The 56,408-nt window shown below is 55.1% G+C and carries 52 protein-coding genes, 2 tRNA genes and 6 pseudogenes; 20 read left to right on the top strand and 40 right to left on the bottom strand.

Translation table 11 applies throughout. The features are described from left to right. Positions 1–60: 60 nt before the first annotated feature. A complete protein-coding gene (locus OMP38_RS26650; RefSeq protein ID WP_277567781.1) occupies positions 61–270 on the bottom strand; it encodes an ATP-binding protein in 210 nt (69 codons plus the stop codon). A gap of 285 nt (positions 271–555) precedes the next feature. On the opposite strand from OMP38_RS26650, the gene OMP38_RS26645 reads away from it, so the two are divergent. The 5 genes from OMP38_RS26645 (at position 556) to OMP38_RS26625 (ending at position 8,308) form a co-directional block, all read left to right on the top strand. After that, positions 556–879, top strand: coding sequence for a hypothetical protein (locus tag OMP38_RS26645; protein WP_277567780.1), 324 nt, complete (start codon positions 556–558; stop codon positions 877–879). A 73-nt stretch (positions 880–952) separates the two neighbouring features. Further along, on the top strand, positions 953–2,092 hold the full coding sequence (locus tag OMP38_RS26640; RefSeq protein WP_277567779.1) for a hypothetical protein: 1,140 nt from the start codon (positions 953–955) through the stop codon (positions 2,090–2,092). A gap of 240 nt (positions 2,093–2,332) precedes the next feature. Continuing rightward, the gene (locus OMP38_RS26635) at positions 2,333–7,339 is read left to right on the top strand and encodes an RHS repeat domain-containing protein (protein WP_277567778.1); all 5,007 of its coding nucleotides are present in this window, start codon (positions 2,333–2,335) and stop codon (positions 7,337–7,339) included. A 143-nt stretch (positions 7,340–7,482) separates the two neighbouring features. Further along, complete coding sequence (locus OMP38_RS26630) at positions 7,483–7,791, top strand: hypothetical protein (protein ID WP_277567777.1); 309 nt, start codon at positions 7,483–7,485, stop codon at positions 7,789–7,791. A gap of 16 nt (positions 7,792–7,807) precedes the next feature. Then, entirely contained in the window at positions 7,808–8,308 is a 501-nt protein-coding gene (locus OMP38_RS26625) for a hypothetical protein (RefSeq protein WP_277567776.1), read from the top strand. A 282-nt stretch (positions 8,309–8,590) separates the two neighbouring features. Here the strand turns inward: OMP38_RS26625 and OMP38_RS26620 are convergent, their stop codons facing one another. After that, entirely contained in the window at positions 8,591–9,310 is a 720-nt protein-coding gene (locus OMP38_RS26620; protein WP_277567775.1) for an IS630 family transposase, read from the bottom strand. 1 nt (position 9,311) lies between these two features. After that, positions 9,312–9,617: a helix-turn-helix domain-containing protein gene (locus OMP38_RS26615; RefSeq protein WP_277567774.1), complete on the bottom strand. Its 306-nt coding sequence runs from the start codon at positions 9,615–9,617 to the stop codon at positions 9,312–9,314. Positions 9,618–9,861: 244 nt separating this feature from the next. Here OMP38_RS26615 and OMP38_RS26610 point away from each other — a divergent pair, with 244 nt between their 5' ends. After that, positions 9,862–10,062: a DUF2750 domain-containing protein gene (locus OMP38_RS26610; RefSeq protein ID WP_277567773.1), complete on the top strand. Its 201-nt coding sequence runs from the start codon at positions 9,862–9,864 to the stop codon at positions 10,060–10,062. Then, the gene (locus tag OMP38_RS26605) at positions 10,037–10,186 is read left to right on the top strand and encodes a DUF2750 domain-containing protein (protein ID WP_420869755.1); all 150 of its coding nucleotides are present in this window, start codon (positions 10,037–10,039) and stop codon (positions 10,184–10,186) included. The genes OMP38_RS26610 and OMP38_RS26605 overlap by 26 nt, the downstream gene beginning before the upstream one ends. 222 nt (positions 10,187–10,408) lie before the next feature. Here OMP38_RS26605 and OMP38_RS26600 read toward each other — a convergent pair whose 3' ends face one another. The 8 genes and pseudogenes from OMP38_RS26600 to OMP38_RS26565 form a co-directional block, all read right to left on the bottom strand. Then, on the bottom strand, positions 10,409–11,764 hold the full coding sequence (locus OMP38_RS26600) for an efflux RND transporter periplasmic adaptor subunit (RefSeq protein WP_277567771.1): 1,356 nt from the start codon (positions 11,762–11,764) through the stop codon (positions 10,409–10,411). Positions 11,765–11,804: 40 nt separating this feature from the next. Then, positions 11,805–12,684: pseudogene (locus tag OMP38_RS26595) on the bottom strand (carbohydrate ABC transporter permease). Positions 12,685–12,711: 27 nt separating this feature from the next. Further along, positions 12,712–13,593 carry a carbohydrate ABC transporter permease gene (locus tag OMP38_RS26590; protein WP_277567770.1) on the bottom strand — a complete coding sequence of 294 codons (882 nt, stop codon included), beginning with the start codon at positions 13,591–13,593 and terminating at the stop codon, positions 12,712–12,714. Further along, the gene (locus OMP38_RS26585) at positions 13,586–13,771 is read right to left on the bottom strand and encodes a hypothetical protein (RefSeq protein ID WP_277567769.1); all 186 of its coding nucleotides are present in this window, start codon (positions 13,769–13,771) and stop codon (positions 13,586–13,588) included. The genes OMP38_RS26590 and OMP38_RS26585 overlap by 8 nt, the downstream gene beginning before the upstream one ends. Continuing rightward, positions 13,764–15,089 (bottom strand): ABC transporter substrate-binding protein, encoded by a 1,326-nt coding sequence (locus OMP38_RS26580; RefSeq protein ID WP_277567768.1) that lies wholly within the window; start codon positions 15,087–15,089, stop codon positions 13,764–13,766. Before OMP38_RS26580 ends, OMP38_RS26585 begins: the two co-directional genes overlap by 8 nt. Before the next feature lie 186 nt (positions 15,090–15,275). Next, the gene (locus OMP38_RS26575) at positions 15,276–16,472 is read right to left on the bottom strand and encodes a WD40 repeat domain-containing protein (RefSeq protein WP_277567767.1); all 1,197 of its coding nucleotides are present in this window, start codon (positions 16,470–16,472) and stop codon (positions 15,276–15,278) included. After that, positions 16,469–17,939, bottom strand: a pseudogene (locus tag OMP38_RS36240) (sensor histidine kinase). Before OMP38_RS36240 ends, OMP38_RS26575 begins: the two are co-directional and overlap by 4 nt. A 3-nt stretch (positions 17,940–17,942) precedes the next feature. Continuing rightward, on the bottom strand, positions 17,943–18,629 hold the full coding sequence (locus OMP38_RS26565) for a response regulator transcription factor (protein WP_277567766.1): 687 nt from the start codon (positions 18,627–18,629) through the stop codon (positions 17,943–17,945). A 185-nt stretch (positions 18,630–18,814) separates the two neighbouring features. Here OMP38_RS26565 and OMP38_RS26560 point away from each other — a divergent pair, with 185 nt between their 5' ends. From OMP38_RS26560 to OMP38_RS26540, 5 genes are all read left to right on the top strand, one after another. Beyond that, the gene (locus tag OMP38_RS26560) at positions 18,815–19,453 is read left to right on the top strand and encodes a TetR/AcrR family transcriptional regulator (RefSeq protein ID WP_277567765.1); all 639 of its coding nucleotides are present in this window, start codon (positions 18,815–18,817) and stop codon (positions 19,451–19,453) included. Further along, positions 19,426–20,067 carry a VC0807 family protein gene (locus tag OMP38_RS26555; RefSeq protein WP_277567764.1) on the top strand — a complete coding sequence of 214 codons (642 nt, stop codon included), beginning with the start codon at positions 19,426–19,428 and terminating at the stop codon, positions 20,065–20,067. Before OMP38_RS26560 ends, OMP38_RS26555 begins: the two co-directional genes overlap by 28 nt. A gap of 197 nt (positions 20,068–20,264) precedes the next feature. After that, a complete protein-coding gene (locus OMP38_RS26550; protein ID WP_277567763.1) occupies positions 20,265–20,918 on the top strand; it encodes a DUF2306 domain-containing protein in 654 nt (217 codons plus the stop codon). Continuing rightward, a complete protein-coding gene (locus OMP38_RS26545) occupies positions 20,915–22,003 on the top strand; it encodes a YhgE/Pip domain-containing protein (RefSeq protein ID WP_277567762.1) in 1,089 nt (362 codons plus the stop codon). The genes OMP38_RS26550 and OMP38_RS26545 overlap by 4 nt, the downstream gene beginning before the upstream one ends. A 372-nt stretch (positions 22,004–22,375) precedes the next feature. Then, positions 22,376–22,798: a hypothetical protein gene (locus tag OMP38_RS26540; protein WP_277567761.1), complete on the top strand. Its 423-nt coding sequence runs from the start codon at positions 22,376–22,378 to the stop codon at positions 22,796–22,798. Positions 22,799–22,825: 27 nt separating this feature from the next. Here the strand turns inward: OMP38_RS26540 and OMP38_RS26535 are convergent, their stop codons facing one another. From OMP38_RS26535 to OMP38_RS26525, 3 genes are all read right to left on the bottom strand, one after another. Further along, positions 22,826–23,203: a hypothetical protein gene (locus tag OMP38_RS26535; RefSeq protein WP_277567760.1), complete on the bottom strand. Its 378-nt coding sequence runs from the start codon at positions 23,201–23,203 to the stop codon at positions 22,826–22,828. A 205-nt stretch (positions 23,204–23,408) separates the two neighbouring features. Beyond that, positions 23,409–23,693 (bottom strand): hypothetical protein, encoded by a 285-nt coding sequence (locus OMP38_RS26530; protein ID WP_277567759.1) that lies wholly within the window; start codon positions 23,691–23,693, stop codon positions 23,409–23,411. A 19-nt stretch (positions 23,694–23,712) separates the two neighbouring features. Beyond that, a complete protein-coding gene (locus tag OMP38_RS26525) occupies positions 23,713–24,993 on the bottom strand; it encodes an ArsB/NhaD family transporter (RefSeq protein WP_277567758.1) in 1,281 nt (426 codons plus the stop codon). Between the two features lie 483 nt (positions 24,994–25,476). On the opposite strand from OMP38_RS26525, the gene OMP38_RS26520 reads away from it, so the two are divergent. After that, a complete protein-coding gene (locus OMP38_RS26520; RefSeq protein WP_277567757.1) occupies positions 25,477–26,010 on the top strand; it encodes a GNAT family N-acetyltransferase in 534 nt (177 codons plus the stop codon). An 11-nt stretch (positions 26,011–26,021) separates the two neighbouring features. Here the strand turns inward: OMP38_RS26520 and OMP38_RS26515 are convergent, their stop codons facing one another. After that, positions 26,022–26,504, bottom strand: a complete 483-nt coding sequence (locus tag OMP38_RS26515; protein ID WP_277567756.1) for a DinB family protein — start codon at positions 26,502–26,504, stop codon at positions 26,022–26,024. An 83-nt stretch (positions 26,505–26,587) separates the two neighbouring features. Between OMP38_RS26515 and OMP38_RS26510 the strand changes: the two genes are divergently transcribed. From OMP38_RS26510 to OMP38_RS26500, 3 genes are all read left to right on the top strand, one after another. Next, a complete protein-coding gene (locus tag OMP38_RS26510; RefSeq protein ID WP_277567755.1) occupies positions 26,588–27,397 on the top strand; it encodes an inositol monophosphatase family protein in 810 nt (269 codons plus the stop codon). A gap of 157 nt (positions 27,398–27,554) precedes the next feature. Then, the gene (locus OMP38_RS26505; RefSeq protein ID WP_277567754.1) at positions 27,555–28,301 is read left to right on the top strand and encodes a cupin domain-containing protein; all 747 of its coding nucleotides are present in this window, start codon (positions 27,555–27,557) and stop codon (positions 28,299–28,301) included. 305 nt (positions 28,302–28,606) lie between these two features. Beyond that, on the top strand, positions 28,607–29,338 hold the full coding sequence (locus OMP38_RS26500) for a L,D-transpeptidase family protein (protein ID WP_277567753.1): 732 nt from the start codon (positions 28,607–28,609) through the stop codon (positions 29,336–29,338). Between the two features lie 34 nt (positions 29,339–29,372). Here OMP38_RS26500 and OMP38_RS26495 read toward each other — a convergent pair whose 3' ends face one another. Genes OMP38_RS26495 through OMP38_RS26485 form a run of 3 tightly spaced genes read right to left on the bottom strand, consistent with a single transcriptional unit; the run spans position 29,373 to position 30,878 of the window. Further along, entirely contained in the window at positions 29,373–29,903 is a 531-nt protein-coding gene (locus tag OMP38_RS26495; RefSeq protein WP_277567752.1) for a DUF5808 domain-containing protein, read from the bottom strand. A 13-nt stretch (positions 29,904–29,916) separates the two neighbouring features. Then, the gene (locus OMP38_RS26490) at positions 29,917–30,483 is read right to left on the bottom strand and encodes a DUF1648 domain-containing protein (RefSeq protein WP_277567751.1); all 567 of its coding nucleotides are present in this window, start codon (positions 30,481–30,483) and stop codon (positions 29,917–29,919) included. Beyond that, a complete protein-coding gene (locus tag OMP38_RS26485; protein WP_277567750.1) occupies positions 30,480–30,878 on the bottom strand; it encodes a GntR family transcriptional regulator in 399 nt (132 codons plus the stop codon). Before OMP38_RS26485 ends, OMP38_RS26490 begins: the two co-directional genes overlap by 4 nt. Before the next feature lie 152 nt (positions 30,879–31,030). Here OMP38_RS26485 and OMP38_RS26480 point away from each other — a divergent pair. Beyond that, positions 31,031–31,107: transfer RNA gene (locus OMP38_RS26480), tRNA-Pro, on the top strand. Here OMP38_RS26480 and OMP38_RS26475 read toward each other — a convergent pair. The 13 genes and pseudogenes from OMP38_RS26475 to OMP38_RS26400 form a co-directional block, all read right to left on the bottom strand. Continuing rightward, the gene (locus tag OMP38_RS26475) at positions 31,086–32,654 is read right to left on the bottom strand and encodes an MFS transporter (protein ID WP_277567749.1); all 1,569 of its coding nucleotides are present in this window, start codon (positions 32,652–32,654) and stop codon (positions 31,086–31,088) included. The two genes, OMP38_RS26480 and OMP38_RS26475, sit on opposite strands and share 22 nt — an antisense overlap. Positions 32,655–32,751: 97 nt before the next feature. Continuing rightward, complete coding sequence (locus OMP38_RS26470) at positions 32,752–33,336, bottom strand: TetR/AcrR family transcriptional regulator (RefSeq protein ID WP_277567748.1); 585 nt, start codon at positions 33,334–33,336, stop codon at positions 32,752–32,754. Between the two features lie 638 nt (positions 33,337–33,974). Next, on the bottom strand, positions 33,975–34,655 hold the full coding sequence (locus tag OMP38_RS26465; protein ID WP_277568381.1) for a GntR family transcriptional regulator: 681 nt from the start codon (positions 34,653–34,655) through the stop codon (positions 33,975–33,977). A 44-nt stretch (positions 34,656–34,699) separates the two neighbouring features. Further along, positions 34,700–35,717 (bottom strand): annotated as a pseudogene (locus OMP38_RS26460) (sugar kinase). Then, positions 35,710–36,468 (bottom strand): 2-dehydro-3-deoxy-phosphogluconate aldolase, encoded by a 759-nt coding sequence (gene dagF, locus OMP38_RS26455; protein WP_277567747.1) that lies wholly within the window; start codon positions 36,466–36,468, stop codon positions 35,710–35,712. Before dagF ends, OMP38_RS26460 begins: the two are co-directional and overlap by 8 nt. Before the next feature lies 1 nt (position 36,469). Further along, positions 36,470–37,573: a DgaE family pyridoxal phosphate-dependent ammonia lyase gene (locus tag OMP38_RS26450; protein ID WP_277567746.1), complete on the bottom strand. Its 1,104-nt coding sequence runs from the start codon at positions 37,571–37,573 to the stop codon at positions 36,470–36,472. Continuing rightward, a complete protein-coding gene (locus OMP38_RS26445) occupies positions 37,539–38,690 on the bottom strand; it encodes an amidohydrolase/deacetylase family metallohydrolase (RefSeq protein ID WP_277567745.1) in 1,152 nt (383 codons plus the stop codon). Before OMP38_RS26445 ends, OMP38_RS26450 begins: the two co-directional genes overlap by 35 nt. Positions 38,691–38,854: 164 nt before the next feature. After that, positions 38,855–40,041: pseudogene (locus OMP38_RS35145) on the bottom strand (MFS transporter). Positions 40,042–41,520: 1,479 nt separating this feature from the next. Next, a pseudogene (locus tag OMP38_RS26420) lies at positions 41,521–42,324 on the bottom strand (YitT family protein); the annotation flags it as partial. A gap of 364 nt (positions 42,325–42,688) precedes the next feature. After that, positions 42,689–42,844, bottom strand: coding sequence for a small acid-soluble spore protein P (locus tag OMP38_RS26415; protein WP_277567741.1), 156 nt, complete (start codon positions 42,842–42,844; stop codon positions 42,689–42,691). A gap of 21 nt (positions 42,845–42,865) precedes the next feature. Next, positions 42,866–43,048 carry a hypothetical protein gene (locus OMP38_RS26410; protein ID WP_277567740.1) on the bottom strand — a complete coding sequence of 61 codons (183 nt, stop codon included), beginning with the start codon at positions 43,046–43,048 and terminating at the stop codon, positions 42,866–42,868. Between the two features lie 11 nt (positions 43,049–43,059). Continuing rightward, on the bottom strand, positions 43,060–43,407 hold the full coding sequence (locus OMP38_RS26405; protein ID WP_277567739.1) for a hypothetical protein: 348 nt from the start codon (positions 43,405–43,407) through the stop codon (positions 43,060–43,062). Between the two features lie 983 nt (positions 43,408–44,390). Beyond that, positions 44,391–45,005 carry a hypothetical protein gene (locus tag OMP38_RS26400; RefSeq protein ID WP_277567738.1) on the bottom strand — a complete coding sequence of 205 codons (615 nt, stop codon included), beginning with the start codon at positions 45,003–45,005 and terminating at the stop codon, positions 44,391–44,393. A gap of 311 nt (positions 45,006–45,316) precedes the next feature. On the opposite strand from OMP38_RS26400, the gene OMP38_RS26395 reads away from it, so the two are divergent. Next, positions 45,317–45,661, top strand: coding sequence for a hypothetical protein (locus tag OMP38_RS26395; RefSeq protein ID WP_277567737.1), 345 nt, complete (start codon positions 45,317–45,319; stop codon positions 45,659–45,661). Positions 45,662–46,349: 688 nt separating this feature from the next. Further along, positions 46,350–46,943, top strand: a complete 594-nt coding sequence (locus tag OMP38_RS26390) for a restriction endonuclease (RefSeq protein WP_277567736.1) — start codon at positions 46,350–46,352, stop codon at positions 46,941–46,943. A 166-nt stretch (positions 46,944–47,109) separates the two neighbouring features. Here the strand turns inward: OMP38_RS26390 and OMP38_RS26385 are convergent, their stop codons facing one another. From OMP38_RS26385 to OMP38_RS26350, 8 genes and pseudogenes are all read right to left on the bottom strand, one after another. Beyond that, positions 47,110–47,736 carry a tyrosine-type recombinase/integrase gene (locus OMP38_RS26385; RefSeq protein WP_277567735.1) on the bottom strand — a complete coding sequence of 209 codons (627 nt, stop codon included), beginning with the start codon at positions 47,734–47,736 and terminating at the stop codon, positions 47,110–47,112. A 143-nt stretch (positions 47,737–47,879) separates the two neighbouring features. After that, positions 47,880–47,968 (bottom strand) — tRNA-Ser (locus tag OMP38_RS26380). Between the two features lie 79 nt (positions 47,969–48,047). Continuing rightward, positions 48,048–49,332 (bottom strand): annotated as a pseudogene (gene serS, locus OMP38_RS26375) (serine--tRNA ligase). 77 nt (positions 49,333–49,409) lie between these two features. Continuing rightward, complete coding sequence (pdxT, locus tag OMP38_RS26370; RefSeq protein ID WP_277567734.1) at positions 49,410–50,003, bottom strand: pyridoxal 5'-phosphate synthase glutaminase subunit PdxT; 594 nt, start codon at positions 50,001–50,003, stop codon at positions 49,410–49,412. A gap of 158 nt (positions 50,004–50,161) precedes the next feature. Next, positions 50,162–51,043, bottom strand: a complete 882-nt coding sequence (gene pdxS / locus OMP38_RS26365; protein WP_217597935.1) for a pyridoxal 5'-phosphate synthase lyase subunit PdxS — start codon at positions 51,041–51,043, stop codon at positions 50,162–50,164. An 87-nt stretch (positions 51,044–51,130) separates the two neighbouring features. Beyond that, complete coding sequence (locus OMP38_RS26360) at positions 51,131–52,474, bottom strand: D-alanyl-D-alanine carboxypeptidase family protein (RefSeq protein WP_420869754.1); 1,344 nt, start codon at positions 52,472–52,474, stop codon at positions 51,131–51,133. A gap of 153 nt (positions 52,475–52,627) precedes the next feature. Next, entirely contained in the window at positions 52,628–54,085 is a 1,458-nt protein-coding gene (guaB, locus tag OMP38_RS26355; RefSeq protein WP_277567732.1) for an IMP dehydrogenase, read from the bottom strand. Between the two features lie 136 nt (positions 54,086–54,221). Then, entirely contained in the window at positions 54,222–54,962 is a 741-nt protein-coding gene (locus tag OMP38_RS26350) for a TetR/AcrR family transcriptional regulator C-terminal domain-containing protein (protein WP_277567731.1), read from the bottom strand. Between the two features lie 212 nt (positions 54,963–55,174). Between OMP38_RS26350 and OMP38_RS26345 the strand changes: the two genes are divergently transcribed. Further along, positions 55,175–55,756: a DUF6022 family protein gene (locus OMP38_RS26345; RefSeq protein WP_338130697.1), complete on the top strand. Its 582-nt coding sequence runs from the start codon at positions 55,175–55,177 to the stop codon at positions 55,754–55,756. A gap of 20 nt (positions 55,757–55,776) precedes the next feature. Here the strand turns inward: OMP38_RS26345 and OMP38_RS26340 are convergent, their stop codons facing one another. Beyond that, positions 55,777–55,998 (bottom strand): hypothetical protein, encoded by a 222-nt coding sequence (locus OMP38_RS26340; RefSeq protein ID WP_277567730.1) that lies wholly within the window; start codon positions 55,996–55,998, stop codon positions 55,777–55,779. Between the last annotated feature and the right edge of the window lie 410 nt (positions 55,999–56,408).

Below are 56,408 nucleotides of genomic sequence, written 5' to 3'. Positions count from 1 at the left end.
ACCGATTAAGTTGGTGACTGCTATTTTTTCTCCTTGATGCGGTAGTTCTCCCCCTTGATTTTAACGGTGCTGGAGTGCTGGAGGAGGTGATCTAGCATAGCTTTCACCAAAGATATCGCCCCAGGCGCCAAACGTCTTCTTCGACGTAAGCTGAATCGAGCCGCGCTCATAGCACTCGGAACCGATCTGGAAGAAGAAGTGGGAAGCGGTCTCGTCCAACGTCCAGTACCCGATCTCATCGATAATAAGCAGTTCGGTCTTGATGAACATTCACCTTGCTCACTAAGTGTTCGATTTGGGTATTTTCGCTTAAATTTCTGTCTCAAGCTATATTAAGATCTTGAATGTAACAAACTTCCTAGGTTAAATGAATTCTCAATCTGATTGAAGAAGATATTGCTAATATTTAACACATCTTTAATATTTAACAAACATACTTTCGATAACATACTCGACGTAGGTTATTTCCCCAAATGCGGGAGAAAGGGGATCAATTAGATAGGTTGGTTCGAAGATAATGACGTGCGAAATTTTCCATTTCTGAGGGGTAAACTGATGACAAAGAAGATGATTAAAACCGGAATGTTATTAATTTTTATTTTTTGTTTGTTGGCATCTTTGGCGGAGGCCAACAACAAGGCGAGTGCGGAAAGTCAGGATACGTTGGAGAACCAACTGGATAGTACACAAGATATTTCCTTAGAAGATGCGCGAAATCAAAAAGAAGCTAGACTTGAAGAACTTAGTCAAGATTTAGCCGCGCTTAGAATTCGTGCATCATTGTTAGCTGATAAAACGACAGCTAAAGACATTGAGAAATTAGAAAACGAATTGAATATCAAAAAAAACGAAAGTCCTCTTACAATCGGTTTCAAGTAGTAAAAATAAACCAAAGGAAAGCGATGGGCAGAGTATCAAAGATGCTGAGAGTACTTTGCTTCGCTTATCAAACTTGGAATATCAATATACAAAGTATATAAATCAATACCAATCCTTGCTACTTATTGCTAAGGCATCATCAATTGATATCAGCAATTACGAGGCTAATACTGAATTAATGGTTTCGAGTAATGATTATGATCAGATACAAATAAACGCACCATTGGATGTGAATGTTCCTTCTAACGGAAAAGTAGTTAAGTTCTGCGCTCCATTAACGGGAACATACAAGATTTCTACTTCTTCTTATGGTGGTTCTTCAAGTTCAGGTATTGTGGACACTGCATTATGGGTCTATCAGGACAGTGAACTGATGTATCAATTAGCATTCAATGATGATAGTGACACATCTAGTCTTTTCTCAAAGATTTCTTTATTTATGGATCGTGGCAGTTGTTATTACATTAAAGTTAGAAGCGCTGGTGACTGGATAGGCCAATCCATCTTTGCTAGGTTAACTGTGGAATTGGAGAATCCAAATGTTATTAAAAACTTATCTGTAAATGGCTCTATTGACGTATCCACTAGTACCGGCGACTATTTTAAATTCACGCCTACAGAAAGCGGATACTACACAGTCTTTACTGGATTTTATGGAAGGGGAACTCAATCAAACGATACGATGCTGTATCTTTATGACAATGCAAACCTTAGCGATAGTAACTTAATTGCCTATAATGACGATGTGGGAACAGGAGATGAACTTCATTCGTTCTCCGCCGTGACCTATCCAATGAGTGCGGGCAAAACCTATTACGTGGTTCTTAAGGGATATGAGTCTTCTGCTGTTTATGCCAGAATAACGCTAATAATGGGCGGAAGGGACTTGTATGAATTCAATAATGATCATAGCACGGCGTATCCAATTGTATTTAATCATATTTACAAGGCGCTTCTTTCGCGTTCTGATTGGGAAGAAACTTATGGAGAATCCGATCATTTTATTATTAATTCTCAATTAGATGGGTATGCGTATTTTTCTTTAAAAATACCGGAGGGGCAGTTGTACAACATAAGAATATATGAGAAGAAGCAGTCTCTAGTTCAACTCATGGATCTGAGCAATAAGTCAAATGTTATAGAAACCTCCTTTAAAACCAAAAAAGGGATATCAGTATCTTGTTTCAATTCAGCAATACAATGCAAATCTTGATCCTAATGCTTTTTATACCTTTCGATTAACTCAGAATCAGAAATATGCTTATACTTATACAACTTTGGGGAGAATCAATACTCAATCCTACGAGCAGGGGCTGTACAAATATACGATTAATTTCAACTTTGATAACAATGGTAATTTAAAAAAGCAAAACCATAACAAAATCAGAAATTTTACGATAACGTTGCCCTGTTTTTAAATTTGTTGATAACGAAGGATTATCGGGAGGAATAAATGTTGTCGAGGAAAAAATTATTTAAACATATAGCATTAGCCCTTAGTATAGTTTTATTACTTCAGAATTTCCAAGTAGGAAAGGCCGAAGGAATAAGTCTGTCACATGAGTCACTATCTGAGAATTCTCTGTTCACACCTGATATGAAAGTATCTTTATCTGAAGATTTTCGGTCAGACTCAATACTTCTAAATCAAGAAAAAGCATGGATTAATCAAGAGCTGGATAGTAGATTATCGCATGGACAGCAGCGAAATGCCGAGACATTGCAAATGGAGCAGGAAATACAGCAGGAACAACCCTCATTGCAGGAATCGGAGCGAGATCGAGATCTTACTGAACGGATTACTCGAATTAAGAACATGGAACTGGAACAAGCCTGGGCCAAACAAAACGAGGAAAGCGCCAATCGCAGTATTGAAACATTAGCGGAAGAATTGAATCTCGAGCCAGCTTTCATTCAAGAACTGCTGGACAGCGGAAAAACATTAGAAGAGATTGAGCGAGAACGGCGTAAGCCAAAGGATAGTCTATTGGATGAAACACTCCCTTTATTCAGTAATAGAGGGTTGTCTGTCCTGGATTCAGTGTACAACGACACATCTGTCAGCAATTCTGTATACGCAGTCTTGGATGAGGCTGCCGAGCAAATGATATCCGATGCACCGGATGTCGATTTAACAGTGGTCAATACGTTTCGCGAACGTGGATTGCCTCCACAGCCGGAAGAACCCAAGCTGGATATGCTTAAGGTCAAGCTGGATGAAGCTCCTTATCGGGTCGAAGTGGATGAGGAAAGTGTGTCTACCGTTAGTGGATCGTTGTCTTTGACAGAAGATGACCTGACTTTGCCAGGACGAGGCGGTCAAGGGTTCACACTTACAAGATCTTATGACTCCGGTTCTTCTCAGTTGTTCGACATGGATGTCGATGCAAATAGCGTTGACTATTACGATTATTATGCCGTCATTAATTATGATGCTCCTGTGTATGAGACCAGATATACAATAACGTACAACACTCATGTTCTAGTCAATAAGTATAAATGCAACACTGGCGAATTTGTGACAACGACAGAAGATTACTATTCGCCAGTTACACCAATAACTGAGATGTACACCACAAGCGCGGTGAGAGATTATTACTTCAACACGCTCTCTGTCAATTCTCAATCAGCGCCTTCTAGCTGCTCCCAAGGATTTTATTACATATATAAATACTTCTTTAGCGGTACTACAGGCACCGCAACTGTGAATGTAGGTACTGAATCATATAGCGATTATATGGGTCCTTATGTGAGTATGTCACAGGCGCAGAGTGTTGCCGCGAGTTACAGTGCCGGGCAATCTTATAGCGGTGGAACCGTTACAGGCACAGGAATTGACAGTGACTATGTGGGTTCATCGACTTGGTATATGAATGCGTTAAAAGAAGCGGATACAGACAAGCGTTTCCCGATCGGCAAGGGTTGGACTTGGGATATTCCATATCTGACCTTTGAGGGCGGCACGTATCTCCACATGGCAGGTGGAGGTACCTATAAGGTGGAAAACGGGCTCCTGAAAGGATACCCATGGAAGGATTTAACCTTGGCTGTTAATACCAGCGTTACCGTAAACGGTGTGGCCTCCGCTCAGGAATTGATCTCGATTACAGGTGATAAAACCTATTTTAGTGCCGATGGCCGGGTTATTCAGATGAGCGATGCCTACGGCAACAACACACAATTCATGTATTCAAACATTAGCCCGTATGGAACCGTACTTACTAAAATTTCGGATGCCATCGGTAACAGTATAAACATTGCTTATACCACCTCTCAGGTGACTTTGACGATGGGAGACCGGGTAGTCACATACAATAAAACGATCGATCATGGCAAAGAATTGCTTACTCAAGTCGTTGACCAGATGAATCGTACGACAACCTATAGTTATGACGTTAAATCTGCTTTTTTCAGTCTGCTCGATACTAACCCTGTAACCGATAATCCATACGCCCTTTTAAGATTTGTAACACATCCGACCGGAGCCCAAACTGAGTATATTTATGATGCAACACCAATTACCAGATATACGGGGCCAAACTCTGCAAATCAAGTGTTCCGCGTAAAGGAACGCAAAGATTACGTTGATCCCCCTGCCGCAACCAACGTTGCTGTCTTTATTTATCCGAGTGATATGGGAAGCTCCTACAATCAGGATATAAACTTTTCCACCAAGATTATAAGAGGATCGCTGGAGTCCATTTATACGTATAAGAAGGACTACATCGATGATCAGACCTCTCCGATGATTTACAACACCAAACTGCAAGAATCTGATCTAGTTACTAATCGAATCACGGATAACACCTATGACGAAGTTCGTAAAATTCCGAATCCCATTAGTGTAACTACTTATTATACTAATGGCGCTAGTGAATCATCGCGTATTACGAATTCAACGACGTACGATGATTACGGAAATGTCACTTCTTCCACGGATGCTATGGGTCAAGTGACCACCTACACCTATGATCCGACGACCCATCTGCGGAATGCGGAGAAATGGCCCGTTAAAGGAACGTCGTTCCTTTATGTGTCACTGGTGCGGAATTCGCAGGGAGATGTGACTGATTATCAGTTGAAAAGCAGCGATACAGCCACCGATTATCTGAGCCGAACTTCCTATACTTATGACGCATTCGGCAATGTCACATCTACAATTGATTATGATAACGCTAGACAAGCATTAACCACATTCGAGTATGATCCTACATTCGGTTCGGCGTTTTTAACAAAGCAGACGCTTTATTACAAGGATGTCTACAATACTGCCAAAATCTCCAGTTCAACGGCAACTTATAACAAGCTGACGGGGAACATGACTTCCTTCACTGATGGCGGGGGCAGTAAAACATCCTATGAGCATGACAAGTTGGACCGAATTACTCGCATTGTTAACCCGGACTTTACGACATTTGAGGTTGCTTATAACGACACACTGAACCAAATAACCACCACAAATGAGACTGGGATTCAGACTCGTACAACTTGGGATAAGATCGGCCGGAAAGTAGAATTGGCAGTCAAGGAATCAGGTGTCTTCAAAGCCAAGACTCGAACAGGCTACGATGGAGTTAGTCGTGTCGAATGGGAGGATGATCCTTTAGGGAATAAAGTAGCGTATGCTTATGACGGCTTCGGCAGGATTAAGAAAACGACCAACCCTGACAATAGCTTTAGTTCTGTTGTATATAATGATTTACTAAGCACGGTAACTGACATCGACGAGGAAAACAACCAGGTCGAACGGACGTACGATAAGCTGGGACGAGTGACGCTGGAGAAGGAAGGTAAAAATGGCGTACTTACGCTTAAGCAGGCGAGTGAATACGACCATTCAGGCAATGTCATAAGCACCCAAGACGCATTAGGCAATACAACACAGTTTACGTATGATTTACTGGGACAATTAAGAACGGTGACAACGCCGAATACCGAAGTGTTCACCTATGGTTACGACAAACTAGGCAATCTTACTTCCATACAGTATCCAGGCAATCAGCAAATTCTGAAGATTTATGACGAGACCGGAAGATTGCTAAAAGAAATCGATGAGAGTGGTTTATCAAAAACCATGGTTTATGATCTCGCGGGTAATCTCATCGAAATGACAGACCGAAAAGGCCAGAAGTTCACTTACTCCTATGACAACCGAAACCGATTGCTTCAACGCAGTGGACCGACTTCCTCGGTATCATATACCTACGAGGCGGATGGAAAACGAAAGTCTATGACAGACGCCACCGGAACAACTGGTTACCTGTATGATTCGAATTCGGGTCTGCTCATCAAAAAAACTTTTCCGGATGGAAAAACGCTGACATCGGAATACGATTTAAAGGGCAACCGCACAAAGATCACGGATCTTTATAACCGAGCAACCGTTTACGTCTACGACAAAGTGAATCGGTTGGAGAGTGTAACCAGCAACGGCAGTCAGGTTGCATCGTATACGTATTTGAAGAATGACCGAATTCAAACCGTCAACTACGGGAATGGCATGATCTCGAATTACGGTTACAACGGCTTTGACATGACGAGTTTGAAGCAAAACCAAGCCAGCGGCATGGAAGTAAATAATTATTCATACATTTACGACGATGCTGGCAATTTAAAAACTCGCACTCAGAACGGCATCGCAAATGAATACACCTATGACAAACTCGGCCGGGTGCTGACCAACAGCGAGTTTCAAGAAACCTATACCTACGACCCGCGTGGCAACCGAAGTAGTTTGACCACTTCGGCAGCACCTAATTTTACGGAAGCGATTTATGAATATGATGAATGGAATCGTCTCAAGAAAGCAACTGTAGCTGGGACGGACGCGGTAACCTACAAGTACAACGGGGACGACCAACTTTACGAGCGCACCGAAAACGGTGTAACTACGCGTTATTACTGGGATGAAGATCAAATTGCAGCTGAAGGAACAGTGAGTGGAACAACAGTCACGCCCAAAGCCTCGTATATTTATGGCAATAGCCTTTTGGCTCGAGTCGATGGAGGAGCAACCGCCTCCCGCTCGTATTACTTGCTTAACGGCCACCAGGATGTCGTAGAAATTCGTGACGCGGCAGGAGAAGTAAAAAATAAATACACCTATGATATTTGGGGACGTCCGCTGACCGTAGAAAAGGAGGAAATCAGCAACCCGTTCCGTTATTCATCCGAGTACTACGACAATACCACTGGCCTGTACAGCATGGGACAGCGGTGGTATGATCCGGGTACAGGGCGGTTCCTACAGGAGGATACGTTTGAAGGTGAACTAAAGAATCCCCTGAGTTTGAACCTGTATACGTATGCGCATAACGATCCAAACAGTTTTAGTGATCCGAGCGGTAATTTTGCATTCCTGATTCCAGTTGTAATGTACGTGGCTAAAGTGGCAATTAAGACAGCCGTAGATACCGGAGTGGATTACGCATCAGCAAAGGCAAGCGGTAAAAAAGTTTAATCTGACCAAGTCCGTTACGACGAATTTAGTCAGCAACGCAGTGCCGGGCCTGGGCGAAGCAAAGTCAATAAGTAAGCTGATTAAAGGTGGCAAAGCTGTTATTACCGCCAAGAAGGCGGCTAAGGGAACGGCCAAAGTAATTAATGGTAATAGTAAGGCGAGTAAAAAAGGTTCAGCATGGATATGAAATATCAGAAAAATCGACTGGCGATGTCGTTAAAACTGGTATTAGTGGTCAAAAGCTTAATAAAAATGGTACTTCCCCAAGAGCCAACAGCCAAGTGAACAGATGGAATAAAAAAGATGGTAAAGACAAATATGAAGCAAAAGTTGTTAAACCTAATATCCCAAATAGACAAAAGGCCCTTACATGGGAAAGTCAAAATGCTCAGAGGCTATGGGATAAAGGTAATTCAATGAGTAAACATCAAAGACCACGGCCGTGGGAATGATTGGGAGAGGTTAACATTGTACTTAAAAGAGTTCGACTTAGATTTACCATATATGGAAAATGATAAAAAAATTAGGATGATAATGAACGAGGAAAAATGTCAATACAATGAAGCTACTAAATTAGATTACGAGATGAATTGGAAAGAGATAAGACGCCAGTTTAGATTGGAAACTCGCTGTATTACGGCTATGTATGAACGCTTGTTTAGTAAGATTAAGATAAAAGGTTGTTGGAAAATCCTTGTTGAATGTGTCGAAGACATTACTGATGAAAGGGTGCGTCAATATTCAGGTGTATGTTCAGTACAAGTGAAGTTTAACTTTAATGATTTTTCAAATAATAGCGAAGTTGGGAAGAAAGAAACTACACTTAACCTACTTATGGAAGGGATAGAGAAAATTTCCCAAGAAAATAATTGGGAAATGCAGAAGTTTAGAGAGATAGGTTTGCAAATAGAGGAAGCTCGGTATTTAAACGAATGGCTTTGGAAGAAGGCTATAAAAAAGCCCCGATAAAAATTATAGTGCTAAAGTATTGTGTAAACACTCTGTAAGCAGTATGGATATATTTATATCAATATTTCAACGAGATGGACGAGAAATAGTTTCAAAAAAAAGTTATATCTGAACTACCGGATGAATTTGCATATGCTAAGCATCTGGGTGAACTTAGATGGATTTCAGATTTTGAAGTTGCTCTAATAAATAGAAATGGTGAAGAGAAGGTTTCAGTAACTACCAAATCTTTCGATTGAATTAATACCTTGATAAATGGTGAATCGCTTTATGCCACTCATACTATAAGTAAAAAATGTGAATTCGCTTGTTCTTGTTGCGCCAGCGCAGATATGCCTGAATTGCTGAAGCCAAGTCTTTGTGCTGCCGGAAGTCACTGCCTTCCAAAACGAACTTACGAAGCGGCCCGAAATGGCACTCGATTCGGTTCAGCCAGGAAGCGTAGGTCGGTGTGAAGACCAGTTCCACGTTATTCTCTTTCGCCCACGCTTTGACCTTGTGGTGATGATGAGGAGAAAAGTTGTCCAAGATGATATACAGTCGCTCGGAACGATGATACCGGCGGCGGAGCACATTGAAGAAACGCAAGATGTCGGCATGCTTCTTACTCTTGGAAGAATGACCGTACAGTTGATTCGTCTTTACGTGGAGCGCGGCGAGCAGATGCTTCACACCATGCGGACGAGTGTAGGTTGCGCGAAGCCTTTTGGGCCGGCGCTGCTGAAACCAGCCTTTGCCGCGGTAAGGCTGCAGCGATAACGGTCCAAATTCGTCGACGCAGATTACCCGCCCGTCTTCCGGAGGGCAGTCGTATAGGGCTTCGATTCGTTTTTTTTTAATCTCGAATTCCGAGTCGGTCGATTCCTTCCACGTCTTGGTGTTCTGGTAGGTGATCTTGGCTTCATCGAGAATGACGCGTATGATGGAAGACACGATTTTCTTCTTCTCCGCTGCTTCCTTCAGCTTGGCCAGCGACCAGTGCGTGAAGGGTAACCCCAGCACTTTAGGGGGGAATCTGGGCAAGCTCGATGATGTCGGCTCGCTGCTCCTCGGTAAAGGTCGGCGGTCGGCCGCCGCCGTAATTCGGTTTGAGCGAGGCCATCCCTTCCGTGTTGAAACGGTGGATTGTTTTTCGAATATGTTCGCCCGATATGTGATAAAGCCGGCTGATCTCCGGCACTTTCATCTTTTGGGCAGACGCCAGGATTAGAAGAGCTCGGCGGACATCCACCGGATCTGCACCTTTCCGTGCGATTCGCAGAAGGCGGTTACCTTCCTCCTTGCTCAGATCTCGCACAAAGATAGTCATGAACCTCACCCCGGAGAATAGTTGTTACCGGTAATTACCCGGGTTTACCAACTACGATCTTAGATGGGGCACTAGTACATGAGGATTTCTCTTTTAACTTTGGTGAGTCGTATATTTATTTTTACCTATGTAAAGTTTGCAACGTATTGGAGACGGAGATGCAAAGTACATGATTGTGCATAATTCAATTTTATGAATCTAAAAGAATTTGAGTCTGTGATTAATCAACCTGCTAACATACGCTATGAATACTTTATCAAAAAAAGTAGCGGATTCAGAAACGGTTTGGGGACTATATGAAGACGGTTGGGCAATAACTGAGGATGATAAGGGTAATAGGCTGTTTCCAGTTTGGCCAAAAAAAGGAATTTGCAGATCACTGCGCTATTGGGGACTGGAAAGTGTATTCAAGCGCAAGCATGGACTTACAGGAATTCATGGATGAGCTGCTGCCTCAGTTAGAGGAAGACGGAATCAAGCCTTCTATTTTCTTTAACAATGATGACTCCGCTGTTTTAAATGTAGAAACTTTAATTAGAGACTTAAAAGAAGAGTTGGATAAATATTAATGCCATTACTGAGTTACCTTGAAAGGTATTATGCCTTTCAAGGTTTCTTTGCCATGTCCTTTAGATGAGAAGTGCTTAACCTCAAGCATCGTGTTATTTAAAGATAACATACATGAATTCCAGTTTCCTAAACGTGGTGTCGGATGTTCGATTCATCTCGGGGCCGCCAGTTTCTTCTCTCGCAAATGCCTACAGGCTGCCGGATCGTTCCGGCAGCCTGTTTTATATGCGCACCCGCTCGCCCTCGCTCAGCGGTTCCTCGCTCTCGACGATCATCCGATCGCCTTCGAACAGGCTGCCGGCGACGGCGGACATGCCGGCGTCCGTCTCCTTGACGGAGACCGATCTGCGCGAGGCGTAGTAGGCGTTGCCCAGCGGCCCCTGGCGCTCCTCGATTACGAGCACGTAAGCGCCGTCGCCGTCGCGGTGAACCGCCGCGCTCGGCACGAGCATCGTATCCGTATCGGAGGCTTCCTTCTCGAGGTGGACCTTGACCGTCTCGCCGCCGCGAAGCGAGTCGTCCGTCAGCTTGACGACGATCCGGTAGCCGGGCACGGAAGAAGCGACTCCGTCCTCCTCTTCTCCGGTTCCGCTCTCGTCCGAGCCGGGCAGATCCTGCAGAATCTCCGTCACGACGCCATGTATCGTATGAGGATCGCCGTCTTGCATGTCGCCTTTCATCTGTCCTTGCTCCTGTCCTTGTTCCTGTCCTTGTTCCTCGCCTTGTTCCTCGCCTTGCGCCTTGCCTTTCACTTCATCTTGCCTTTCGCCATCGCCTTGCATTTCGTCTTGCCCTTCATCTTGTTGCCCTTCGGCATCGCCTTGCACTTCGCCTTGCACTTCATCTTGCCCTTCACCCTGCGCCTGCACCTGCGCCTCCAGCTTGTCGCCCACCGCCAGCGTCTCCGCGAGCGATGCCGGCGGACGCAGCTCGAACCGGTACCCGCGACCGCTGCTCACCAGCAGCACGTCCGGCCCGGCCGATACGCCGGCCGTCCCGGCCAGTGCATGCACCTCCTTCACGATCCCGTCCACGGGCGCGACGAGCTTGCCCTTCTCCGCCATGTCCGCCTGCAGCCCCGCGATCAGCTGCCGCTGCGCGGCTATGTCAATTTGCGCGCTCTCCAAGGCGGACTTCGCGCCGGCTACGTCCGCCGCGTCTCCATCCTTTGCCGCCTGTATATACTGCTGCTGCAGCAGCGGGATCTGCAGCTGCAGCTTCTGCAGCGAAGCCTGCTGCGCCTCGATCTGCTGCCGGGCATCGCGATCGTCGTAGGTAACGAGCGTCTGCCCCTGATGAACCCGGTCGCCCTCCTTCGCCAGCACCTGCTTGACCTTCCAGCCGGCGGGATTGGGCAGGCTGAGCGTCTCGACCGGCTGGACGACCGCCGTGCCGTCGTATTGCGCCTTCACCCGGCCGCTCTGAACCGGCTGGACGGCGACCTTCGGCAGCGTCAGCGCCAGCAGCGTATTGCCAAGTAGCGTCAGCGCGACGAGCAGCCCGGCGAACAGGCTCGCAGCCACCCGGATGCGGCGCTGGCGCAGCTTCTGCCCCGCTCCCGTCGCTTCGGTGTCCATCGTATCCCTCCCTTCGCATAACGCCTTTGCAAACCGTCCGCTACCCTTTAATCCCCGACAATTGAATGCCTTGTACGAAGTAGGACTCCGCATACAAATACAGCAGGATCATCGGCGTCATATACAGCACCGATGCGGCGAAGCCGACGCCTCGCGCCGCACGGTTGATATGCGCCAGATAGAGCGACAGCGGCTGCTTGAACGTATCCTGTAAAAAAGATGAGCGGCTGCTCGACCATATTCCAGTAGTCGACGAACAGCAGCACCGTCAGCGACGCGACGCCCGGCATCACGATCGGCAGGACGATCCGGGCGAAAATCGTCCCATGACCCGCCCCGTCGATTTTCGCCGCCTCGGTGTAGGTGCCTGGAATATGGAGCATGAACTGGCGCAGCATGAATACGCCGAAGGCGCCGAAGATGCCCGGCAAGATGATGGACGCCTCCTTGTTCAGCAGCCCGAGCTTGTCGATCATGATATAGTTGGGCACCAGCGTCACCTGGAACGGCATCAGCATCGTCATGAGGTAGACGAGGAACAGCTTGTCCCGCCCGCGGAAGCGCAGCCTGGCGAACGCATAGGCGGACAGCGAAGCTACGGCCGTCTGACCCGCGACGATGGGCAGCACCATGCCGGCCGAATTCCAGAACATGCGCAGGAACGCCGGGTTAAAAATCAGCACCTGCCCGTACTGCGACAACGTCAGCCAGTCGGGCAGCAGCTTCAAATTAATGAACAGGTCCCGTCCGCCTGCCGCGACATCGGTCATCTCGCCGAGCAAGCCGTAGTTGGCTCCGATCTCGCGCTCGGTCATCAGCGAATTGGTGAAGGTCAGCGCGATCGGCACCAGCGCGACCGCGGCGAAGACGACGAGAAGCGCGCTCAGGCCCAGTCTGGCGATCAGCTTTCTTTTCTCCAACGGCAGCCTGCCCCTCCTCTCCTCCGGTCATTCCATCCACGATCGGAACCGCTTCTCCGTCACCAGCAGTGAGCCGGCGAGGACGACGATGCATCCGACCATCAGCGCCGCCGCGGAGGTCAGCTTCTGAATGTCGAGCGAGAAAAACATATTGTTCATATAATGCTGCAGCATGTAGATGCGGTCGTAGGGGTAGTCGCTTGCGAGCAAATACGTCTCGCGGAACACTTTAAACGAGTTGATGATGGAAATGAGAATGACGAACACCGTCGTCGGCGTCAGATAGACGAGCGTAATATGCGTCAGCTGCCGCAGGCGGCCCGCGCCTTCGATCCGCGCCGTCTCGTAATACGACTGCGGGATCGACAGCAGACCCGCGAGAAAAAGGATCATGTCGTAGCCGACGTTTTTCCATACGTACATCGCCACGAGCGTCGGCATCGCCCAATCGGATTGGAGCCAGTCGATGCGCCCGTAGCCGAAGCCGTGCAGCCAGGCGTTGAGACTGCCGTTCCAGTCGAGGAAGATCTGCCAGATGGCGACGACGGAGGCGACCGGCACGACGAGCGGCAGCACGAAGGCGGTCTGCAGCCATCTGCGCAAAAACAGCGGCCGGCTGAGCAGAAGCGCGAGCCCCAGCGACAGCGCGATCAGGATCGGCACGCTGATACCCGTGAACAGCAGCGTGTTGGCCGCTGCCTTGCGAAACGAGCCGCTCGCGAGCAGCGCCTCATAGTTGGCCAGTCCGACGAAGCGGCCTCCGATCGTCCGGTCCGTCAGCGAGTACCACAGCCCCATCGCGAACGGGACCAGATAGAACAGCGCGAAGCCCGCGGCGCCCGGCGCCAGGAACAGCAGCGCTGCCGCCCCGTCCCATCCGTGCCATCGGCCCCGCAGCCGCCTACTCATTCAGATAAGTCGTCACTTTGTTCTGAATCAGCTTCGCGACGGCTTCTGCGGACTTCTGCCCGGTGAAAAAAGCTTTGCTCTCTTCGCGGATGATATCGCCGATCTTGGTCGACTGGCCGACCGGATGCACCGCCGCCGTCACGATGCCGTCGAGCAGATCCAGATGCGCTTCATTCACCTGAAAGGCATCGGATTCCGCAGGGCCGTTCTTGTAGCCGGGCACCTCTCCTTCGTCGCGCAGCTTCTGGATCTCCTTGTCGTAGGCGATTCTGCTGATCGGAAACCCCGTGTGCCCCAGCGAGATATCGGGATCGGCCGCGCCCTGCTCGGAGAGCAGGAACTTGACGAAATCCCACGCCTGCTCCTTGACGGGCGAAGCGGCGTTGACCCCCATCGTCTGGTTCGCCATGAAGTAGCCGCCCGGTCCCATCTCCTTCGCATGCGGCTTCGTGTAGACACGGGTATTGCCGCCATATTGATCCATTAACATTAAAAACTCCATGGGCGAGGGGGATTTGCGTGCTTTGGAAATAGGTATTGATCTTGGGGTTCTCCGCCATCGACTCGCTCCGGAAATTCGCCTTCTTGAGATCGATCACCACGCCATCGTCGAACAGCTGCTTGACCTGCGTCATCAGCTCGGCGAAGTCCGGCGAATCGAAGTTTGCGCGGCGGCCCGCTTCGTCGACGAATTGCGCGTACCGCTCGCCTGCGAGCTCCGACAGCATATAGTCCGGCGAGTTGGCCAGCGCATGCGGATGGGTGCCCTTCTGGATCAGCCGCTGCGCCGACTCGGCGAATTCGTCCCAGGTCCAGTCGCCGTCGTCCTTCACGCCGCCGTCCTTGACGATCGCCGCCTCGTCGCCGAGGAGGGCGACCGGATAGAAGGACAGCGGCATCGCGTAGAGCCCGCCGGCGATCTGCATATTATCCAGCACATTGGCGAAGTAGTCCGCCTTGTTGAAGGCCGCATCACGATCCATCCAGTCGCCGAGATTGGCCAGCAGTCCCCGGCCCACCAATTTTTCTTTGGGCAGCAGGTCCAGCTCCATGACGTCCGGGCCTTTGCCGGACAGCAGCGCCGTATTCGTCGAGGCGACGTATTTCTCGATATTCGCGATCTGCGAGTCGAGATCCTTGAATTCCGTCTGGGCGGCCTGCAGCTCGACCGTCACGTTCGGGTGCGCATGCTCGTACTTCTTGACCGCCTGCTTCAACTGCTCGCTCGGTTCGAACGAGGCCACGACGAGCTTGACCGGTCCGCTCGGCAGCTTGATCTCCTCTCGCGCGGGCGCCGGCGCATCCGTCCCGGCGCCGGCGCCGGCGCCCGCGCCCTTGCCGTCCGTAGACGCTCCCGTCTGCGTCGCGCCCGCGGAAGGCCCGTTCTGTCCGTTCGCGGCACTTGGCGAGCTGCCGGCATTACCGCCGTTTCCGCTGCACGCGGAGACACTAAGAAGCAGCACGCTGAGTGCCGTCATCAACCCGATTCTTTTCATCGACATCCACCTTCCGATATTCAGCCTGCGGCCGAATCGCTCCTTATTCCCGGCCGCCCGTTCAATGTAATACACGGATGTGGACATCTCTTGGCCGACTTGTGAACAAATTGTCTCCAAACGAAAAAATCCGTGAACGGTGCCGGATCAGGCAGCCGCTTCACGGATGGGGAGACAGGAGAAAAGCTAGCGGAATTGCAGCACGAACGAGGCATAACGGCCGTCGGCATCTTCCGCCGGCGCCGGAACCGCGCGCTCCTGCGCATACGGCGGCTTCGTCCCTTCGAGGAGCAGCCTGTCGCCGTCCGGACTCCAGGCCAGCAGTACGGGGACGATCCCTTGATAGACGACGGCTTCGTTCAGCACGTTATTGCCCTGCAATCTGCCGGCCGCGACCGTATCGTCGCCGCGCGAAAAGGCGATCGACTGCTTGTCCGCCGACAGACTGAACAGGCCCGTCCCTTCCGCGAGTACGGTCAGCGCGCCATTGCGCGCGTCGTAGCCGAACAGCGTATCGTCGGCGCCTGCGAAGACGATCTGGCTGTCGTTGACCCAATCGGCCGAGCCCGCGTCGGCGAGCGGATGCGCATAACGGCTCTCGAAGGCGCCGTCGGCTCTCTCCGCGAGCATGACGTAGCTTAGGTCCTCGCGCAGCTGTCCGTCCCGGCTCTTCTCGTCGTCCTTGTAGACGATCAGCGCCTTCGCGCCGTCGTTCGACAGCTTGACCGACACGATCGTGGCCATAGAAGAAGTATCGCCGGTCCAAGCGTAGCTCGCCGTACCGCCGGTCTTCGCATCGTAGACCTCGATGCGGTCGGCGCTCGCGCCAGGTTCCCGTACGCCGTACGCCAAGTATCGGCTATTGTCCGACCAGGTGAACGGATATTTGCGCAACTTGAACGCTGCGTACGGGATCGCCGCGACGTCTCGGCCGTCTTCGGCCGCGAGCAGCTTTAGCGTATAAGCGTCCCTTTTTGCCTCCCCGTCTTTGGCGATGCCGAGCAGCAGACGACCGTCCGGCGAGAGTCCCAACGGCATGATGTAGGGGTCGCTAAGCGCAACCGGGTCGCGATACGGAGCCGCGAGCGATACGAAGCCAACATCGGAATCGTTGGCATAGCCGATCAGCCGTCCGTCCGCCGCCCAGCCCAACGGATAGCCGGCTGACTTTCCGAACGAGACCTTGAAGATCGACCGCACCTCGAACGTCGAGTCCGCGCCATCCGTCGACGCAGCCGTAGCCGCCGCGTCGGGGATGACGACCGTCTCCGAACGGAGACGGCTCGCGCAGCCCGCCTGCAGGGCGAACGCCGCCGCCAACGCGAGCGCGAGCGTCCCGCCGCGCAGCGCTTTGCCCGCCATGCGCCATGTCACAAGCCTCATCGCGCGAACATCCCCCTCTCCTCGGCGTAAGGCAGCTCGACGCGCACCGTCGTTCGCCTGCCGCCGCTCTCGATTCGAATCGCGCCGCCGTGCCGCCCGACGATCGCATGGCTGATGCTGAGGCCCAGCCCGACGCTGCCGCTCTCCCCCGAGCCGGCTTCGCCCCGGTAGAACGGCTCGAAGATCCGCGCCAGATGCGCCTCTCCCATCGGCTCGCCGATGCTGTCGATCCGGCAGCGGACCGTCGTCGCCTCCCGCTCCGCCCGGACGTCGATCTCCGTTCCCGCGTCGCCGTACTTGACCGCATTGTCGACCAGATTGATGAACAGCTGCCGCAGCTCATCCGCATCGCCTTCGACGTACAGGCCATCGTCGGCCGCGCATGCGATCGCCTTCCCGTAGCGCTCCGCCTTGAAGGCCATCGACTCGCACACGTCCCGCAGCAGCCGGGCCGCGTCGAGCCGTTCAAGCTCGTCCGCCCGCAGCTCGGTCCGGGGATTGGACTGCTCCAGCAGATGCACGACCAGCTCGTGGAGGCGGCGGCTCTCCTGTACGATATGGTCCATGCCCTTGGCGAAGAAGACCGGATCGTCCGCCCCGTTCGACCGGATCATCTCGGCATAGCCGATGATCGACGTGAGCGGCGTCTTCAGCTCGTGCGTGACATTGTCGAAAAACTGCTTGCGCTGCGCATGGAGCTCCTTCAGCCGGTCGCGGTCCGACTCGATCGTCGCGATCTGCCCGCGGATTTTCCCGATCATCGCGTTGAAGTTGTCGGCCAGCCTGCCGACTTCATCGCGCCGGCGAATCGTGAGATTGACGTCGAGGTCGCCGTCCGTCACCTGGGACGAAGCCTTCGTCAGCTTGACGATCGGCACGGTGATATGGCGCGACAGCAGATAGGCGAACAGGAAGGCGGCGGCGAAGACGGCCAGCGCGATGTAATAGAGCGAATCGAGAATTCGGCGGCTCTGCTCGTACAGCGGAGAGTAATCCTTGGCGAAGCGCAGGATGCCGACCTTTTTTGCCGTCCACGACGACCGGATAGGCATACAGCACCGATGCCGCGCCGTGCTCGTAGGATACCGAATACGCCGTCTCTCCGCCGATGGCGTGCCGCAGATCGTCGGCCTTCCCGCCGGGGAACGCCGTCTTGTCGGATGCGTACAGCAGCTCGCCCGCCGGCGAATACGCGCCGACGGCGTTCGAGGTGGCGTGACGCAGATCGCCGACCATCTCCACCGCCATCTGCGCGAAGTAAATCTCGTCGCTTGCGAAATGATTGATGAGAAACGCCTGCCGGACGTAGACGCCGCTGTTGTTTTTGAGTCCGATCAGATCGTCCGTTATAATCTTGCGGTTGCCCGATGCGATGATGCCGGCGATGATCTGGTTCAGCAGCAGGAACGAGACGCAGAAAATAACGAAGAAGCCGACGGCGAACTTGGTGCGGATCGTCCGGAACATGCGCTAGTCCTCCCGCTTCTCGAACTTGTAGCCGATGCCGAACACGGTCGTGATCCAGTCGCCGGCGTCCAGCTTCTTGCGCAGCCGCAGCACATGCGTGTCGACGGTGCGCGTATCGCCGGCAAAGTCATATCCCCACACCAGATCAAGCAGCTCCGCGCGCGTGAAAATTTTGCCGCGGCGGCCGTGCAGCGTCATCAGCAGGTCGAACTCCTTCGGCGTCAGCTCCACCGTCTCCCCGCCTTTGCGCACGAGCCGCTCGCCGACGGCGATCTCCACGTCGCCGAAGCGGACGGCCGCAGCCTCCGCCGCACGGCTCGACTGCGCCATTCGGCGCACAATCGTCCGGATGCGGGCCACGACCTCCCGCATGTCGAACGGCTTCGTCATATAGTCGTCCGCCCCGAACTCGAGGCCCAGCACCTTGTCCGTAATGTCGGACCTCGCCGTCAGCATCAGAATCGGAATATTGCGCTCCGCCGTCATGCGCCGGCAGAGATCGAGCCCGCTCATGTCCGGCAGCATCCAGTCGAGCAGGAGCAGGTCCGGTTCGAACCGCTCCGCCTCTCGCAGCGCCTCCGCGCCGGTGCTCGCCGTCTGCGTGCGGAAGCCTTCCCTTCCAAGCCCGTATGCCAGCAGATCGGCGATCGCCGCTTCGTCTTCGACAATCAAAATTTTAGTCCCGTTCATGCCCGCGCCCTCGCCGTCCGTTTTTTCTTATTTTAACCGATCGCGGTCCGGCTTGCCCGCAGGGCAGCCCGCTCATGATAATATAAAAAATCTCTTTACATACCGGCGGTCGGTACGGTATGATGAGTCCATGACAGACCGGCGGTCGGTATGCGACTATCCTATTGAAACGGCAGGCGAACAATATGGAACAGAACACAACGTCGAGTTTTCAGGCGATCATGCAGGCGACGGAAGCTCTCATTCAGGAAAAAGGCTGCAGACAGACGACGCTTCAGGACATTTTGAAAAAGACGGGCTTGTCCAAAGGCGCGATCTACCACTACGTGACAGGCAAGGACGAGCTGCTCGGGCTCGTGCTCAAGGCGCGCGTCGAACAGATGAACGAGCGGTTCATGGCGCTGGTGAACGATCCCGGCACCATCGGCCTGGACAATCCCCTTCAACTGATCGCGGCGGCGTTCGTGCAGACGTCGCAGCCCGAGGATGCGACGAACAAGATTTTCATCTATCTGCTCAGCCAGATGGACAACCCGACGGTAGCCGGCATCATGCAGGATGTGTATCAGTATACGTCCGGCGTATGCGCAAAGTGGATCGAGGTCGGCCAGCAGAGCGGCGTGATTCCCCCCGACCGTGGATCGTCAGCGGATCGCGAGCCGCATCCTGACCCATATGTACGGCATGCGCGTGCACAATCTGGTGCGGCAGGCGTCCGGGGAAGGACAGATCGAAGAAGCGATGGCGTTCATGAAGCAGGCTCTGCAATCTTAATAGGGAAAGGAATACGTTCTCCATGTCCAAACGACGCGAAGTCATCTTAACGCTCCTCATCAATGGCTTGATCCCTTGGCTGCTCTACCTATGGCTATCTCGCTCGATGTCCGGTCTCGCCGCCCTCTCCATCGCCACGGCCGTGCCGCTGATCGAGAATGCCTGGCATCTTGCGAAGTATCGCAAGCTCGACGCCTTCGGCGGACTCATGCTGTTCACGTTCGCGCTGACACTCGTTCTGATGGCTTTCGGCGGCAGCGAGAAGCTCCTGCTTATCCGCGAGTCGATGGTGACCGGCGCAGTCGGGCTGCTGTTCCTCGTCTCGCTCGCCTTCCGGCAGCCGCTCATGTTCCACCTGGCCGGCCGGTTCATCGCGAATCCGGAATTCAAAGGCAACTGGCAGTATGCGTATTTCCGCTTCGTAATGCGGTTGATGAGCGCCGTATGGGGCATGATGCTGCTGTCCGAAGCCGCGGTTCGTACATATATGGCGTTCGAGCTCTCCACCGCGCAATTTCTCGCCTTGTCCAACCTCGTACTGTACGGCTTTATCGGTGCCGCCATTCTCTGGACGGTCGTCTATCGCAGAAGGTCGGCGAGACGCCTGAATGCCATCAAGCTCGCGGCTGTTATGACGGAACCGGTTCAGGCATGTGCGGGCTGAGCATCGTTCAACCCAACGCGAGCGATCGGCGGCAGGCGGTGGCGCTGTTCGCCGACGACAGGCGCTCGCTGGCCCGGCAAGGTATCCGCCAGTGGGATAGATAGTGTCCGAATCGCTGGCTGATCGGTCGCGGCTTTATTAGTCAGAATCTTCACGCAATTTTAACGCCCACTCTATCTTAAAGGGGATTCCGTCCCATGCGAATGCATAAAACGCGATACGCGCTGGTCCTCGTACCGGCACTCTTGGTATGCGCCTACGCGCTTATCCAATACGGCTTCTACCCGCCGCAGCTGGCCGGACTGGTCCAGTTCAAGCTTCAGAGCCCCGACTTCCACCTGCGCCCCTGGGTCTATTTCCTCTACGTCCACATCGCGGCGAGCAGCCTGGCGCTGCTGATCGGCCCGATGCAGATCTTCCGGCGGCCGGGCAGTCCGAAGGCCGTCCGGCTGCACCGCAAGCTCGGCAAGATCTATGTCGCCGGCATCGTCTTAAGCTCGCTGGTCGGTATCCCGTTATCGCTGTCCGCGAGCGGCGGGTGGCAGGCGCGATCCGGCTTCCTCCTGATGGACGCGGCCTGGCTCTATACGACATGCGCAGCCGTATTCTACGTGACCCGCGGACGGATCGAACGCCACGGCCGTTGGATGCTCCGCAGCTACGCCATCACCTTCGCGGCCGTGACGCTGCGACTGTATCAGTTTCCGCTTATGCAGCTGTTCGATGCGTTCGAGCCCGCTTACCGCCTGTCGGCATGGCTGTGCTGGACGGTCAACCTCGCCGTCGTCGAGTGGATTCTTTTGAAACGCAAATCAAATATCGCCAACAGGAAAAGAGTGATTCGTCTATGAAAACCGCATTCCGACTTTATCTGAAGAAGCCGCAAACCATCGTAGCCATCGTCGCCGCCCTGATGGCGCAGATCATCTTCATCGTCTGCTGGATGACCTCCTATGACGGCGTGCTGGACCGGACCTCGCAGCTGCGGATCGCCGTCGTCAACGAAGACGGCGCGGCCGCGGAGGCGCTCGTCGCTCAGTTGAAGCAGATGCCGTTCGATGTGACGACGCCGTCCAAAGCCATCGCCCTTCGGGAGCTGGACGAGCGAAAGACGCATCTGGTCATCACCATCCCCGCGCGATTTGCCGAGTCCCTTGGCTCGCCCGATGCGCGGAAGGCCATTCGCTATACGGTCAATCAGGCGAATCCGCAGGTAACGAAAGGCGTGATCGACAGTGTCGTCGCGAAGCTGAACGCGCAGTTGGATCGGCTCGCATCGCCGGACGCCGCGCAGCTTAAGACAGAGATGCAAATCGTCCATCCTGTGAACGGCATGAACAATCAGATGGTGCCGATGATGCTCGTGCTCGCCTCCTACGTCGGCGCCATGCTGATGGCGATGAACGTTCACCAGGCGTCGATGGCGATCGGCCAGGCGATCTCGCGCCGACAGCACTTCGCCGTGCGAGCGAGCCTCATCCTGATCGCCGCGCTGATCATCTCGCTCGCGGGCTCCTCGCTCATGCGGGCGCTGGGCGGACAAATGGAGAACGGGTTCGGCGCCTTCTGGCTGTTCCACTTCCTGATCCTGCTCACTTTCATGTTTTTCGCGCAAATGTTCCTCATCGCGCTGGGCATGGCGGGCATGTTCGCCAACATGGCGATGCTCTCGCTGCAGCTCGTCACCTCGGGCACGATCGTCCCGAGACAAATGCTGAGCGCCTTCTACGAATCGCTCGGCCATTATCTCCCCGCTACCTACGCGGTCGAGGGACTCATGGATCTGGGCTTCGGCGTGCCGTTTCTCGCCCAAGACGCCCTCGCGCTGGGTACGATCCTGCTAGCGAGCGCTGGTATAAGCTGGGCGGTGCTCCGGGCGAAGGACCGGCGCACGGAACAGGCTTCTGGCGCGGAGCTGTCTGTCGCAGGCTCTTAAGCGAATCCCGCCGGTCCCGCAAGCACGGTATTGACGAACCTCCTTATTCAAAATATGATCCGAATAGATCTCTCGACAGGCAGGAACGCGAATGACCGGGCGTGCATGGCTTTTTGGCATGGGAATCGCGGTCGCGTTCCCGGCGCCGGCTCATCTGTTGCTCGCTGCCGCATCGCATCTATTAAGCACGAACGATACTGGCGACTTTGCTTTTCACGATACGACGTTCGTCGTTTACCATATTGGATGGGCAGGAAACATCGCCTTAGGCCTTGTTGCGTTTATCCTATACATGCTGATGTTTGTTCTCTTGCGGCCCAAAAAAAATAACGAAACCATACCTAAAGTTCGATACGGAGGGAAGCACTCTCTATGCCGAAGCTTATGAAGTTCGTGACGGCGCTGTCGCTCATGCTCATGCTGCTCGTTCAACCCATTTATGCCGCGGAAAAGTCGGTTAAGATCAAGGTGACAGTCGTGTCGGTCAAGCTGGTCGAAAACAATCACGTAGGAAATGAGTGGCTGACCGTCGCTAAGATAAACGGGAAGGAAGTATCGGCAGGTTCCTCCGTCACCTTGACGCTCAAAGCCTCCGAAACGATTCATTTGGACGCTTATGCGGAGGAGCAAGACAAGATCCCCGAAGACGGCGAGTCCACGGCTTCCGTCAAAGCTTCTTCGATTGGGAAGACGACAAACAAGGCGTTAAGCGTGGTCGTGACGGAAAACCGAGGCCGCTATTCCGGCGAGACTGCGACATGGAAGTTTACTTTTAAACTGCAAAAGCTAACCTAGCGGCTCAGCCGGCTTGCACCGTGCGCTTCACGATCCTGCGGAGGTAGAGTCGCTCTCCCGTTTCAAACAGCAGATGTCCCGCCGATATGGAAAAGCCGAGAACCATGCCTCGCTGCGCCATCGCTCCCCCCCTTCCAACACGCCTAGCAGCAGACCTAAGACGACGGGAATCAGGATCAGCTCCCAGACGAAACTTCTATGCCACATTCGTCCGGCGATTTTATACACCGCGTAGTCTTCTCGCCTGATATCCTGCCGATAACGGAATCCGATGCTCGTCAAGATCACGATCAAGGACACGTACAGATGATCCACCCCGTCCGCCGCATAAAACGTCGCGACCATCGGGGCGCCAAACAGAACAAGATAGAGCAGATACAGGACGTATTTGTCGGTGCGCTTCATCGAGTAGCCTCCTCGAGCCTAGATGAGGTATCGCAAATACACATACACGCTGGAGATAACTACGGACAGCAGCATGAGCGGAAAGCCCACCTTAAGATACTGAACGCGCAGGCATTCCGCTCGTATATACCGTCGATTTTCAACGATAAGGACAGTATCCGCTCCGCTTCATGATCCACGCCTTGACCGGCAGCGTCATCCCGCTTTAGTCCGCCCAAGCCACGCTCTTCAGGAGCCGCTGCTTCATCAGCTCGAGCACGAAGTCCACATAATAATCCTTGCGAACGATCACTTTATATTCATGATTCGGATAATGGTAGAACAGCACGTCGGTGTACACGCGGTTCTCGTCGAATTCCTGCCGGACCCGCTTAAGGCCCGCCGCAATCGACGGATCGTCCGTCGCGAGGACAATTCGGAACTCTACGTCGTTCTCGTTCGCGGACTCGCCGATTTGCAGCGCAGTTTCGTCGAAGCGATAGTTTAACATGCCCTGGCCCCCCTTGAATCTAGATTAAATAACGAAAATAGACGTATACGCTCGATATGAGGATGGACAGTAGCATGAGCGGAAATCCGATCTTTAGGAATTGGACGAACCGAATGGGATATCCTTCTTTGCCGGACATGCCGGCAACGATCAGGTTCGCGCTCGCGCCGATGAGCGATCCGTTGCCGCCCAGACACGCGCCCAGCGCCAGGCTCCACCAGAGCGGCTCGAGGTTGCTGACGCCCATGTTGCCCATCTCCTGAATCATCGGGATCATCGTGGCGACGAACGGGATATTGTCGAGAAACGCGGAGGCGATCGCGCTCAGCCAAAGGATGAGCAGCGAGGTCGCGACCAGGTCGCCGCCCGTCAGATCGATCGCTTGCTTCGCCAGCTCGGCGATGACGCCCGTCTCGATCAGGCCGGACACGAGCACGAAAAGACCGACGAAGAAGAAGATGGTCATCCACTCGACCTTCGTGAACGCCTGCTCCATCATATGCTCGCCGGTGAGCAGCAGCAGGACAAAAGCGCCGGCCAAGGCGACCGTGGCGGATTCGAGATGGAACAGCTGATGGGTGAAAAAGCCGACCAGCGTCAGACCCAGCACGATCAAGCACTTCCGCAGCAGCTTCGGATCGGAGATGAGCTCCTTTTCTTTCATCTCCATGACGCCGCGCTTCAGTTCGTCCGTCGTTTGGATTTTTTTGCGGAACATCCAGATAAAAAGCGGCACGTAGGCGGCCATGACGACGACGGCGACGGGCGCCAAATTGTTGATGAACGCCATGAACGTCAGTTCCTTAACGGCGCTGCCGATCATGATATTGGGCGGATCGCCGATCAGCGTCGCGGTCCCTCCGACATTCGAGGCGATGATCTGCGTCACCAGAAACGGCACCGGATTGGCGCGCAGCTGCCGCGTAATGCTGAAGGTCACGGGTACCATCAGCAGCACCGTCGTCACGTTGTCCAGGAATGCGGAACCGACCGCGGTGATCAGCGATAGCAGGACGAGGATGCGGACGGGCTCGCCCTTCGCCTTCTTGGCCGCCAGAACGGCGATATACTTGAATACCCCCGTCTCGGCCGTCGTGCTCACGATGATCATCATGCCGATCAACAGGCCCAGCGTGTTGAAGTCGATGTGATGGACCGCCGTCTCCTGATGGACGATGCCGAGGACGACCATGAGCAGGCCCCCGATCATGGCGACGATTGTCCGGTGGATCTTCTCCGAGATAATAAGCGCATAAATGACTAGAAAAATGCCGATTGCCCAAATGGCTTGCTGCTCCATAAGAACCTCCCCCTATACAATTGATGGAAAATAGGATGTCCGCAACCGTCCGGCGTATGCCCGAATTCCACTTGGAGAGGCCGAAAAAAGCAAAGAGAAGCCCACCAAGTGGCAGGCTCCTCCGGTAAATCCCGATATGCAGTTACTATCTATCTTAAACGACGGAGCGGGGATTGTAAACCTAATCGTGTAGGCCAGCGTCGGCGCTTCGGCGTCCGGCGGCTCGGTCGTCACGGCGAGCGGCACGCTGGCCGGACTGCTGTTCGTTTTAGGAATCGTTGTGATTTAGTTGAATCCGATGCGTTCCCATGTGCGAGGTTATGCGATATGCTAGTTTTGCATTTGTATCATACAGGAAGTTAAGTAAGCGCATGAGGTGCTCGGACATTAAGCCGATGAATTGATGGCAATTATGCGATAAAGCTACTGTTCGTATGCAGCCGCAACATCGGGATACCGTGACAGAGAAACAGGAGGCAGCCCATGGCTCAGGAGATCGTCATCAAACAGCTGGCTGAGGAAGCCGAAGTACGCGAGCTAGACGCTGCATTTTCCCGTACGTATCCGTGGTATCGCCCCGGCCAGTATGATAATCGGTGCCTCGAGGAGAACCGCCAAGGTTTGAGAACCACGCTGATCGCCAAAGTAGACGGCAACGTGGCCGGGTGCTGCCATCTGCTGTATCGCTCGGAGTATCCGGGTTTCGCCGAAGCGGGCATACCTGAGGTTAACGCTTTGGACGTGCTCCCTGCTTACCGAAGATTAGGCATTGCGAGCCGCATGCTGCAGGAGCTGGAGGATACCGCTTCGCGCAGCTCCGCATACATAGGATTAGGCGTCGGTCTGTACCGGGATTATGGGGCAGCACAGATTTTGTATGCCAAGCGCGGTTATGTCCTGGACGGACAAGGCATCATGTATAAAAACCGAGCGGTCGCCCCGGGACAGACTGTCGCCGTTGACGATGACCTGCTGCTTTACTTGATCAAAGATCTAACGGGAGCGAACAAAGAATAACGCGATCTTCGTCACGTCGACGGTACAATTAATCCCTTGCGTATCAGATTGGCCGACACCGGCGCGCGCCCAATCTCCCTTGCCCATACGGACAGCTGCCCGACATGGTGAATCTCGTGCGCGATGACGTGCCGCATCACTTCGCCCCAGGCGTGCACCTCCGACGTGCCGTCAGGACGCGTGCTTGGCAGCGGCCGCTTCTCCATGGACGGATCCCAAGCCGTCACGAATGCCTCGACGTCGGGACGCAGCCTGCGGTCCAGCGCCCGGACTTGATCGAGCGAGCCGTACATTTCGAACGGATCTTGGAAATCCGGCCGGTCCTGCATGAACATGATCCAGCTGTATTCCACGTCCGCGATATGGAACAGCGTTTTCAGAATGCTCCCGACGCCGCCTGTGCGAACTTTAAGCAGTTCCTCTTCCGGTACCTCTTCGCACCATGCGTACCATTGCTCGCGAACGATCCAGTTGTATTGAAAAAAGGTTTTCATGGCGTACCTCCCGCGGGTTTGATCGGCCTCGGCCGTCCAGCTACGACTCTATTCTATTATAACCATTGAAATCGGGGTGTCTCATGGATCAAAACGTCATTCAACAAGCGAGAATATTGGCGGGGCGGCTCATCCGGCAAGCCGGAGCCGTCGCGCTGGAGCGATTCGACGATATCGCGGAGGTGACGGACAAAGACGATTACGGCGATGTCGTCACGGAGGTCGATCTTCTGACGGAAGCGATTATTCTGCCGGGGATCCAGTCTACTTTTGCGGACCATGCCATCCATAGCGAGGAGGCGGGAAGCCTCGGCGGGGAGAGCGACTGGCTGTGGCTCATCGATCCGCTGGACGGCACGAACAACTTCGCGATCGGCTTGCCTGCATTCGCAACGTCGATCACGCTTTTGTACAAGCGCGAGCCCGTACTCGGCGTCGTCTACGAACCGCTCACCGACAGGTTGTTCGTCTCGTCAGCCGGCGAGGGCGCGTTCGTCAACGGGAAGCCGATGCAGGTCAAGCCGGCCGCGCGGCTCTCCAAAGCCAATATCGGTTGGATACAGGGCCACGCCGTACGCAACGATCCGCGCGCGGTCCGGCTGCGCCATCATCTCGACGTCAGCTTCAAGCGCATGATGCGGCTGTGGGCGCCGACGCTGCAGTGGTGCTTGCTCGCTAAAGGCGATATCGACGGGATCGTGCTGTACAATTCCGAAGGCGATGATCTGTACTCGGGCATCCTGATGGTAAAAGAAGCCGGAGGCATCGTCGTAGACTTCGAGGGAAGGCCGTTTACGGGGATGCAAGCGGAGCCCTATCTGATCGCCTGCCATCCGGACAATCGAGACGAGCTGCTGCGGACGGTTCGGGCGGGACTGGGCGAGGCGGAATAGGGAGAGACGGCATGACGCCCGGACGACTGACCGGGACAAGCTCGAATTTTATCGAGCCGGACGAGTTTTTTTTGAAGAAAATGTCGGACTGACTTCCCCGGCTGCCTCATATACTTCTGCGATGCGATCCGAATCGCCTACGCGGGAGGTATGGAAGATGTCATATGCCGAATCCACGGTGCTCCAGACGACGGCGCTGCAGACGCCGGTGCTTCAATCGCCGTCCCTGAACCTGTCTGCCGATTCGACCCAGAAGGTCAATTATGCCAAAAACGAACAAAACGTCATCACGCAGCTGTTCGCCGATCAACTGCCCGCCGTCAGAACCGGATTCTTCAATATTTATATGAGCCAAGGCGTCGTGGTCTCGCCGCACTGGCACACCAACGCTACCGAACTCGTCTTCTTGATCAGCGGCGAGATCCAGACGTCCGTCTTCAATCCGTTTACCCAGGAACTCATGACGTATCGGCTCAAACCCGGCCAAGTCTCGCAGTTCCCGCTGGGCTGGTTCCACTGGCTCGTGGCGCTGACCGACCACACGCACCTGCTGACGATTTTCGACGTCCCTACGCCCGACATCGTGTACGCGGGAGACTTCCTGCGCACGCTGCCGCCCGAAGTCGCGGCTCGCGCCTACTGTATCAATCCCGCTACGTACGCTCAAGCCGTCGCCCCGCTCCAGAAGCCGGTCATCCTCGGCCCGCCTCCGGGCTGCTCGCCGGCGGCGGGCGCGGTGCAGGGCGCATCCGCGCAGGCGGGCTATCCGCATGCTGCGGTGCAAGGCGCGGCGTCGCCGGGTCCGATGTATCCGGGCACGATGCCGGGCGTGATGCCGCAAAGCGTCATGCCGCAGCAGGGACCCGCGGCGGTTCCCTATCCCCCTGGCTCAGGCTGGAGATAGACCTTAAACGTATCATGGCAGCATAGCAACTGAACGTAGCCTGCGGCGGATGCCGCAGGCTTTTATTAGTTGCTTGAACGGTTGCCGCCGAACTTGCGAGCAAGCGAGGGAAAGCCCTTGGGCGAGAAGGTGGCGGAGCGCCGAAAGTGCTGTCCTGGGAAAGCACCTGCGTTAGATGGCATGGATGCGACGGTTCTGACACGCTCATGTCTTCCAGACGCCCCCTAGCGGCATACTACCGAGACGCCTGCGCGATTCGCCAACGACGTTCAGAGGTACGCTTATAGAAAAGGGGGGAACGCTTCATGAATAGGCGTCGACCGAACGGCCGCCATACATACGCACTCGTCCATACCCTGACCGCTGCATGGATCGTCCTCGCGCTACTGCCGGCGCTATCCCTGGTACCCGCCCATGCTTCCGCCGCCAGCTTCATGGCCTCCTGGCCTTACAAGGCCAACCTGCTCGGCGCGGAGCAGGTCGTGGTGGTCGAGGCCAAGTCCCTGCGAGCGCAGACCGGCGTCCTGTCACTGCGCGAGAAGCGGCCGGACGGCGGATGGACCGTCGTCCTGGCCGGCATTCCCGTCGCGCTGGGCAAGAGCGGTATCGCGAAGATGAAGGAAGGCGACGGCCGCACGCCCTCCGGCGTGTACCCGCTGGGCGAGGCGTTCGGCACCGCGAGCAAGCCGAAGGGTCTGAAGCTCGCCTACAAGCAGACGACCGAGCAAGATTATTGGGTCGACGACCCAACATCCGCCGACTACAATCGATGGGTCGCCTATGCCGGCAATCCGGACCGCAAATGGCATTCCTACGAACGCCTCTACCAGCCGCTCTATAAATACGCGATCGTCGTACGCTACAACGACGACCCCATCGTCCCCGGCCGCGGCAGCGCCATCTTCCTTCATCTGTGGCGGGGTGGGGGCAAGCCGACAGCCGGCTGCATCGCCATGTCAGAGCCGAATCTGCTCAAGCTGATGGCCGCGCTCGATCCCGCGCGGTCGCCGGCGATCGCGATAGGCCTGGCCGGTTAGCGAAGCCTTGCGACCGTTCAGGCAAAGATCGCCGTCATGAGAATACGGCCATCAGCACGACGATCGCGATCGGTACAAGCAGCATCGCCGCAAAAATGAGGATGCCAAGCGGATGGGCGAAGTTGATCGTCCAGCCGACGCCGGACCTTTTTTCCACCATCAGGGCAGGGTCCGCCTTGTTGTAGTAGAAAAATCCGCCGCGCCACGCTTCGTCCTCTTTAGCGTGCGGGTTGCTCCCGGCATCGTCCAGGCCATGCCTCGCCACGTACCAGACGAAGCCGAACACCGCCAGGATGAGCAGTGCAGGCAATCCTATCATCGCTGGGCTAAGCCGTTCGGTAGGCCAGCCGTATAGCGTCACGGATTGACCCAGACCCAGCATGACGACGACGAACAGCGAGAGCGCATAAATGAACACCGAGTTCGCTTTTCTAAACCGCAATTGCTTCTCTCTGGACGCCTCCGGATGCGCGGGGTCGAGCTGCTGCCGCGCCTGACGAATGCTCATGTTGACCAGCAGGAATACGACGATCAACGCAAGCTGAACGATATTCAGCGTAAACACGGCTCCGAAGCCCTTAGGCGAGTATTCGTCGGCCTCCCCCCGAAATGCCGAAATGCGTCGGCACCGGGTCCGGGATGACGTCCCAGTGCAGCGCGGCTGAAGCGGCGCATACGAGGACGATCGCCAGATGGATGAAGAACCACCCGTTGCCCACGAGCCGCTGACGCTGGCGGAACAGCAGATCGATCACGATCTTGGACGGCTTTTCGGCGCTCCAGTTCCTGGCCTGCTTCAAACGCAGCGCCTGCCCCCGTCCCGAACGCCAGACCGGGATCAAGCCGCCGATCTGGATGACCAGCGCCGCGCCGAACGCCGCCTCGGGACTGCCTTCGGCCCATTCGCCGCCGCTCCAGAGACCGACGGTTGCGCCGACCGCGAGACCCAGTATCCAGACGGCAACCATCGCGCCGTAATGCCTGCCGCGAATCCGTCCGACCTCAGCGCTGCCGCGATCCGCCTCGGGTACGTACAAGCCGAACAACAAATGCTTGGGCGCCAGGAACACCGCCCCGATCATCGTCAGCGAGATCAGCGCATCCAATAGGCCCAGTACCAGCCATTCCGTCTGCGTCGCGTTCACTTCGCATCCTCTCCCTTCGACATCAATTGCCTGTATACGGCGGCGCTCTGCTCGGCGAACTCCTCCTCCGTCATCCCGCGAACCGCCGCTTCCGCGGCGAGCGGCCGAATGCCCTTCGCCAGCTTGGCTCGGAATGCCGCGTCCGCGCCGGGCATCCCGCCCGGCTGCACGACGACCCCTTGCTTGCGGTGAACCTGGAGGAACCCGTCCTGCTTCAGAATCTGATAAGCCTTGTTCACCGTGTGCAAATTAATGCCCAGATCCGCGGCGAGGCTTCGTACGGACGGCAGCGGGTCCCCGGGCTTCAACTGCTCCGAGGCGATGCCTTCGATCAATTGATCGACCAACTGCGTATAGATGGGTACATCCGATTGCAGATCGATCTCCATCCACATGGCGTGCCCTCCTTCGACTCTCTGTTATACTTATTATATAACAGATACTCGAACATTAACAGACCTTAAACCTAATATAGGCCTAAATCTGTTCTTTGCTTTTAAGCCAGGCTGTGCTATACTTTTTCTTGCCGCTAAAATTTCGGCATCTTCGAGACGTGGCTCAGCTTGGTAGAGCGCTTGCTTCGGGAGCAAGAGGTCGCAGGTTCAAATCCTGTCGTCTCGACCATCCAATACAATGACAGAAGCCCTGGATTCCAGGGCTTCTTTTTGATTTTCAAGCCTAAAAGAAAGGGACGTTCGCGACATGATCGTGTTGTCGCAAGCGTCCCTTTTCTCTTCAATTAATGCGTCGCCATGACCTTCCCTTCTTCGGGCGAAGCGCCTCGTGCCCGCTTCAGCGCTACGAATGCAACGAGGATGCCGATCAGCGTAACGATCGCGGATACAATAAACGCGGTATGAATAGCCGAATTTAGCGGGGCGGGGGTCATTGTCTCCATGGTCGAGTCGGAACCGAGCGTAGCCGAGATGATCGCCATGATGACCGCCAACCCGATGGCTCCGCCGATTTGCTGACCGGTGTTGACGACTGCGGAGGATACCCCCTGCTCGCTCGGATCGACGCCTGTACTGCCTGCAATGAACATGGTCGTAAAGACGAGCGCTTGCCCGAGACCGATGATTATCGTCCCTGGAATCACTCCCCATGCGTTGCCCGAAGCGGACAACTGGGTCAAGAGCAGGAAGCCGAGACCCCCCAAGCGTCATGCCGGATGCGATCGTTCCGGCAACGCCGGCTTTGGCCAGCATGGGCGTGATAAGCCTGGCGCCAAGGAACGCGCTGAGCGTGAGCGGCAAGAACGTAAATCCTGACTGAATGGCGGAGAAATGCAGAACGTTCTGGGTATACAGCGTTAGGAAGTAGAAGAGCGTGCCGAACGAAGCGGAGAAAAGAAAGGCGACGAGCGCGGCGCCCGTGAGGTTGCGATTGCGGAACATGCGGAAGTTGATGAGCGGTCCCCTGGAACGTTTCTCTATGACGATGAATGCCGCCAGAAGCGCTGCGCCGAGCAGAACGAACGGCAAAGTGCTTGCGTTAAGCCAGCCTGAGACGGGAGACTGAATCAGATAGTAGACGACGAAAAGCATGCCGGCGGTAACCGAGATCGTCCCCGCGATGTCGAAGTGTTTGCGGCCCCGCAATACCGCGCTTTCCTTGAGGACGATCGGAGCGAACAGAAGGGAGAGAAGCGCGATCGGTACGTTAACGAAGAACGTTGCCTCCCAGCCGATAAAGCTGGTGAGCACCCCGCCGAGTAGAAGTCCGAGCGACATGCCGACGCCGCCCATCGCAGCCCAGATGCCCATCGCCCGATTTCGTTCGGCGCCTTCCTCGAAGTTAGACATGATCAAGGACAGCGTCGCCGGCGATAGGAGCGCTCCTCCTAGCCCTTGAAGGCCTCTAGCTATAATCAGCATCGTTTGGGATTCGGCCAGCCCGCCAAGCAGCGAGCCTAACCCGAACAGAGACATGGCGATGATGAACATTCTCCGTCGGCCCATCAAGTCCGAGAGCCTGCCTCCGATCAGCAGGAATCCACCGAACGCCAGCGAATACGCGCTGACCACCCACTGCAAATGGTTGGCGGAGAAGCCCAACTCCTGGCCAAGGGAAGGCATGGCCACGAAAATAATCGTATAATCCAGCGCCATCATTAATTGGGAGACGGCAAGCACGAGAAGCGCTAACCCTTTGAAACGACCACTATTCATTTTGTGTACCCTCCATTTTCGGACTAATCGATCTAAAAAAGGACATTTTTTGACTGAACGGTCTGATAAGGGCAGACGAGAGGGGACAGGGTCCCCGTCAGGCTTCCAGCGTCGACAACGCGACTGTTGCGATTTCTTCGAGCGTTTTGGGATCGTTCGTTAACTTGGCGACTTGCGTCAAGGCGTACCGCGCATGGTAGAGATACCGGGCCAAAGCCTGTAAATCCTGATCGGTGTGCAGCTCCCCATTCTGTTTGGCTTGAACCAACGCTTCATAGAAGGCGCTCTCCAGCCGGACCCGGTCCTGCTCGAACAAAGCGGCAATCTCGGGTTCGTGCGGAACCTGATCGATGGCGCTGTATAAAATAAAGCACTCTTTGCGCCGGTCTTCATCTTGAAGGACGAAGACAATCTCGCGGAAGATCGCATGAATGGCGTCCTTTACGGACTCCGCCTTCTCCAGATGAAGGACGACGGCATTCGATTTCTCGTTGACGTAATGCTTAACGGCCTTGACGAAGAGATCCTTTTTCGTGCCGTACGTATCGTACAAGCTCTGCCGGGCGATGCCCAGGCCTTCAAGCAATATCGGGAGGGACGTTCCCTCGTACCCGTAGTGTCCGAACACTTCCATCGCTTTATGCAGAACCTGGTTCATGTCGAACTCTTTGCTTCTTGCCACGCCGAATCTCTCCTTTCCACGTCCTCATCCTACCCTTAGCAGATCGTTCAGTCAAGAATTGAGAATGTTTTAACCAGACTATTCGGTCCAGAATTGTCATAAAAAGTTCCTCTTGTCCATCGCCCCCCTTCGCTTGATACGTTGATCCTAGCATTTCCAGACTTTTCGGTCAAGAATAAGTTTTGGTTTTTTACTCGCTACGGCGGCCGGTCGGGCTTGTCTTCCTCCCACGATGCTGGCTCTCTTGCCGCTCGCCTTGTCTGGCTCCTCGACCAGCCCTGTCTCCGGCGGCTTGGCCGTGACCGTCGTCGGCGGACTGTTCCGCACTTGCATAGTAAAAGACGGTTTTTGCGATCTATCGCGCAGAAAGTGCACGATAACTCGCCAAATTAAGCGAGAATCCGGGTGTTTCGGGCAGAAATCCTGCACTTTCTTTTGCGCGATAGGCGGAACGACGAACGGGTGCGGCTCTCGATCATGTACTTTTGCGCGATAGCCCTATGTATACCTCTTCACGCTTATCTGCTAGCGCTATTTGGCTAACGCAGCTCTTTCTTTTCTCGCTTACTGCATGCTCCGCGCCGTCGTCGTTCCAAGCACCGCGCTTTTCTCGCTATGACAATGTCCGGCCACCCGGCTCACCCGTCGTAATTCACCACATAATGCTGCAGCGCCGTATTGTAGTACCCCTCGCTGTACTCGACCACGCCGCCAGCCTCGTCGTAGGCGTAGCGCAGCCGCTTGAGCAGCGGCGCGCCCTCCGCAAGGTTCAGCTGCTCGGCGATGCCGGCAGGCGCGGCCGATACCGCGAACGCATCCCGGAAACGCGCCAGCACGATTCCGTTCTCCTCCAGAAAACCGTACAGCGAATGTTCCGCCAGCCCCGACAAGTCCGTCTTCTCCAGCCGCGCCGGCAGGTAGTGTGCATAGTGAATATACGGCGCCCCGTCCAGCAGGTACAGCCGTTCTACTCGCAGGCCCGCGTCCCCGAACAGCCGATGCTGCTCCGTCTCCGTCGCATAATGGACGGCCTCCGTACCGAGCAGCTTTTTCTGCATCGCATGGCCTTCCTCGACGAGCAGCTCAGTGAAGCTCTTCCACGTCGAGCGCTTGGCCGCCCTCGTGTTGCGGATGACCCGCGTTCCCCGCCCGCTGCTCGGCTCCAGGTAGCCCTCTTGCACGAGCTCCTTGATGGCGCCCCGTATCGTGATCTTGCTCACGCCGAACTCCTCCTCGAGCCGCGGCTCGGGAGGAATGTTGGTGTCGAGCGGATACTGCCCGTGCAGAATCCGGTCCTTCAATATATTTTTGATCTGCATGTACAACGGCCGCTTGTTGCGGGACAGATTCACGGTCTCGATCTCTACCTTTCTATGTCGCCTGCCGTCTCCGTCATGGCGCGGACGATCTCCGCCTCCGACGATATCGGCGTGTCGCCCTGCACCGTATGGGCCAGCATCGCCGCGGCAGCCGCGAATTCGACGGTCCGCCCGGACGGCATCCCCGTCAGCGCGCCGTGCAGGATGCCGCTCGCATAGGCGTCTCCTGCCCCAATTCTATCATAGACCGCGAACGTCAGCGTTCTAGAAAAAGCGAATTGCCGGTTTTCGTACAAAAAAACCTTGCAGGGCATGCGTCCCGTCTCCGAGGATGGCACGATGGGTGCCCGCGATCGCGGCGATGCCGTAGGTATCGGCAATGGCCGGGATGAGCTCCTCGAGCTGATCCCTGCGGACCGTCCGGCTCGTCTCCATGCCGAGGATATGAATCGCGTCCTTCTCGTTCATCATCGCGAGGTCCGCAAGCCTCAGCATCTCGATATAATGCGGCTTCGCCTTCGCATAGCCGTCTTCTCCCCATAGCGTCGGACGGTAGTTGCAGTCGAAGACGACAAGACCGCCCTTGCGCTTGACCGCGCGCGCCAGCTCTACCATGTGGCCGCGCACCGTATCGTTCATCGCGAGCGTGATGCCGCAGAAATGCACGGCGTCCAGTCCCTCCGCGATCGCTTCCCAATCGTAGGCGCCGGCGGGCGCCGTGTTGAAGCTGCTCTCCAGTCGGTTCGTGTAGGTGACGCGGCTCGGCCTGGCGCCGAAGCCGTTCTCGAGGAAGTAGAGGCCCACGTACTTCCCGTCCCGCCGAATGAAGTCCTGCGCTACGCCCAGCTTGCGCAAATACGCGACAGCGGCGTCGCCCAGCGGATTCGAGGGCAGCGTCGTGACCAGATAACCGTTATGCCCGAACCGCGCGAGCGCCGAGACGATGTTGACCCCGGTGCCGGAGAAAGAGTACTTCAGCGTATCCGCCTGGGTGAGCAGTTCGTATCCCGGCACCTGCAGGCGCATCATCACCTCGCCGAAGGCGGCGACTTTTCTAGGCATACCGGTCGACCAGCTCCTTCATCGTCGCCAGCAGCCGGCGCACGTCGTCGGTCTTCGTCTTGCCCGTGGCTTTGTCGACGATCGAGGAGTAGACATGCGGGATTACCTGCGGCACGCCCGCCTCAAGCGCCATGCGAAGGATCGGCTCGAAGTTGTCCAGGTCGATGCCGCCCGTCGGCTCAAGCGCGAAGCCTTCGGCGGCGCAGGCCTCCACGACAGCCTTGTATTCGTCTTCGCGGCTTAAGCCGTTCATCGGAAAATACTTCACCGCGTTGCCGCCCATGTCGCGCACAAGCGCGATGGCCGCGCGAACGGGCAGAATCGCTTGCTCGGCCGCAGCCGCGCTGACCGGTCCCGTCGACACGTTGACATAGCCGACCCGGCCCGTCGGGGAGACGAGACTGTTGATCCAACTGTCCTTGCCGCCAAGGTTCGCGCGCGTCGCGCCGACTGCCGGGAACACCTGATTGATGTGGCTGCCGGGATAGTGCTTGACGATCTCCGCCACGACGGCGGCCTGCCGATTGTCGCCGGCGCCGAGGCCGATCGACACGGCGTCGTCGATCGCGCGGCCGTGTTCCTTCATCGCCTCCACTGCGGCCTCGACGGTCGGGTAATCCTTGGACAGCACGCCGACCAGCACATGCCCTTCGGCCGCATCGAATACTTCCTTTGCGTTGTCCACGCTGTTCGCCAGGACGTTTAACGCCGCCCGCTCATTGTACAGTCTCTTCGTCAAACCGCTCGTCATCTTATTGTCCTCCTGCCAGCTCGCGAATGCGCGACGCAATAATGTGAATGTCGTCGCCCTGAAGCGGGCGCGGGTCGATATCGAAGTAGCCTTGTCGAACGCCGTAATCGCGCGTGTAGATGGCGATGTCGCCCTCCTGCAGCGCCTTCGCGAGGCGCACGGCGGTCGTCCCCGCGAGCGCGGGATCGATCCGGACCCGTCCGCGGTAGATCGCTCGTCCCGCTTCGTCCTGCACGATCGACACCTGCACGCCGTTCATATCGTTCAGGGGCGCCAGCGCCTGCAGCGATTCCTTTTCCCGCTCGCTGGTATCTTCCTTGACCATATACTCGTCCAGCGCCTGAAGCAAGCCGAACGTCGTCTCCTTGCCCACCTTCATGCTGCGCCCGATGCCGTGCAGCTGTACCTTCAGCCATTCGACATACTGGCGTTTGCCGCCGACGATGCCCGAGGTGGGGCCTTCGATCGCCTTGGAGCCGCTGTAGATCGCCAGGTCCGCGCACTTCACGTACTTTCGCACATCCTCCTCCGCCGCGGCGTCCACGATGAGCGGTACACCGCGCCGCTGCGCGATTTCCCACGCTTCCTCGACGGAGATCATGTTTTTCTGAACGGCATGATGCGACTTCACGTATAAAATAGCCGCCGTCCGCTCGCCGATCGCGTCTTCGATATGGACTGCCTTGCCTTCGTTGGCATAGCCGGCCTCAACGACCTTGCCGCCGCCCAGGTACACCATCGTCTCCACGGGCGCGCCGTACTGCACGTTGTGTCCCTTCAGCATGACAATCTCGTTCTTCGCAATCGGCTCCTGGTGCAGACGCTCGCTGAGACGCCGGTTGCCCTGCGTGACGATTGCGGCAACGGACAGCGCGATGCCGCTCGACGCGGAATTAACGACGACCGCCGCCTCGGAACCCAGGATGCCCGCGATCCGGTCGCCTGCCTTATCGACGAGATCCGCGATCTCCACGTATTGCTGACCGCCCTGCTTCATCGCTTCCATGACGGTATCCGTCGGCGCGGACACGCCGAGGATGCTCATCCTCCCGCTTGCGTTGATGACGCGCTTAAGCCCGTACTTCGCATTCCATGAACTCGCCATTCGCCACGACTCCTCTCGGTACGATTCGTTGATTGGCCTTGCGTTCGATCCCTTCTGAATCCAGGAGCGACGCCGGTTCCTCCCGGACGTCAAATACCGTCAGATGCGCGGGATCCCCCGCTTGTATCCGTCCGAGCTCGGGTCGCCCGAGCCATTGCGCCGCGCTGGACGTGACCGCCGCGACGACTTCCTGCCAGGAATAGCCTAGATAAAGGAACTTGCTCATCACGTTCGCCAGACTGTACACCGGACCGTTCAGGCGATTGCCCCGGTAAATGTCGGAGCTGATCGTATGCAGCCCGATGCCGTGAGCCTTCGCGGCCTCTGCGACCCTGAACGAGAAGCTCGCCGTGCCGTGCCCCACGTCCAGCCGCACGCCGCGGTCGAGCGCATCCAGCAGCGCCGGGATCGGCCTGCCCTCCGCATCGAACAGGTTGTTGGGCTTCCCGTTGAGGTAGTGGGTGACGATATCCCGTTCCCTCAGGTGGGAAAGCACGTCCTCGATCGCCGGCGGCGCCGAGCCGATATGGACCATGAGCGGCAAACCTGTCGAGGCCGACAGCTCCCGGGCGACGCGCAGCGGCGCGATGCCGCTGTCGCCGACGACGCTGCGGCTGATGCGGGCCTTCAGTCCGACGATGAGGTCAGGATAACGAGCGACGGCCTCACTGACCCGCTCACCGTCGAGCCAGTCGAGCCTCGACAGCTCGTCGATCCGACTCAGCCCGATGCGCGAGATGTTCAAAAAGGCGAGCAGGTTCGTCTTCGCGCGTTCACCGCTCGCCGCCAGCTCCCCGATCCGGTCCGCCCCGCAGCTGCCCGCGTCGACGATCGTCGCGACGCCTTGCTTCACGCCGATCTCGTCGATCTCGTCCCCGTACGGGTCGAATGCCGGGAAGGCATGCACGTGCATGTCGATCCAGCCGCTCGAGACGTAGGCGCCGCGACATTCGATGGTTCGGATGTCTGCATCGGAGCCAGAGACCCCGGCTATTGCGCTTGAATCCGTGGCGACATCAGCCTCATCCACGCGAACGATGCGGCCGGACGCGATCTCGATGTTCGCTTGCCGTCCGTCCAACAGCCTCAGATTGCGCAGCAGGAAGCGATTGTCCATTCTTTCACCCGCTTATAAAGGAATTACGATTTCTTCTAAACTCTTCTCTTTAAAGATAGCATAGAAAATAATTAATACAATATATCGTTATAATGTTTATTGTTGAATGAAGGAAAACCGCCAGGTCGCCCTAACAGTTCGTAAATTTATCGCCGCTTTGTGATCTATGCCGACGACGAGCGCCGGTCCCATGCATATAAGACTAGCGTCAGCCCGAGCCCCACCAGCGACATGACAACGCCGAACCAGGGCAGATGCGCCAGCCCGATATGCGTGATGACCAGGCCGCCTAGCCATGCGCCCCCGGCATTGCCGAGGTTGAGCGCCGAGTGGTTCGAGGTCGAGGCGAGCGCCGGCGCGTCCTTGGCCAGCGTCATGATGCGGATCTGCAGCCCTGGCAGCAGGCCGAAGGAAGCGATGCCCAGACGAACACGGTGACGACGGCGGCGACGGGCATTCGAAGGTCGGCCGCCAGCAAGGCGAGGATGATCGCGAGCAGCAGGAAGCTGCCGATCATCGTGGGCATGAGCTTCCAGTCGACGAGCTTGCCGCCGAGGATATTGCCTGCCGTCACGCCGAAGCCGAAGAGCACGAGCACCCACGGCACGCCCGCCTCGGAGATGCCTGTCACGTCCTGCAGCAGCGGCGCGATATAGGTGAACACGCCGAACAGGCTGCTGCAGCCTAGCGCGCCCGTGAGCAGGAGCAAGAGCAGCTTCGGCTGCGCGAGCGCCCGCACCTGCCGAACGATGCTGACGGCTTCCTCCTGCTTAAGCGCGGGAATGAGGCGAATGATGGCGACGAGCGTGACGAGCCCCATCAGCACGACCGCGCCGAACGATGCCCGCCAGCCCAGATGCTGTACCGCGCTCGCGCACAGCACGTTCTTCGGCGTCGGCTCGAACATCCCCGCCAGTCTCGTCCCGCCGGGGCGCAAGGCCGGCGCGGTCTCGGTCATGATGACCGGACTCACCGTAGCGAATATCGCAGGCGTTCCGTTCGGCACCTATATCGGTAATAGACGCGCACCCATCAGTATCTCGTAAGTTGGCGCCAGCGCCGCAGCGCCGTTGCCGATGTTGAACAACGCCATGAGCAGGCACAGCAGCAGCTTCTGCGGCAGCTTGTAGGTCAGGATTGCGAGCAGAGGCGCGCCGATCGCCACCCCGAGCGCATAGCAGGTGATGAGCTGGCCCGCCTTCGGGATCGACACCTGCAGATCCGAGGCCACGTTCGCCAGCAGACCCATGATGACGAACTCCGTCATGCCGATGGCGAAGGCCCCCGCGGTCAGCGACAGCAGCGCGATCGGATAACGGCTTTTCCCGCGGTCTCCCGCCGGAGCGCCGATCGCTTCCGTTTGTATCGCCGCTTCCGCAGCCTCTCCAGCCAGAACGCGCGTCTCTACCGTCGTGCCAGCCGATACAGTATGTGGTTTCAACCTATCCGGAACGTTGTTTCTCTCTAATTCTCTCAAATCGACTCATTATAACAGGGATCGCTGCCGGTTCGACCGACCTTGGACAAAAAAAGACGCGCCAAGACGACGCAAAAAGGCGGCCCCAAGGCCGCCTGCATGATTGCTGATTCGGATGCGATTAAACGATTAGAGACTGCCGCCAAGACCCGGCAGGCCCAGCTGGCTCAATTGATCCTCGGTCAGCACGTCCTCGGCCTTCGGCTCGCCCGACAGCTTCACGTCGCCGTTGATGTCGGTCAGCTCTTGGACGATCTTGACCGTGCCGCTGGCAGACTGGCCGTCCCCGGAGCCCGCGAATGCGATCTTGGCGTCGGTGTAGCTGGCGTAGCCCTTGCCGTCGATGCCGATATTGGAGAGGATATCGAGCGTCTGCACGCTCTTGTTGAATTCCTCGAGGTCCTTCGAGATATCGTTATCCTTAGACTCGGCCAGGCTCTTCTTCGCTTCGTCCAGGTCGGATTGCTCGATTTTGAGCAGCTTGCGGTATTCTTCGTTCTTGGAGAGCAGGTCGATGACCTCCGGCGCGATATCGTTCACGACCGTCTGGACGAGCGGCTCGACCTGGTCCTTGGTGACATGCGTCTGCACGACTTTGTCTACGCCGTCCGCCGTGATGCCCGCATCCTTGGCGGAGACATCCTTCAGATAGGTATCCTCGTCGATGTGCTTGAATACGATCGCCGACACGTCGTTCACGAGCTTCTGCGTCGTGCCGATGTCGAGCGACTGGATATCTTCGCCCTGCTGCTCGGCGAGCTTCTTCAGGTCGACCTCGATATACTTGCCGACGATCTCGGCGGGCAGTCCGAGCATCGGGATGTTCGGCACCTTGACCCACATTTTTTCTTTGTTCATGACGATCGGCACGGTGACGGTCATCGCAAGATCGCCCTTGATGTTCACTTGCAGGTTGATCTCGGCGAGCATCGGATCCTTGCGGTAGCCGCCTGTCCAGGACAACTCCGCATTGCTCAGAAAGCCGCCGACCATGCTCGTGTACCCGCCGTCATCGGCGGTTTCGGGCAGCTTCAGATCGGAAATTTGGAGGCTTCCTTTCATGCTATAGGAATCGATTTGGGATGATTTCTTCAGCGCGTCTTGAAGCGTCTCTTCGGCCGACTTGGAACCCGTGCAGCCTGCCAGCAACAGGAGAACAAGCAGCGCAGCGACGGCTGCCAGTACTCTTTTTTTGTGTAAGCAAAGTAACGAATGCCTCCTCAAATTCTGGATGATCGCTTCTAAAAATAGAAGCAGCCTCCATTTTAGTCCATTGAGGACCAAGATGGAAGCTATTTTTGTTAAAGAGTAGCTTAATCCAAAATGTATCCGTTTTCCGGTTAATGGATATCTTTTTTTGCGGAAACGACCGCCCTTGACGTCATGGATGTTGCCGACGGCGAGGAAGGCGACGGGGTCGAGCTCATTGACGATCAGCTTGAGCTTGGCCTCCTCGAGACGGGTGATGACGCAGAAGATGACTTGCTTGGCATTGCCCGAATAACCGCCTTCTCCGTTCAGGTACGTAACGCCCCGGCCGAGTCGGCTGACGATGGCATCGCCGATATCGCGGTAGTTTTCGCTGATGATCCAGACCGACTTGGACTCGTCGAAGCCTTCGATCGTCAGATCGATGACCTTGAACGCTATATAATAGGCGATCAGGGAGAACATGGCGTTGTCCCACCCGAATACCAGGCCTGCGCTTCCTAAGATGAATACGTTGATGAACATGACCATTTGGCCGACGGAAAATGGACTGCGCTTGCTGAACAGGATCGCGACGATCTCCGTCCCGTCCGTCGTGCCGCCGAAGCGGATGACGATGCCGACGCCGACGCCGAGGAAGATTCCGCCGAAGATGGCGGCCAGCAAGGTTTGATCTGTAAAGGGCTCTACGTGGTGAAGCGCTTGTGTCGTAATTGCCAGCGTGACGACGCCGAGCAAGGTGGACAGCGCGAAGGTTTTGCCGATCTGCTTGTAGCCCATGATGAGAAAAGGAATGTTGAACAGGAAAAGGAAAATACCGATCGGAGCTTTGGTTAGATAGGCGACCATGATCGAGATGCCGGTGATGCCGCCGTCGATGATGGAGTTTGGAACCAGAAATACTTCTAGCGCCGCGCCGACGAGTATAGCGCCGAGGATGATGGCGATGACGCGCTTGGCGACCTCAAGGAACGGGAGACCCGTATGCTGCGCTTTCTTGGCGGGCGCTCGGACCGCCGCTTGGCCTTTAGCTTGGGGGGGACTTGAGTTTGGATTTCTTCGAACTGGTCATAAGCACCTCCTGCTGGACAGTTTCTGATTTTATTATAACAGTCCAAAGTATGCGGAGAAAAGACACAGTATTAAAAAAATCGGGCATTTTGAAGCGAAATGGACCGTTTTAGACGCAAATAAGCGATTCAGGCCACCCAGGGGCAGCATAAATCGCTCAATGTTCGCAGGAGAAGCCGTTACGGCCGCGCATAGGGAATAACTTCGCTCTTTTCCCCACGCACAGCCGTTACGGAATCCCTCATCCCTGCGGATTATGGTGGCTTACATGATTGCGGTTTTTGACCTTTTTGGAGCCGGACAACGGCTCCTGGCCGCCGCGATGGCCCGGACTGCGCTCGTCTCGCTCTTCCTGCGGATTCGCCTCCGGCACCGGCTGCGATTTGGGCTTGCTCATAGGAAACGATCCCTCCGCTCGTTAGTCGTGGTGCTTCAGCGTCTTATCGTTGACCGGCTGGTCGTGGTTCATCTCATCCTGGTGACGTCGATCGTTATGCTGCTGATTGAGCTGCTGGGCGTGGTGCGCGTTTACTTTTTCCTCCGCGAGATCCTCCACGACGTTGCTCAGGTTTTTGTCCGCCATCCCGTTTTCATTGGCCATTTCGTTCACCCCTAAGCATGCGTGTAAGGCTGCAGCGTCTGCGCGCATTCATGCAGATGTCTGCGATAGTCGACGATAAGCTCCTGCAGCACGTCGCTGCGCTCGTCCACCGCTTGACCGTCGCGTTCGACGTCGGAGAGACCGATCTCGATCTCGCGGCTGTCCACGTATCGAACGGAAAAATCGAATTCAAGATTTTGCCGTCCGGCGCTGCGGATCTGAACGAGCAAACCGTCCGGGTTCGCTTCGTCCGCGCGCACCTCGGCCTGGTCGCCGCCGTGCAGATGCTGCTGGAGTTCGCTTTGCCAGTGCTGCACAAGCTCGGTTTGCGATATCGTGAGTTTATCTTCGGTTGACATGGCTGTTGCACCTCCGCTCCGTTAGATTGGCCTGGGACGGCGCAGTTCATGCAGGAAAAGTGGCGTACGGATATGAGTCATGGCTGCATGGTGACGAAGCGAAATGCAAAAAACCAATCCCCTTTCGGAAATCGGCACCGTTTTTTACTTGTGGCGGAGAGAGTGGGATTCGCTCCGTCGCAGCCGTACACGCACCTGTCGGTGCGGCCACGACCTGGGCGACTATCACGCCAGGGCCTACGAACATGCCTTTGGGCATGTTCGCTTAACGGCCCGTTCGAATCCCACTTACGCCATACGAAAAAAACGATTCCCTCGCGGGAATCGGCTTGTTTTTTGCGTATGGCGGAGAGAGTGGGATTCGAACCCACGTGGGCTTGCACCCTAACGGTTTTCAAGACCGCCCCTCGTTATAATATCCCGCCGTCCCTTGCCCTGACTGAGTTCATGGCACTTTATTATTGAACCGCTACAGCGGTCTGAGTTTTAACGTTCAATTTGGCACATGACCGTTGGATAACTGAATTTTATAATTTTCAATTGAATGGGTCAACCTATAATTCAGTTAGTTCCCAACTATGCTGGCGCCCCTAGAACTATATGGATTTATCAGTGTACGCCCGAGCACAACTTATCGAAGAACATTCACTAAAAAGATGAGTAGCACGGCCACAAAAATCAGTGAGTTTCTGAGTTTTGGATTCAACTTTTGTTTTAAGAGCACTTGACGGTTGATAACATAAAGGATTATAAGGTCAGCAATTAGCACAATTAGCATAAGCCATATATTATTGATCTTCTTGATCAAGGTTTGTTGAACAAAATTTAAAGAGATAAGTCCAACGACCAAGAATACTATGCTTCTTAAGGACTCGTATGTGTATTTTGTTACTTTATTCAGCATGACCTCTCTCCTTCAATCATACATAATCGAAAACCAAAAAGGGGCTCACAGTCGCCCCTTTTGGTTTATAAGCTAATCCTTAGTCATATGTTACACCAATTGTTTGCGACCCGCTAGTATCCTCAACGTATCCTTTAGGACTGATATACCAATATGCCACGCTGGCGAGAAAATTCTTCTCGTCTAATAATTTATTATAATTAACATTCGAACCTTCGCTTGACAAAGTGAAATCAGCTACGATACCTACCCCGTCGCTACCCACCAATCCGAACGCTTGGAAACCGACACTGTTCTTGATTTTACTGTGATAAGTTTGGCTTGTATCGCTAGTGTTCATATTGACTTCAACCGAGTTATTGACTATGCCGATACTAACTTTAGTATACCCTTCTGTTTTTACAGAAGAATAGTAACCTAATCCATTACCGATAAAGTGTTTTCCCGTTCCCCAAGGCAGAGAGTAAGTCGTGACGCCTCCTGTTTGAGGTACTGTAACCGCGTATTGCTTAACGAATGCAGCATCCTCGGGAGAAAATGGCTCATTCAAATCATATTTTTGAGAAAGTTCTTGAAATTTTGCTTGGATCTGTTGCTCACTCAAAGAAGAAGTGCTGTTTTCAGCAAATGCCGCCATAGACAGTGACATTAACATCAAAATGCTTACCAAAGATGTTGCAATTATTTTTCTCATAACTCCATTCCTTCCATTATGTGGTTTTACCTCCGCGGAAGGTGTATTATACATTTACCAGTTATATACTCATTATTACAATAGTTCCAAGTTCCTTATATTTCGACATTTTCCCTTATTATATTCCTTATATCAATTATTACTTTATTTTCCATAATAAAATTTTGCTGATTTTTCATTATATATAACGCCCTCCCCCTATCACAATTTTGGTTATTCCATTATCCTACTATCAGAAAGGAGGTTTCCAACGACATAAAAGTCAATAATATGATTCCTATACCGTATTGTACTTAGAGAGGAGTCTCGTCATGTCCAATGACCAGCCTATGGATAAACAAAATTCTACCTTCAAGAAATTCATCGCAGATAACACTGAAGCAATCCGAAAACACTCCAACATGCAGCCAAAGTCAATAAGGCCAGATGATGAATGGGCTGAAGAACATGAATGGGATGAAATGCACAACGAGCTTTATCGATCTGAAGTTAAGGAGTTTATGGAGAGTCTGCTTAGGTCACGCTCGGAAGACAGTAAGGAGAAAGCGAAACAAGCACATAAAATATTAAAAAGAGCAAGACGAAGAAAGCATGACAATCATGCAGATGGGATTGGGAATGTAAATCAAATAGGTATCTCTGAGGAAAAGGAGTGAAGCGTAGATTCTCTTGATTACGAACATGATTTTGTTGATCTCGGTGAGGTAAGAATATACAAAGAAGATTTGAACCAGTACGGACAATGGGAGTGGCTTAGAGAAGACATTTATAGTGTTATTGCTACCTTGTACGAGACGCCCATTCTGAAACAGAAAGTTATTTCGGTATTGGATGAACTTTACTACTTCTATCGAAAAGCAAATCGTATCCGAATGACACCAGAGAAACGTACGCAAAAGCTAATAAACTTATCAAAGTAATCGCTCCAGGTAGTCCACGAAAATCGTGGCTACTTCAGCCAAGCACAAAAAATAATAAACCACGCCTCGATCTGCTGATGTGCCTTACCTTGGATTGAAAACCATATTGGTCAGAAGACTGGAAACCTAGCCCCCCCTACCCTCTAAAAGAATCTTCGCTAAGATAGCTTCGTATCATTCTTGCATAATTTCCATTCACCTCAGTCAAGCATACACTAAAGTGACTTGAACGCTGCTTTCAGGTTGTCCAATGAATAAGTATTATTCCATATGTATATTTATGCAAAAACCAAATAGCAGACGACAATAAAGCAGATGAATGTCGCAAAAGAACAATTTTGCGACATCTGTGCCTGCTTACCCTTTATTAAGAGCATGTATATTTTCTTTGTAACGATGGTCTTTAGCTCAAGAGCTCAAAGTCATGTTCTTTGCTGGAAACTTTCTTCTTCTTTTGAAAAGCTTATTACTAGTTAGAGCACCAACAGTGATACCCAACCCCAAACTTATAGAATATGCCAATATATTTGAGGAAGTTATCTCCCCCATTTCAAGAAAACGCATGAATGAGTCTTCTCTTGTCGATCTCGCTTTGCTTCTTGGATATGGCTGTGCATTTCTACTAGCCTTCAACACCACCTTCAGCAAGTATGGGACATCGATTGGGGGTTCGTGGCTGAATCCACTCTTGGTTATCATCATCATTGTACTTGCTGCGATCATTAGCTATCGCATTTACTACGTTAGACAGAAGCTCAAGAAAGCCAACATTGCTGAGATCGATAAGATGAGTGGAACAATGTTTGAGCGCTATCTGGAGCAGTTCTTCAAGCGTCAGGGCTGGAAAGTGGAGCGAACTGGTGGCAAAGGCGATTATGGTGCTGATCTTATTCTGACATCAGCAACGAAGAAGATAGCCATTCAAGCTAAGCGATGGAAGAAGGCTTATGCGAACGCCTGTTATCTTTGCCTTTTTACCGATGAAGCCAATACATCTGGTAGCCCAATTCTTGTCTAATGGTTGTCCAAATTCATTGAGAAACAAATTGGGGGCTTGCCCGTTTTTCTCATGCCAAGCAAGGTAGATAACCAACAGTTCATGTGTTCTTGCTCCGAAGTATACCACTCGTGCCTTTCTCATTTTAGCTGATTCTGCACGAACAGATGCTGAACGGTTCTGTAAATCAACCTCCCCCAGCAAAAATCCGCATACACTCGCCAATCCGCACACCCGTGTCAAGCAAAAATGACATTAGCAAAGCATCACGTAGTCCAGTGGATGTAGTTAATTCACAGCAGTTAAATAATTTCCGTTCATGTGCTTTGGTAATAACCTGAAAGTCTTCTTCTGGGACTTTTAATAATTCTACATTGTCAAACGGAGACTCCTTAATAGCTCTCTCGCTCATAGACCAATTGAACATTGCCTTGACTGTTCTCAATCTGATGTTTATTGTGGCGGGCTTCAACCTCTGAACCGTCAACATAGATGAAATCCATGTACGAATAACATCCCGATTAGGTACAAAGTTATCAAGACCGCTATACTCAGATGCCATGAAACGGCGAAACCAGTTCATGTGCTTCCTATAGTCCTCTAAGGTACGTTCTGCCGCCCCTGCCGCTTGTCTTGCGGCGTAGTAGCGATTAAATAGCTTATCCAGTGTCAGCGTCTCAGGGCGCGTTTTCTCGGCCTCATGAATGGGGGAGCGGGGCGCTTCCAAGACCGAAGGAGTAAGGCGGTCTAATAACCGCTGTGATGTCCAAATGATTCTTTCTTTGCCCGCGCTTATGCGGCGTTTTTCCTGCACTTTCGCTCATACTCAGTTCCTCCCGTTAGGTTTTTCTCCAACGGTCACGAACACAAAAAAACGCACCCAACTGCCGTTCAACGGTAAAGTGCGTTTCAGTCATAATCGCCGCAAGGCCTTGCGCGGCGGGGATTCTAAGTAGATGGCGGAGAGAGTGGGATTCGAACCCACGTGGGCTTGCACCCTAACGGTTTTCAAGACCGCCCCGTTATGACCGCTTCGGTATCTCTCCAAGGATAGAGCGCATTGGGACTCCTCGCGTGAGGTCGGCCAATCCGCTCCGTAATCATATCATACGCCGGAGAGCCCGATCAACCCCTGGGCGCGATGACTTCGAGCCCGCCCATGTACGGACGCAGCGCCTCGGGTACGACGACCGTGCCGTCCGCCTGTTGATAGTTCTCGAGGATCGCGGCGACCGTGCGGCCGAGCGCGAGACCCGAGCCGTTCAGCGTATGCACGTGCTCCGGCTTCGCGCCGGTCTCGCGGCGGAAGCGGATGCCCGCGCGTCGCGCCTGGAAGTCCTCGAAGTTCGTGCAGGACGAGATCTCGCGGTAGGTCGCCATGCTCGGCAGCCACACTTCGAGATCGTAAGTTTTCGCCGAGCCGAAGCCCATGTCGCCCGTGCAGAGCGCGAGCACGCGGTACGGCAGGCCGAGCAGCTGCAAGACGCGTTCGGCTTCGTTCGTCAGCGACTCCAGCGCGTCGTAGGACGTCTCCGGATCGACGAGCTGGACAAGCTCGACTTTGTTGAACTGATGCTGACGGATCAGGCCGCGCGTGTCGCGACCCGCCGCTCCTGCCTCGGAGCGAAAGCAGGCGCTGAACGCCACGAGCTTGCGCGGGAGCTGTTCCTTCGCCAAGATCTCCTCGCGGTGAAGGTTCGTGACAGGCACCTCTGCCGTCGGGATCAGGTAATACTCCGTGTTCGCGAGCTTGAACAGGTCCTCTTCGAACTTGGGCAGCTGGCCCGTGCCGACGAGGCTGTCCCGATTGACGATATACGGCGGCAGGATCTCTTCGTAGCCGTGCTGATCCGCGTGCAGATCCATCATAAAGTTGATGAGCGCGCGCTCCAGACGCGCGCCGAGGCCCTTATAGAAAACGAAGCGCGAGCCCGTGACCTTCGCCGCAGACTCGAAGTCGAGGATGCCGAGTCCCTCGGCAATCTCCCAGTGCGCCTTCGGCTCGAAGCCGAGGCTCGTCTGCTCGCCGACGCGGCGGATCTCGACGTTGTCCGCTTCGCTCGCGCCGACCGGCACGCTCTCGTGCGGGATATTCGGCACGGCGAGCAGCAGCGCGTCGGACTCGGCCTCAAGGCCGCGAAGCTCCTCGTCGATCTGCTTGATCCGGTCGCCGACGTCCTTCATCTCGGCGATCAGTCCCTCAGCGTCGCCGCCGCTCTTTTTGAGCTTGGCGACTTCTTGAGAAACGACGTTGCGCCGGTTTTTTTAGATTGTCGCTCTCGGTCTGCAACTCGCGGCGTCTGGCGTCGATTGCCGGAAACGCGGCGATCAGCTCCTCCGAAGCGCCTCGCTTCTTCAGCGCATCCGCGACCTTGCCGTAGTCGGTGCGCAGCAACTTGATATCGATCATCTGTAGGTGATCCTCCTGACCCTGCGAAGGGAAATATACGATGGCGTAGGCGCGTGCCCTAGCCTATGCTTGTGCGTCTATGCTTGTCCTTGGCCTTGGCCCGCCGCCTCGCGCGCCATGTCGATGAACAGGCCGTGCAGGCGGTAATCGTCCGTCAACTCGGGATGGTACGAGGCCGCGAGCAGATGCCCCTGTCTGGCGGTGACGATCTCGTCCTTGTAGACGGACAGCACCTCAACGTCCGGCCCGACCTCGGTGATGAGAGGGGCGCGAATGAACACCGCACGCAGCGGAGACTCGATGCCCTTGACGGGCAGATCGGTCTCGAAGCTCTCGCGCTGGCGTCCGAACGCGTTGCGCGCGACCGTCATGTCCATCAGCTGCAGGTGAGGCTCCTCGTCGCCTGTCAGGCGCTCCGCAAGCACGATCAGGCCGGCGCAAGTACCGAAAACGGGTTTGCCGGCCGCAGCGTAGCCGCGTACCGCTTCGATGAACCCGTATTTGCGCATCAGCTTGCCGATCGTCGTGCTCTCCCCGCCCGGGATGATGAGGCCGTCGATCTCTTCCAGCTGCTCCGTGCGCTTGACCGCGACGCCTTCGCCGCCGGCGAGCTCGATGCTGCGGATATGCTCCGCTACAGCGCCTTGCAGCGCCAGAACTCCGATTTTCATGGGTGTACGACCTTCCTTCGTGTTCAGCCTTCTAAACCAATCGGGGCGGCCTCGCGGCCGGCGGTATGCCGGGGCGAGACCGCCCGAATCTGTGGCTTGCCACGGCGACTCGCGGCCGCCGGTTCAAGCGATGAGCCGCCCGAAGACGGCTGCGGCGATTAGATGCCGCGGTCCTGCATGCGCTGGGACAGCTCCAGCTTGGAGATCTCGATACCCTTCATCGGCGTGCCGAGGTTCTTGGAGACGCGGGCGATCAGCTCGTAGTCCTCGTAGTGCGTCGTCGCTTCGACGATCGCGCGAGCGAACTTCTCGGGGCTGTCGGACTTGAAGATGCCGGAGCCGACGAATACGCCGTCGGAGCCCAGGTGCATCATCAGCGCGGCGTCCGAAGGCGTCGCGATGCCGCCGGCCGCGAAGTTGACGACCGGAAGGCGGCCCGTCTCATGCACACCCAGCAGCAGCTCGTACGGTACGCCCAGCGTCTTGGCTTCGTGATAGAGCTCGTCCTTCGCCAGGTTCTGAACCTTGCGGATTTGACCCGAGATGAGGCGCATATGGCGTACGGCTTCGACGATGTTGCCCGTGCCCGGCTCGCCCTTCGTGCGAAGCATGGACGCGCCCTCTTGAATGCGGCGCAGGGCCTCGCCCAGGTCCTTGGCGCCGCATACGAACGGCACGGTGAAGTCGCCCTTGCTAATATGGAACACGTCGTCGGCCGGCGTCAGGACTTCGCTCTCGTCGATGTAGTCGACGCCGAGTGATTCGAGTACCTTGGCTTCGACATAGTGACCGATCCGCGCCTTCGCCATGACCGGGATGCTGACGACCTTCATGACTTCCTCTACGATCGTCGGGTCCGCCATGCGGGCTACGCCGCCGGCCGCCCGGATATCGGACGGTACGCGCTCGAGCGCCATGACCGCCGTAGCGCCTGCCGCTTCGGCGATCTTCGCCTGCTCGGCGTTCATGACGTCCATGATGACGCCGCCCTTTTGCATCTCTGCCATGCCGCGCTTAACTCTCGATGTGCCTGTCTCCATTTTTACCCACGCCTCCAATACATTCTAAGCATTTATTTTACAGGAATGGCCAAGGATAGACAACCCGTACGGTCGGGATTCCGCCGATCAAAACAGATTGACGATCCCCTTGAAAAGACCGCTGAAAAATGCGCCGATCGCCCGCAGCATGAGCTTGAACCAGCCGGCTTTGTTCACGTCCTCGGTCGCGACCAGATCGACGGTGACCGACTTTTCCTCCTGCGTGACGGGATCCTTGTATGTGTAGGTGGCCTTGCCCACCTTATCCCCTTGCTTCAGCGGCGCGACCAGCGGATCGCTCGTCGGCACGACTTCTTTGAGCTGCGCTTCGACCTTGCTCGTCTTCGGCAGCATGACGGTGACGTCCTGTCCGGTGACGACTTGTACCGATTTCTTGCCGCCCTTTTTCACCTTCAACGTCTCGTGTTCGGCGATCGCCGTCTTAGGCTGCACGAGCGTTTTCTTCTCGAAGCTGCCGAAGCCGTAGTCGAACAGCTTGGCCGTCTCGAGGAATCGCTTGCCGTCGTTCGAATTGCCCGGCACCCCCATGACGACCGCGATGAGCCTCGTGCCGTTCTGGAGTGCCGTGCCGGTGAAGCAGTTGCCCGCATTGGAAGTATGGCCCGTTTTCAGGCCGTCAACGCCGGGGTAGGCGAATTTCTTAAAATTTTGCACGTTCTTGTTCGACTCGAGCATCCAGTCCCAGTTGACTAGCGGCTGCTTGTCCCGTTCGCGGAACTGATAAGTTTGCATTTTGGAATACTCCAGGAACTCCGGGTAGTCCTTCAATATATGGTAAGCCAGCAGCGCCGAGTCGTGAGCCGACATCACCGTCTCGCCTTCGATCGAAGTCGGACGATAAGCCTCAGGCATATCCGCGCGGTCAAGACCGGTCGAGTTGATAAAATGCGAGTCGTTCATGCCGAGCTGCTTCGCCGTCTCGTTCATGAGCTTGGCGAACGCCTCCTCGGAGCCGCCGACCGTCTCGGCAAGCTGAGTCGTGGCGTCATTCGCGGATCCGACGGCCATCGCGATGTATAGCTCTCTAACCGTATGCTTGTCACCTACGGCCAGGAACACCCGGCTGCCGATCTGCTTGGCCGCATTCTCTTGAACGGTAATCTCCTGGTCCCAGCTGATCTTGCCGTCCTGAATAGCCTTGAATACGAGATATTCCGTCATCATCTTTGTCATGCTGGCAGGCGGCAACGCTTCGTCCGCGTTGTTCTGGTACAGCACTTGGCCGGTATCCGCGTCCATCAAGAAGGCTGACTTTACATTTAGTTGAAGACCGCTGATATCGTTCGTGGCGGCCGAAGAGCGCGGCAGCAGCATCGCTTGCAGCAAGGCGGCTAGAAGTAGGATGGCTAGAAGCTTAAACATGACAGCGCGGGATTGCTTCGCATAGCGAACATAAGCTTGATTCAACACGCGACTCTCCTTTTTTTCCTAACTTATTTATGAGTCGGACGAGGCCTTGAACTCCGTCTGTTATTGTAACATACCGCATCCAAAGGCAAAAGCCGCAAGGCGACGTTCGCTCGCCCTGCGGCTCTTCATTTTCGATCGTTTGCAGAATGCCGTTTACATCGAATAGTTCGGCGCTTCCTTCGTGATCTGCACGTCGTGCGGATGGCTCTCGCGCAAGCCTGCGCCCGTGATTCGGACGAACTCGGTATCGTTCTTCAGCTCATCCAGCGTCGCCGTACCGCAGTAGCCCATGCCGGAGCGCAGGCCGCCGAGCAACTGGTGCAGCGTGTCGCGAAGAGGCCCCTTGTATGGCAGGCGGCCTTCGATGCCTTCCGGTACCAGCTTGGAATCGTCCTCTTGGAAATAACGGTCCTTGGACCCTTCTTTCATCGCGCCGATCGAGCCCATGCCCCGGTAAGACTTGTACCGGCGACCCTGGTAGATCTCCGACTCGCCCGGGCTCTCTTCGGTGCCGGCGAACAGGCTGCCGAGCATGACCGCGCTCGCACCCGCCGCGATCGCCTTCGTGATCTCTCCCGAATACTTGATGCCGCCGTCCGCGATGATCGGAACATTGTACTCGCGAGCGACAGTGGCGCAATCGTAGATGGCCGTGATCTGCGGCACGCCGATACCTGCGATGACGCGCGTCGTGCAGATCGAGCCCGGCCCAATACCGACCTTGACGACCGAAGCGCCGGCTTCGATCAAGTCGCGCGTCGCTTCGCCGGTGGCCACGTTGCCGGCCACGATCGTCAGCTCGGGGAACCGCTCGCGCAGCTTGCGGACCATGGTGACAATATCGATGTGGTGGCCGTGCGCCGAATCGACGACGAGCACGTCGACGCCGGACTTCACCAGCGCGTCCGCGCGTTCGAACGTATCCTTGGACACGCCGACGGCTGCACCAGCCAGCAGGCGACCGTGCTTGTCCTTCGCCGCGTTCGGGAACTGGATCGCCTTCTCGATATCCTTAATCGTGATGAGACCCTTCAGCGTGTTGGAGTCGTCCACGAGCGGCAGCTTCTCGATCTTATGCTTCTGAAGCAGCAGCTCCGCCTCTTGAAGCGTCGTGCCTACCGGCGCGGTCACCAGATTCTCGCTGGTCATCACGTCTTTGATCTTGATGGAGTAGTCGTGAACGAAGCGCAGATCGCGGTTCGTCAGGATGCCGACCAGCTTGCCGCCGTCGTCCGTGATCGGCACGCCAGAGATCCTGTACTTGCCCATCAGCTCCTCGGCGTCGTAGACATGGTGCTCCGGCGTGAGCGAGAACGGATTCGTGATGACGCCGCTCTCCGAGCGCTTGACACGGTCGACTTCCTCGGCTTGCTGGGCGACGGACATGTTCTTATGAATGATGCCGATGCCGCCTTCGCGGGCGATGGCGATCGCCAGAGCCGACTCCGTGACCGTGTCCATTCCGGCGCTGATCAACGGAATATTCAGCTTCACGGAAGGGCTGAGCGCCGTTTGGACGCTGACGTCCCTCGGCAGGATCGACGACTTGCGCGGGATGAGCAAGACATCGTCGAACGTCAAGCCTTCCTTGGCGAATTTATTTTGCCACACGAACATTTTCCTCCTTTGGAAATGCGCTTTTTTGGATTTTCCGAATTGAATTATAGGCAATCTTAGCAGAGGCACTAGGGGCTGTCAAGGCACACTGGATGCCGTATCTGGCAGTCTCTAGATTAGCGTCGAACCGTTACTCCCGGTACGCTTCCGATGCCACCGATTGCTTGCTGAGACGTGCTTCGAATCCATCCAGCAGCACGCTGAGGCCAAAGTTGAACTCCCTGTCCCAATCAGCGGATGTCGTATATTGGGCGAGTCTAATTAGATACGGATAGCGTTCTTGCGACAGCGACTCGAATTTTTCTTGCTGACGCCTCCCATGTTCATTCTGGCTCAGGGCGGCTTCTTTCGCTTGTGAACGCAAGCGACTTTCCTCTTCGACATAGCCGTAAATATAACTTTTAAGCATCGATGCCAGCCAAGGCGTATGCGCGTTCTCGAAGCCCGCCTTGATCAAGGTTCGATACAGGAACTCGATATGCGCCAGCCGGCTGGGACTCGCCGCAAACGTAGCATTCATGATCGGCACGGCGTCAGGATACCGAAGAAGCGCCAGCCGGAAAAGCGAGGCCCATTCCTTTAGCTGTTCTCGCCAGGATCGCGATTCGTCCGGCGTCGGTACGTCGACGCTAATGCGTTCCGCCAGCCAATGCAGGAGCTGCTCCTTGTCCTTGACGTGATAATACAAAGCCGGCGCCTTCACGCCAAGCACATCCGCGATCTTGCGCATGCTCAGACTGTCCAGCCCGCCGTCCCGCAGCATGTCCAAAACCGCGTTCTCGATGCGGGTCCGGTCGAGCGGCGTATGAAGCGCGTCGTTTCCTTCTTGACCCGACTCCGATATTGCAGGTCGGACTCGCCTTCTCGCCATGTTTAACCTCCGATTTGTTTTGACAATTATAGCACATTGGTTTATTGTAACAGTGTTAAATTGTAATTTACCGGTGTTAAATAAAGAAAAGGAGTTGTTATGTATGATGAAGAATGAGCATCCGATCCATTCGCTCGTGGAGCCACTTCAAGAGATTTTAAACATCAGCTGGAGAGAGGTATGGATTCAGGGGGGAGCAGGAATTAACCAGCCTGTTCGAACAAAACGGAGACCGCGCCTACGGCGTCTGGATCCAGAGGTTTATGGCACCCGTTTGCGAACGAATCGTACAGGAAGGCTTTATCGTAAAATCCGGATTTAATCTGAAGAACTCCGTCGAAAGGTGGGGACCTCCGGAGGAACGGGAGAGATGCGCTTGGTATGTCGTGAACGATAAGGAGGGACTGCCTCTATGTACGTTGGTTTTGCAGGTTTATCACTCTCATGCCGCTTTTCATATCCCGCGGCCTCCGCGATTGTTCACGCTGGAAGCTACAGACCGGCAAGATATTATTCAAGCGCTCTCCCAGGCTTCCGTTCGCGTACGCTGGGATCTTCCCCAACAAAGACTGCCGGATGCGCCTTCAAATCGCGAAGGAATCGCACACAGATGGGAATACGCAGCCGACGTAACGGTCCGCGATTGTCTGGCGCCCGGCCGAGACGCCTCCCTGTCCAACTGGTATCTGGACGAATCGTTTTCCCTTTGGGGAAGGCATGGCTGGGAGCTCGTGAATATCATCAACGTAGATAGCGGCATTGTTGCTTTTTTTAAGAGACCCTCAAGCGCCTAAGTCTTTGAAATTCCGTTTTGTTATTTCGTCGTTTCTGCCGTAGCGCTTGCCGACCCGTCCTCGCTCTGGTCGTCAGCCCGGTCCCTCGACCCGTCGTGATCCGCGAGCGCAGCGATACTCCACATCCATTGCTCCGTCTGCAGCTTTGCGCTGGACGTCGAAGCCTGCGCGCCGTTACCCCAAAACGCGCCTCCGATGCTTATAGCGAGCGCAAGCGTACTAGCCGCAATTACCTTGGACATAAGATGTTCCGCCTTCCCTTGATTCTTATTTTATCGGTATGTCCGTATCTTAACCCTGGTTTTTGAACTGAATATGAAATCCGGCTTAAGGGTTACTGAATTTAAATGATTAATAATAAAAGTTTCTGTATTCTTTTACCCATGCATATGCCAAATTACAACTGGCTTTGCGACTATCGTTCCGCAGTTCGGCCAGATAGACCATTTCCCCCCCCTTAGCGGACCCTAGTTCCGCTATTTGCAGCTAAGCATGCTATTTTTGGCATCTTAAAAGCTGATAACGGATCTCCTCTCCGCCACACTCCTCTGCCGCTTGCCCTGCTCTCTGGCCATCAACCTGCAAAACCATCCTGCAAAACCAACGAAAAAACCACCTTCCGAAGAAGGTGGTTCTCTTTGCTGCGCTTTAG

It is taken from the genome of Cohnella ginsengisoli (assembly GCF_029525555.1).
GTDB lineage: Bacteria > Bacillota > Bacilli > Paenibacillales > Paenibacillaceae > Cohnella > Cohnella ginsengisoli.
This window is presented reverse-complemented; position numbering and strand designations above follow the sequence as displayed.

What these genes read in the sequence shown, in the direction of transcription:
- OMP38_RS26650 (WP_277567781.1), bottom strand. Translation starts at nt 270, where the DNA reads ATGTTCATCAAGACCGAACTGCTTATTATCGATGAGATCGGGTACTGG.
- OMP38_RS26645 (WP_277567780.1), top strand. Translation starts at nt 556, where the DNA reads ATGACAAAGAAGATGATTAAAACCGGAATGTTATTAATTTTTATTTTT.
- OMP38_RS26635 (WP_277567778.1), top strand. Translation starts at nt 2,333, where the DNA reads ATGTTGTCGAGGAAAAAATTATTTAAACATATAGCATTAGCCCTTAGT.
- OMP38_RS26630 (WP_277567777.1), top strand. Translation starts at nt 7,483, where the DNA reads ATGGTAATAGTAAGGCGAGTAAAAAAGGTTCAGCATGGATATGAAATA.
- OMP38_RS26615 (WP_277567774.1), bottom strand. Translation starts at nt 9,617, where the DNA reads ATGACTATCTTTGTGCGAGATCTGAGCAAGGAGGAAGGTAACCGCCTT.
- OMP38_RS26610 (WP_277567773.1), top strand. Translation starts at nt 9,862, where the DNA reads ATGAATACTTTATCAAAAAAAGTAGCGGATTCAGAAACGGTTTGGGGA.
- OMP38_RS26605 (WP_420869755.1), top strand. Translation starts at nt 10,037, where the DNA reads ATGGACTTACAGGAATTCATGGATGAGCTGCTGCCTCAGTTAGAGGAA.
- OMP38_RS26600 (WP_277567771.1), bottom strand. Translation starts at nt 11,764, where the DNA reads ATGGACACCGAAGCGACGGGAGCGGGGCAGAAGCTGCGCCAGCGCCGC.
- OMP38_RS26590 (WP_277567770.1), bottom strand. Translation starts at nt 13,593, where the DNA reads ATGAGTAGGCGGCTGCGGGGCCGATGGCACGGATGGGACGGGGCGGCA.
- OMP38_RS26580 (WP_277567768.1), bottom strand. Translation starts at nt 15,089, where the DNA reads ATGAAAAGAATCGGGTTGATGACGGCACTCAGCGTGCTGCTTCTTAGT.
- OMP38_RS26575 (WP_277567767.1), bottom strand. Translation starts at nt 16,472, where the DNA reads ATGAGGCTTGTGACATGGCGCATGGCGGGCAAAGCGCTGCGCGGCGGG.
- OMP38_RS26565 (WP_277567766.1), bottom strand. Translation starts at nt 18,629, where the DNA reads ATGAACGGGACTAAAATTTTGATTGTCGAAGACGAAGCGGCGATCGCC.
- OMP38_RS26560 (WP_277567765.1), top strand. Translation starts at nt 18,815, where the DNA reads ATGGAACAGAACACAACGTCGAGTTTTCAGGCGATCATGCAGGCGACG.
- OMP38_RS26555 (WP_277567764.1), top strand. Translation starts at nt 19,426, where the DNA reads ATGTCCAAACGACGCGAAGTCATCTTAACGCTCCTCATCAATGGCTTG.
- OMP38_RS26550 (WP_277567763.1), top strand. Translation starts at nt 20,265, where the DNA reads ATGCGAATGCATAAAACGCGATACGCGCTGGTCCTCGTACCGGCACTC.
- OMP38_RS26545 (WP_277567762.1), top strand. Translation starts at nt 20,915, where the DNA reads ATGAAAACCGCATTCCGACTTTATCTGAAGAAGCCGCAAACCATCGTA.
- OMP38_RS26540 (WP_277567761.1), top strand. Translation starts at nt 22,376, where the DNA reads ATGCCGAAGCTTATGAAGTTCGTGACGGCGCTGTCGCTCATGCTCATG.
- OMP38_RS26535 (WP_277567760.1), bottom strand. Translation starts at nt 23,203, where the DNA reads ATGAAGCGCACCGACAAATACGTCCTGTATCTGCTCTATCTTGTTCTG.
- OMP38_RS26530 (WP_277567759.1), bottom strand. Translation starts at nt 23,693, where the DNA reads ATGTTAAACTATCGCTTCGACGAAACTGCGCTGCAAATCGGCGAGTCC.
- OMP38_RS26525 (WP_277567758.1), bottom strand. Translation starts at nt 24,993, where the DNA reads ATGGAGCAGCAAGCCATTTGGGCAATCGGCATTTTTCTAGTCATTTAT.
- OMP38_RS26520 (WP_277567757.1), top strand. Translation starts at nt 25,477, where the DNA reads ATGGCTCAGGAGATCGTCATCAAACAGCTGGCTGAGGAAGCCGAAGTA.
- OMP38_RS26515 (WP_277567756.1), bottom strand. Translation starts at nt 26,504, where the DNA reads ATGAAAACCTTTTTTCAATACAACTGGATCGTTCGCGAGCAATGGTAC.
- OMP38_RS26510 (WP_277567755.1), top strand. Translation starts at nt 26,588, where the DNA reads ATGGATCAAAACGTCATTCAACAAGCGAGAATATTGGCGGGGCGGCTC.
- OMP38_RS26505 (WP_277567754.1), top strand. Translation starts at nt 27,555, where the DNA reads ATGTCATATGCCGAATCCACGGTGCTCCAGACGACGGCGCTGCAGACG.
- OMP38_RS26500 (WP_277567753.1), top strand. Translation starts at nt 28,607, where the DNA reads ATGAATAGGCGTCGACCGAACGGCCGCCATACATACGCACTCGTCCAT.
- OMP38_RS26485 (WP_277567750.1), bottom strand. Translation starts at nt 30,878, where the DNA reads ATGTGGATGGAGATCGATCTGCAATCGGATGTACCCATCTATACGCAG.
- OMP38_RS26475 (WP_277567749.1), bottom strand. Translation starts at nt 32,654, where the DNA reads ATGAATAGTGGTCGTTTCAAAGGGTTAGCGCTTCTCGTGCTTGCCGTC.
- OMP38_RS26465 (WP_277568381.1), bottom strand. Translation starts at nt 34,655, where the DNA reads ATGCAGATCAAAAATATATTGAAGGACCGGATTCTGCACGGGCAGTAT.
- dagF (WP_277567747.1), bottom strand. Translation starts at nt 36,468, where the DNA reads ATGACGAGCGGTTTGACGAAGAGACTGTACAATGAGCGGGCGGCGTTA.
- OMP38_RS26450 (WP_277567746.1), bottom strand. Translation starts at nt 37,573, where the DNA reads ATGGCGAGTTCATGGAATGCGAAGTACGGGCTTAAGCGCGTCATCAAC.
- OMP38_RS26445 (WP_277567745.1), bottom strand. Translation starts at nt 38,690, where the DNA reads ATGGACAATCGCTTCCTGCTGCGCAATCTGAGGCTGTTGGACGGACGG.
- OMP38_RS26415 (WP_277567741.1), bottom strand. Translation starts at nt 42,844, where the DNA reads ATGAGCAAGCCCAAATCGCAGCCGGTGCCGGAGGCGAATCCGCAGGAA.
- OMP38_RS26410 (WP_277567740.1), bottom strand. Translation starts at nt 43,048, where the DNA reads ATGGCCAATGAAAACGGGATGGCGGACAAAAACCTGAGCAACGTCGTG.
- OMP38_RS26405 (WP_277567739.1), bottom strand. Translation starts at nt 43,407, where the DNA reads ATGTCAACCGAAGATAAACTCACGATATCGCAAACCGAGCTTGTGCAG.
- OMP38_RS26400 (WP_277567738.1), bottom strand. Translation starts at nt 45,005, where the DNA reads ATGAGAAAAATAATTGCAACATCTTTGGTAAGCATTTTGATGTTAATG.
- OMP38_RS26395 (WP_277567737.1), top strand. Translation starts at nt 45,317, where the DNA reads ATGTCCAATGACCAGCCTATGGATAAACAAAATTCTACCTTCAAGAAA.
- OMP38_RS26390 (WP_277567736.1), top strand. Translation starts at nt 46,350, where the DNA reads ATGTTCTTTGCTGGAAACTTTCTTCTTCTTTTGAAAAGCTTATTACTA.
- pdxT (WP_277567734.1), bottom strand. Translation starts at nt 50,003, where the DNA reads ATGAAAATCGGAGTTCTGGCGCTGCAAGGCGCTGTAGCGGAGCATATC.
- pdxS (WP_217597935.1), bottom strand. Translation starts at nt 51,043, where the DNA reads ATGGAGACAGGCACATCGAGAGTTAAGCGCGGCATGGCAGAGATGCAA.
- OMP38_RS26350 (WP_277567731.1), bottom strand. Translation starts at nt 54,962, where the DNA reads ATGGCGAGAAGGCGAGTCCGACCTGCAATATCGGAGTCGGGTCAAGAA.
- OMP38_RS26340 (WP_277567730.1), bottom strand. Translation starts at nt 55,998, where the DNA reads ATGTCCAAGGTAATTGCGGCTAGTACGCTTGCGCTCGCTATAAGCATC.